Source organism: Nostoc sp. (assembly GCF_036917155.1).
Classification (GTDB): domain Bacteria; phylum Cyanobacteriota; class Cyanobacteriia; order Cyanobacteriales; family Nostocaceae; genus Nostoc.
Window position 1 is genome coordinate 57,672 of record NZ_JBALDZ010000020.1, and the last position, 57,671, is coordinate 115,342.

At 42.3% G+C, this 57,671-nt stretch carries 54 protein-coding genes and 1 pseudogene (2 of these 55 cut by a window edge); 22 read left to right on the forward strand and 33 right to left on the reverse strand.

The features are described from left to right. Both V7K67_RS02765 and mraY read left to right on the forward strand, forming a co-directional pair. Positions 1-173, forward strand: the 3' portion of a protein-coding gene (locus tag V7K67_RS02765; RefSeq protein WP_334732557.1) for a DUF3134 domain-containing protein. Its footprint begins 61 nt before the window's first position; 173 of the gene's 234 nt are visible here — the last part of the coding sequence; its start codon lies beyond the left edge, outside the window; it ends in the stop codon at positions 171-173. Between the two features lie 79 nt (positions 174-252). Continuing rightward, a complete protein-coding gene (gene mraY / locus V7K67_RS02770) occupies positions 253-1,356 on the forward strand; it encodes a phospho-N-acetylmuramoyl-pentapeptide-transferase (RefSeq protein WP_334732558.1) in 1,104 nt (367 codons plus the stop codon). A 182-nt stretch (positions 1,357-1,538) separates the two neighbouring features. Here mraY and V7K67_RS02775 read toward each other — a convergent pair whose 3' ends face one another. The 3 genes from V7K67_RS02775 to psb28 form a co-directional block, all read right to left on the reverse strand. Then, positions 1,539-3,290 carry a diguanylate cyclase gene (locus V7K67_RS02775; protein WP_334732559.1) on the reverse strand — a complete coding sequence of 584 codons (1,752 nt, stop codon included), beginning with the start codon at positions 3,288-3,290 and terminating at the stop codon, positions 1,539-1,541. A 136-nt stretch (positions 3,291-3,426) separates the two neighbouring features. Then, positions 3,427-3,939: a MogA/MoaB family molybdenum cofactor biosynthesis protein gene (locus tag V7K67_RS02780; protein WP_334732560.1), complete on the reverse strand. Its 513-nt coding sequence runs from the start codon at positions 3,937-3,939 to the stop codon at positions 3,427-3,429. Between the two features lie 422 nt (positions 3,940-4,361). Continuing rightward, the gene (psb28, locus tag V7K67_RS02785; RefSeq protein ID WP_334707193.1) at positions 4,362-4,703 is read right to left on the reverse strand and encodes a photosystem II reaction center protein Psb28; all 342 of its coding nucleotides are present in this window, start codon (positions 4,701-4,703) and stop codon (positions 4,362-4,364) included. A 768-nt stretch (positions 4,704-5,471) separates the two neighbouring features. Between psb28 and V7K67_RS02790 the strand changes: the two genes are divergently transcribed. Further along, positions 5,472-6,602: an acyltransferase gene (locus tag V7K67_RS02790; RefSeq protein WP_334732561.1), complete on the forward strand. Its 1,131-nt coding sequence runs from the start codon at positions 5,472-5,474 to the stop codon at positions 6,600-6,602. A 121-nt stretch (positions 6,603-6,723) separates the two neighbouring features. On the opposite strand, the gene V7K67_RS02795 is transcribed toward V7K67_RS02790, so the two are convergent. Next, complete coding sequence (locus V7K67_RS02795) at positions 6,724-7,821, reverse strand: CobW family GTP-binding protein (protein WP_334732562.1); 1,098 nt, start codon at positions 7,819-7,821, stop codon at positions 6,724-6,726. A 333-nt stretch (positions 7,822-8,154) separates the two neighbouring features. Here V7K67_RS02795 and cysS point away from each other — a divergent pair, with 333 nt between their 5' ends. The 5 genes from cysS (at position 8,155) to V7K67_RS02820 (ending at position 13,082) form a co-directional block, all read left to right on the forward strand. After that, on the forward strand, positions 8,155-9,651 hold the full coding sequence (gene cysS / locus V7K67_RS02800; RefSeq protein ID WP_334732563.1) for a cysteine--tRNA ligase: 1,497 nt from the start codon (positions 8,155-8,157) through the stop codon (positions 9,649-9,651). 10 nt (positions 9,652-9,661) lie between these two features. Further along, the gene (locus tag V7K67_RS02805; RefSeq protein ID WP_334707204.1) at positions 9,662-10,027 is read left to right on the forward strand and encodes a four helix bundle protein; all 366 of its coding nucleotides are present in this window, start codon (positions 9,662-9,664) and stop codon (positions 10,025-10,027) included. An 11-nt stretch (positions 10,028-10,038) separates the two neighbouring features. After that, a complete protein-coding gene (locus V7K67_RS02810; protein ID WP_334732564.1) occupies positions 10,039-10,179 on the forward strand; it encodes a hypothetical protein in 141 nt (46 codons plus the stop codon). Between the two features lie 8 nt (positions 10,180-10,187). Continuing rightward, positions 10,188-11,627 carry a TldD/PmbA family protein gene (locus tag V7K67_RS02815; protein WP_334732565.1) on the forward strand — a complete coding sequence of 480 codons (1,440 nt, stop codon included), beginning with the start codon at positions 10,188-10,190 and terminating at the stop codon, positions 11,625-11,627. Positions 11,628-11,735: 108 nt separating this feature from the next. Then, positions 11,736-13,082 (forward strand): TldD/PmbA family protein, encoded by a 1,347-nt coding sequence (locus tag V7K67_RS02820; RefSeq protein WP_334732566.1) that lies wholly within the window; start codon positions 11,736-11,738, stop codon positions 13,080-13,082. Between the two features lie 128 nt (positions 13,083-13,210). On the opposite strand, the gene V7K67_RS02825 is transcribed toward V7K67_RS02820, so the two are convergent. The 3 genes from V7K67_RS02825 to coaD all read right to left on the reverse strand — a co-directional run bounded on the left by V7K67_RS02825 (position 13,211) and on the right by coaD (position 15,678). Then, a complete protein-coding gene (locus V7K67_RS02825; protein ID WP_334732567.1) occupies positions 13,211-14,257 on the reverse strand; it encodes an AAA family ATPase in 1,047 nt (348 codons plus the stop codon). Positions 14,258-14,548: 291 nt separating this feature from the next. Further along, positions 14,549-15,217, reverse strand: coding sequence for a DivIVA domain-containing protein (locus V7K67_RS02830; protein WP_334732568.1), 669 nt, complete (start codon positions 15,215-15,217; stop codon positions 14,549-14,551). Further along, positions 15,127-15,678, reverse strand: coding sequence for a pantetheine-phosphate adenylyltransferase (gene coaD, locus V7K67_RS02835; RefSeq protein WP_179067646.1), 552 nt, complete (start codon positions 15,676-15,678; stop codon positions 15,127-15,129). Before coaD ends, V7K67_RS02830 begins: the two co-directional genes overlap by 91 nt. A 497-nt stretch (positions 15,679-16,175) precedes the next feature. On the opposite strand from coaD, the gene lgt reads away from it, so the two are divergent. The 5 genes from lgt (at position 16,176) to V7K67_RS02860 (ending at position 20,917) form a co-directional block, all read left to right on the forward strand. After that, the gene (gene lgt / locus V7K67_RS02840) at positions 16,176-17,051 is read left to right on the forward strand and encodes a prolipoprotein diacylglyceryl transferase (protein WP_334709740.1); all 876 of its coding nucleotides are present in this window, start codon (positions 16,176-16,178) and stop codon (positions 17,049-17,051) included. A 240-nt stretch (positions 17,052-17,291) separates the two neighbouring features. Next, on the forward strand, positions 17,292-18,116 hold the full coding sequence (gene cobM / locus V7K67_RS02845; protein WP_334732569.1) for a precorrin-4 C(11)-methyltransferase: 825 nt from the start codon (positions 17,292-17,294) through the stop codon (positions 18,114-18,116). 129 nt (positions 18,117-18,245) lie between these two features. Further along, complete coding sequence (locus V7K67_RS02850) at positions 18,246-18,599, forward strand: phenylpyruvate tautomerase MIF-related protein (RefSeq protein ID WP_273763732.1); 354 nt, start codon at positions 18,246-18,248, stop codon at positions 18,597-18,599. Positions 18,600-18,864: 265 nt separating this feature from the next. Then, positions 18,865-19,959: a 23S rRNA (adenine(2503)-C(2))-methyltransferase RlmN gene (rlmN, locus tag V7K67_RS02855; protein WP_334732570.1), complete on the forward strand. Its 1,095-nt coding sequence runs from the start codon at positions 18,865-18,867 to the stop codon at positions 19,957-19,959. Between the two features lie 487 nt (positions 19,960-20,446). After that, on the forward strand, positions 20,447-20,917 hold the full coding sequence (locus tag V7K67_RS02860; protein WP_334709344.1) for a hypothetical protein: 471 nt from the start codon (positions 20,447-20,449) through the stop codon (positions 20,915-20,917). Positions 20,918-21,271: 354 nt separating this feature from the next. On the opposite strand, the gene V7K67_RS02865 is transcribed toward V7K67_RS02860, so the two are convergent. Together V7K67_RS02865 and uvrC are read right to left on the reverse strand one after the other, a co-directional pair. Continuing rightward, entirely contained in the window at positions 21,272-21,451 is a 180-nt protein-coding gene (locus V7K67_RS02865) for a replication restart DNA helicase PriA (protein ID WP_292836020.1), read from the reverse strand. 859 nt (positions 21,452-22,310) lie between these two features. Continuing rightward, positions 22,311-24,188 carry an excinuclease ABC subunit UvrC gene (gene uvrC / locus V7K67_RS02870; RefSeq protein WP_334732571.1) on the reverse strand — a complete coding sequence of 626 codons (1,878 nt, stop codon included), beginning with the start codon at positions 24,186-24,188 and terminating at the stop codon, positions 22,311-22,313. Positions 24,189-24,792: 604 nt separating this feature from the next. On the opposite strand from uvrC, the gene V7K67_RS02875 reads away from it, so the two are divergent. Continuing rightward, positions 24,793-24,972 carry a hypothetical protein gene (locus tag V7K67_RS02875; RefSeq protein ID WP_334709346.1) on the forward strand — a complete coding sequence of 60 codons (180 nt, stop codon included), beginning with the start codon at positions 24,793-24,795 and terminating at the stop codon, positions 24,970-24,972. A gap of 21 nt (positions 24,973-24,993) precedes the next feature. On the opposite strand, the pseudogene V7K67_RS02880 reads toward V7K67_RS02875, so the two are convergent. The 5 genes and pseudogenes from V7K67_RS02880 to V7K67_RS02900 all read right to left on the reverse strand — a co-directional run bounded on the left by V7K67_RS02880 (position 24,994) and on the right by V7K67_RS02900 (position 29,628). Then, positions 24,994-25,417 (reverse strand): annotated as a pseudogene (locus tag V7K67_RS02880) (response regulator). 143 nt (positions 25,418-25,560) lie between these two features. Next, entirely contained in the window at positions 25,561-26,571 is a 1,011-nt protein-coding gene (locus V7K67_RS02885) for an NF038130 family PEP-CTERM protein (protein ID WP_335165179.1), read from the reverse strand. Positions 26,572-27,665: 1,094 nt separating this feature from the next. Next, a complete protein-coding gene (locus V7K67_RS02890) occupies positions 27,666-28,895 on the reverse strand; it encodes an LL-diaminopimelate aminotransferase (RefSeq protein WP_334733962.1) in 1,230 nt (409 codons plus the stop codon). A gap of 45 nt (positions 28,896-28,940) precedes the next feature. Continuing rightward, positions 28,941-29,276 carry a thioredoxin family protein gene (locus V7K67_RS02895; protein ID WP_179067658.1) on the reverse strand — a complete coding sequence of 112 codons (336 nt, stop codon included), beginning with the start codon at positions 29,274-29,276 and terminating at the stop codon, positions 28,941-28,943. A 214-nt stretch (positions 29,277-29,490) separates the two neighbouring features. Continuing rightward, on the reverse strand, positions 29,491-29,628 hold the full coding sequence (locus V7K67_RS02900) for a ribbon-helix-helix protein, CopG family (protein WP_334705885.1): 138 nt from the start codon (positions 29,626-29,628) through the stop codon (positions 29,491-29,493). Here V7K67_RS02900 and V7K67_RS02905 point away from each other — a divergent pair. Next, positions 29,615-29,869, forward strand: coding sequence for a helix-turn-helix domain-containing protein (locus tag V7K67_RS02905; protein ID WP_334733963.1), 255 nt, complete (start codon positions 29,615-29,617; stop codon positions 29,867-29,869). The two genes, V7K67_RS02900 and V7K67_RS02905, sit on opposite strands and share 14 nt — an antisense overlap. 18 nt (positions 29,870-29,887) lie before the next feature. On the opposite strand, the gene V7K67_RS02910 is transcribed toward V7K67_RS02905, so the two are convergent. The 3 genes from V7K67_RS02910 to V7K67_RS02920 form a co-directional block, all read right to left on the reverse strand. Further along, positions 29,888-30,670 carry a PspA/IM30 family protein gene (locus V7K67_RS02910; protein ID WP_179067659.1) on the reverse strand — a complete coding sequence of 261 codons (783 nt, stop codon included), beginning with the start codon at positions 30,668-30,670 and terminating at the stop codon, positions 29,888-29,890. Positions 30,671-31,091: 421 nt separating this feature from the next. Beyond that, complete coding sequence (locus tag V7K67_RS02915) at positions 31,092-31,844, reverse strand: PspA/IM30 family protein (RefSeq protein ID WP_335165182.1); 753 nt, start codon at positions 31,842-31,844, stop codon at positions 31,092-31,094. Between the two features lie 274 nt (positions 31,845-32,118). Beyond that, on the reverse strand, positions 32,119-33,483 hold the full coding sequence (locus V7K67_RS02920; protein WP_334733964.1) for a hypothetical protein: 1,365 nt from the start codon (positions 33,481-33,483) through the stop codon (positions 32,119-32,121). A 306-nt stretch (positions 33,484-33,789) separates the two neighbouring features. Between V7K67_RS02920 and V7K67_RS02925 the strand changes: the two genes are divergently transcribed. Both V7K67_RS02925 and V7K67_RS02930 read left to right on the forward strand, forming a co-directional pair. Next, positions 33,790-34,329: a DUF721 domain-containing protein gene (locus V7K67_RS02925; RefSeq protein ID WP_334733965.1), complete on the forward strand. Its 540-nt coding sequence runs from the start codon at positions 33,790-33,792 to the stop codon at positions 34,327-34,329. 442 nt (positions 34,330-34,771) lie between these two features. Further along, positions 34,772-35,086, forward strand: coding sequence for a hypothetical protein (locus tag V7K67_RS02930; protein WP_179067663.1), 315 nt, complete (start codon positions 34,772-34,774; stop codon positions 35,084-35,086). A gap of 127 nt (positions 35,087-35,213) precedes the next feature. Here V7K67_RS02930 and menB read toward each other — a convergent pair whose 3' ends face one another. Next, complete coding sequence (gene menB / locus V7K67_RS02935; protein WP_334733966.1) at positions 35,214-36,047, reverse strand: 1,4-dihydroxy-2-naphthoyl-CoA synthase; 834 nt, start codon at positions 36,045-36,047, stop codon at positions 35,214-35,216. 573 nt (positions 36,048-36,620) lie between these two features. Here menB and V7K67_RS02940 point away from each other — a divergent pair. Next, positions 36,621-37,088 (forward strand): hypothetical protein, encoded by a 468-nt coding sequence (locus V7K67_RS02940; RefSeq protein ID WP_334733967.1) that lies wholly within the window; start codon positions 36,621-36,623, stop codon positions 37,086-37,088. A 403-nt stretch (positions 37,089-37,491) separates the two neighbouring features. On the opposite strand, the gene V7K67_RS02945 is transcribed toward V7K67_RS02940, so the two are convergent. Both V7K67_RS02945 and V7K67_RS02950 read right to left on the reverse strand, forming a co-directional pair. After that, complete coding sequence (locus tag V7K67_RS02945) at positions 37,492-37,917, reverse strand: hypothetical protein (RefSeq protein WP_335165185.1); 426 nt, start codon at positions 37,915-37,917, stop codon at positions 37,492-37,494. A gap of 362 nt (positions 37,918-38,279) precedes the next feature. Further along, entirely contained in the window at positions 38,280-38,579 is a 300-nt protein-coding gene (locus tag V7K67_RS02950) for an RNA recognition motif domain-containing protein (protein ID WP_179064828.1), read from the reverse strand. Positions 38,580-39,039: 460 nt separating this feature from the next. Here V7K67_RS02950 and ilvA point away from each other — a divergent pair, with 460 nt between their 5' ends. Further along, complete coding sequence (gene ilvA / locus V7K67_RS02955) at positions 39,040-40,551, forward strand: threonine ammonia-lyase, biosynthetic (protein ID WP_334707592.1); 1,512 nt, start codon at positions 39,040-39,042, stop codon at positions 40,549-40,551. A 331-nt stretch (positions 40,552-40,882) separates the two neighbouring features. Here ilvA and V7K67_RS02960 read toward each other — a convergent pair whose 3' ends face one another. The 3 genes from V7K67_RS02960 to V7K67_RS02970 form a co-directional block, all read right to left on the reverse strand. Further along, positions 40,883-41,923, reverse strand: coding sequence for a hypothetical protein (locus V7K67_RS02960; RefSeq protein WP_334707591.1), 1,041 nt, complete (start codon positions 41,921-41,923; stop codon positions 40,883-40,885). Between the two features lie 10 nt (positions 41,924-41,933). Continuing rightward, positions 41,934-42,179, reverse strand: a complete 246-nt coding sequence (locus V7K67_RS02965) for a hypothetical protein (protein ID WP_099099597.1) — start codon at positions 42,177-42,179, stop codon at positions 41,934-41,936. Positions 42,180-42,510: 331 nt separating this feature from the next. Further along, positions 42,511-44,016 (reverse strand): energy transducer TonB, encoded by a 1,506-nt coding sequence (locus V7K67_RS02970; protein ID WP_335165188.1) that lies wholly within the window; start codon positions 44,014-44,016, stop codon positions 42,511-42,513. 496 nt (positions 44,017-44,512) lie between these two features. On the opposite strand from V7K67_RS02970, the gene V7K67_RS02975 reads away from it, so the two are divergent. After that, a complete protein-coding gene (locus tag V7K67_RS02975) occupies positions 44,513-45,181 on the forward strand; it encodes a MotA/TolQ/ExbB proton channel family protein (RefSeq protein WP_334707589.1) in 669 nt (222 codons plus the stop codon). After that, positions 45,168-45,572: an ExbD/TolR family protein gene (locus V7K67_RS02980; protein WP_334733971.1), complete on the forward strand. Its 405-nt coding sequence runs from the start codon at positions 45,168-45,170 to the stop codon at positions 45,570-45,572. Before V7K67_RS02975 ends, V7K67_RS02980 begins: the two co-directional genes overlap by 14 nt. Before the next feature lie 127 nt (positions 45,573-45,699). Here the strand turns inward: V7K67_RS02980 and recG are convergent, their stop codons facing one another. The 7 genes from recG to V7K67_RS03015 all read right to left on the reverse strand — a co-directional run bounded on the left by recG (position 45,700) and on the right by V7K67_RS03015 (position 53,631). Beyond that, on the reverse strand, positions 45,700-48,186 hold the full coding sequence (gene recG, locus V7K67_RS02985; protein WP_334733972.1) for an ATP-dependent DNA helicase RecG: 2,487 nt from the start codon (positions 48,184-48,186) through the stop codon (positions 45,700-45,702). Positions 48,187-48,278: 92 nt separating this feature from the next. Continuing rightward, complete coding sequence (locus tag V7K67_RS02990) at positions 48,279-49,112, reverse strand: hypothetical protein (RefSeq protein WP_335165191.1); 834 nt, start codon at positions 49,110-49,112, stop codon at positions 48,279-48,281. A gap of 216 nt (positions 49,113-49,328) precedes the next feature. Further along, positions 49,329-50,273 (reverse strand): translation elongation factor Ts, encoded by a 945-nt coding sequence (tsf, locus tag V7K67_RS02995; RefSeq protein WP_334710241.1) that lies wholly within the window; start codon positions 50,271-50,273, stop codon positions 49,329-49,331. A 239-nt stretch (positions 50,274-50,512) separates the two neighbouring features. After that, the gene (rpsB, locus tag V7K67_RS03000; protein WP_334710240.1) at positions 50,513-51,307 is read right to left on the reverse strand and encodes a 30S ribosomal protein S2; all 795 of its coding nucleotides are present in this window, start codon (positions 51,305-51,307) and stop codon (positions 50,513-50,515) included. A 224-nt stretch (positions 51,308-51,531) separates the two neighbouring features. Next, positions 51,532-51,699, reverse strand: coding sequence for a hypothetical protein (locus V7K67_RS03005; RefSeq protein WP_334733974.1), 168 nt, complete (start codon positions 51,697-51,699; stop codon positions 51,532-51,534). A 343-nt stretch (positions 51,700-52,042) separates the two neighbouring features. Next, the gene (locus V7K67_RS03010) at positions 52,043-52,783 is read right to left on the reverse strand and encodes a Uma2 family endonuclease (protein WP_335165193.1); all 741 of its coding nucleotides are present in this window, start codon (positions 52,781-52,783) and stop codon (positions 52,043-52,045) included. 50 nt (positions 52,784-52,833) lie between these two features. Beyond that, positions 52,834-53,631 carry an HAD family hydrolase gene (locus V7K67_RS03015; RefSeq protein ID WP_334728934.1) on the reverse strand — a complete coding sequence of 266 codons (798 nt, stop codon included), beginning with the start codon at positions 53,629-53,631 and terminating at the stop codon, positions 52,834-52,836. Between the two features lie 104 nt (positions 53,632-53,735). On the opposite strand from V7K67_RS03015, the gene V7K67_RS03020 reads away from it, so the two are divergent. After that, the gene (locus V7K67_RS03020) at positions 53,736-54,554 is read left to right on the forward strand and encodes a hypothetical protein (protein ID WP_334709928.1); all 819 of its coding nucleotides are present in this window, start codon (positions 53,736-53,738) and stop codon (positions 54,552-54,554) included. 227 nt (positions 54,555-54,781) lie between these two features. Here V7K67_RS03020 and V7K67_RS03025 read toward each other — a convergent pair whose 3' ends face one another. The 3 genes from V7K67_RS03025 to V7K67_RS03035 all read right to left on the reverse strand — a co-directional run. Next, the gene (locus tag V7K67_RS03025) at positions 54,782-55,489 is read right to left on the reverse strand and encodes a DevA family ABC transporter ATP-binding protein (RefSeq protein WP_334709929.1); all 708 of its coding nucleotides are present in this window, start codon (positions 55,487-55,489) and stop codon (positions 54,782-54,784) included. A gap of 74 nt (positions 55,490-55,563) precedes the next feature. Then, positions 55,564-56,718, reverse strand: a complete 1,155-nt coding sequence (gene devC / locus V7K67_RS03030) for an ABC transporter permease DevC (RefSeq protein WP_334728935.1) — start codon at positions 56,716-56,718, stop codon at positions 55,564-55,566. Between the two features lie 109 nt (positions 56,719-56,827). After that, a protein-coding gene (locus tag V7K67_RS03035; RefSeq protein WP_334728936.1) for an HlyD family efflux transporter periplasmic adaptor subunit crosses the window boundary here: on the reverse strand, positions 56,828-57,671 show its 3' portion. 581 nt of this gene lie beyond the right edge of the window; 844 of the gene's 1,425 nt are visible here — the last part of the coding sequence; its start codon lies beyond the right edge, outside the window; its stop codon occupies positions 56,828-56,830.

The following is a 57,671-nucleotide window of genomic DNA, read 5'->3' on the forward strand; positions in this document are numbered from 1 at the left end:
AGCCAGAGTCTTCTTTGTTGGACTGGTTACAAAATAATGGTCGCATCATCGCGCGTGATGTTCACGAACCGGATTTTCAAGCTGACGAAGAAGGAATAGACTCCCTAATGGGTGTAGACGATGGAATTGGCTACGACCTCGATGATGATGATATAGGAATCGCTGAGGATTAGCCTTTTGAGGCTAGGGACTTGGTAGTATCCCTAGTTACTAGTATTCAATTTTATAAGTGTGGAGTGAAGGGAAACTTTTGTGGACGCTAAATTATCTCCTGAGCAAGGATTAAATATTTCTGGAATCGCTCTCGCCTCTTTATTAGCCATCGGGCTAGGTACAACAGCATTTTTCTTAGATTCGATGGCCAATCGGCTACCCTGGCAAAGCATGTCGCTAACTCTGCCACTGCTGTTGTGTACGTTGGGTTCAGGTGTGGTGGGCTATTGGGTAATACCTTTACTTCAAGCACTTAAAACTGGGCAAATAATTCGCGAAGATGGGCCCCAAGCTCATCTCAAAAAGGCAGGCACTCCCACAATGGGTGGTATATTTTTTATACCTGTATCTGTGCTGCTTGCCTGTATATTGTCTAACTTTTCTCAAGAGGTACTTGCAGTTTCGGCTTTGACAACCAGCTATGGATTGATTGGCTGGCTTGACGATTGGCAAATTCTGCGCCGGAAATCAAATAAAGGTATATCTCCCCGCACAAAACTAGCTTTGCAGGTGAGTTTTGCGGCTGTGTTTTGTCTATGGCTGATGTTTAATCAACCTTCTAATATTACAAATATTGCTTTGCCTTGGGTGGGCTTCACACTACCATTAGGATTTCTATTTTGGCCTTTAGCTGGTTTTGTGCTAGTTGCAGAAAGTAATGCGACTAATTTAACAGATGGTATTGATGGCTTGGCAGCAGGAACAGTTGCGATCGCACTTTTGGCATTAGGTGCCCTGATCGCCCCAACAGCACCAGGATTGATGGTTTTCTGTGCTGCTTTAAGTGGTGGGTGCTTAGGTTTCTTAGCCCATAACCGTAATCCAGCCCGCGTTTTCATGGGTGATACTGGTTCCCTGGCACTGGGAGGAGCTTTAGCTGCTGTAGCATTATTAACAAACACTTTAGTAGGTCTGTTTATTCTCAGTGGTATCTTCTTCGTAGAAACCCTTTCGGTGATGGCACAGGTAAGTTATTACAAAGCCACGAAAGGCCCCGATGGCAAAGGCAAACGTCTCTTTAAAATGGCACCTTTACATCATCATTTAGAACTTACTGGCTGGTCTGAATTGCAAGTAGTTGGAGTATTTTATATAATCGCTGCTATTTTGGCTACCATCTGTTTAGCTATCGCTCCATTCTGAATGTTTTAAAAACTGCTTGAATATAAAAAAACAACTCCCAAATCTTCAGGGAGTTGTTTTTTTATAGGGTAAATTTATAAGTTTCTGATTTCTATGCCAACTGAAGCGCAAAGGATAGTCATAGAGTTAATCTAAAATCTAAAATTGTTTGACCGCTTGCGGTGTTCTGAATTCTTTATTCTTCAATTATAGGTATTTACATACTCTCTAACCCGATTCTTCCCTGTTCGCTTTGCCTCAAGCATCGCTTGATTTGCCCGATTCAGAAAATCTTTAACCGTAATCCCTGGTTCTGATACAGCTATTCCAAAAGAAGCGGTGATGCCTTCGAGGATCTGATCGCCGTCTCTCAATTGCATTTGTTCAACATCTAGCCTTAATTGTTCTACTCGCTTCCTGAGCGTTTCCAGTGTCATATTAGGCATCACAATCACAAATTCTTCACCACCCCATCTGCAAGCAATGTCAAAAGAGCGAATAGATTTTAACAGCAGCTTTGCTAATCCCTGGATAACAATGTTGGCAGTCAGGTGCCCATAGCGTGAGTTGTAAGATTTGAAATTATCGATATCAAGAAAAATAATACTAAGAGGTTGTCCCGAACGTTCAGCTTCTGCTAACCTCTGTTCCGTTATACTTTGCATATAGCTTTGATTGAATAGCTGGGTCATCCCATCCCGCAAGTTATCATGGGTTAGACGTTGTTTTATCGATAAATTATTCAGTGCAATGCCTAATGTTCTAGCAATAATCTCAGTAATTTGTTGATCTTCTGGACTGATTTCTTCAAGCGTATCGATGTGTAAGATCCCAACTACTTCGCCTTGTCCAAACAATGGAACACACAGATGTGTACCGCTAACCGGCTGTATTAAGTGGCTGCACATCAGTCCCGAATTACGAGGCGATAAAAGATTTAATTTTCCTCTCCGCAATGCCCAACAATCAGATAGTGAAAATATTTCTTTATTGCTTCTTTCACCTCCCCAAAAACTATTCATCTGAACATAATTCTTGGAATTAGCAATTATATAGATAGAACCACTCATATTCGGAAACAGCTTAGAACAAGTTAAAGCGAACACTTGATACACCTCATCTTCAGACTCGCAGGAATAAAGCATATCTGTCATATCTGAGAGATATATAAGTTCTCGTTTTTTTGCCTCTAATTCCAGTGTTTTTTCTTCTAGCTGCCGATTTAAATTGGTGAGCGATCGCTGGGCTTCTATGGATTCTGTAATATCTATACTGATCCCACCAATGCGGTAAGCGCCCGTTGCATAGTCACTAAACGGAAACTTAAACGATAACCAGTAACACGGCTGATCGTTACCAGCTATCTTTATCTCTTCAATCAGCTTCAAGGGGTGTAGAGTCTTCAAAACGACTTGATCGTTTTCCATTACCCGCCGCCCCTCTTCTGGATCTGGCAAGAATTCACTATCGGTTTTCCCTAACCATTCTTGTGAATCTACCGAAAATTTAGACTGTATTTCTTGGTTGTAATAAAGTATTCTAGATTGCTCATCTTTAATATAGGCTCCAAAGGGGCCCTGATCTAGGAATAGCCGTTGTATTTGCTGGCTGCGTTGAAGTTCGCGAATATCTTCTTGATATTTAGCGATCGCCTCTACAATTTGATAAGCGGTTGGCATCAGGTAAAATAAGGCACACAAGGAAATAAACGCCATTAAGTCAAGCATGACTAAGTGCAGCAGCGATACTGGCATATACGGCTCAAAGATCGCCAGTAAATGATGAAATCCGCAAAATAGCACGAATCCACCTGATAAGAAAAAGGCTAGCCAAAACTTAGAAGGGATAGTTGCCTTAGTTTTAGCAAAGAAAACCCCTATGACTGTGGGGATGCCAAAGTATGAAAATGCAGTGATGCCGTGAGCAATTATGCAATTCCAGTAAATAGGCTCCATGCTGATCTGATATTAAAATTTCATCCGTTTCACTATAATTCTGGGTAGCCTCAAGATGTAAGGATAGAAAGGATGATTTCAGTGCCTCATGCCTCAGTTTTACAAAAGTTATCATGGTAACTTTTTAAACGGCTGCTTATGTCATCCCCTTACCAACCTGACTTACCAAGTGAGTGAGTTCGGGTAAAATGAGTTTTTCCATCGCCAGGCGTACAGCATTACTGGAGCCAGGAAGGGAGAAAATTAATTTATCTTGATAAACACCAGCAACAGCGCGAGAAGCGATCGCCCGCGAACCAATTTCTTGATAACTTAAAAAACGGAATAATTCACCAAATCCTGGCAAAGTTTTCTCCAGTAACTTCTCAATGGCATCGTAGGTAGTATCTCTTGGTGCAATACCTGTACCACCATTGAAAATTACAGCATCCAAATTTGCACTTTTACCCAGATTTTCTATCTGCCCTTGAATTTGTGTTGGTTCATCTTTGATAATCGTGTAGCTTACCACAGTATGGTTAGCACCAAGGAGTAACTGCTGAATTAGCTGGCCACTTTTGTCTGTTTCAAAAGTGCGTGTATCGCTAACAGTAACCACAGCACAAGTTACCGTAATTCTCGGCGAGTCTGGGTGGGGTTGTGGCGTCATAAGTCAGTTCTGAACGTTTGATCGTGGATAATTGGGCATGGGGAATGGTGCATTGGGTATGACAATAATTAAGCTAATCAGCATTCAAGTTGCATAATCAGGGCGGGCAAGATGCCATTGGTGTCAACTTTAGCTGGAAATAGCTTAACTGTTGGCTTCCATGCCCGCCCGGAAATCAATTTTCGGGCTAATAGCTTAAGTCTACTGAAGTAGACTGGAGATTCTTGGCGATATTTAGTCATCTTCAGATGACTTTAGCTATGAGACGGGAATTTCAATTCCCGGCGGACAAGCGGTTTCGCGTTAAGTTGACACTAATGGCAAGATGCCCACCCCACAAGATATTGAGAAAATTTTAATATGCAAATTAGATGTGTTTTAGCTTACCAATGCCCAATGCCCTATGCCCAATGCCCTATGCCCTATGACTCATTTTTGCTCAGTCCCAAATCGTTTTCTTCAGCATACCGCTCCATGAAGCGTATAAAGCGATCCCATTCTTGAACAGATTTCATCACGTAAAGTGCTTCTAATTCTTCCGGTTTCCCGTTGACAAATTTAGCCTTGACTTCGCGGGTAATTATCTCTCCTTCTTCGTCAATCAAGTACATCCCGGTAATATCTTCGGTGCTACCTTGATCTAAAATCTTCGGATTCGTAAAAATAAATGTTGCTGTGCCACTATCGCCACTGCGCGATCGCGTCAAGCGCACATCTGGAGTTACTTCTTCGTCAAGACCTCTAGAAAACTGGATTTTCGCCATGATAAATGAATTTAAGCTTTGGTGATGGTTAATTTAATATTCTCTCATCAATTAGAACACCACGGTCTAGAGGCTATTGTTATTCGTCTTTAAGTGTATATATTTAGATTAATTATTTTTAAAGTAATAAATTTACGGACTGCTTCTCCCTCACCCTATATACGTTTATAGCTTTTCCTAAGCAATTGAGGTACACCCAAATATTTGTTGCCAAGGTTAGCTTTGAAAACGTACCTCAGTAGAGTGGGAACTTGCTATAGCTTATTATCCACCCTGTCATAGTAAGTATAATCCGATTGAACAAACATGGGCTGTGCGAGAAAACTACAGGACTTACGCAAAATACCTCTCAAACTCTTATTTCTCCGTGTTCTCTGTGTCTCTGTGGTTCGATTTTCCGTTACCTGTGCGTAAGTCCTAAACTATTGTGTTAGTGGATGAAATTACTTAAATAAGTATACAGAAAATATATAAAAAATACACGAAAAATATAAGAAGCAGATTAATACCTGTATTTTTTTTGTGTATTATAAAAATACCTAAGTAAAAATAGTTAAGTAACCAGAAATAAACCTAACAATTTCAAGCGCTCAAAACTCTTGCGATTGCTCATACTCTTCTCTTAGCAAAGAAGCTACGTGTAGCTTGCTTCTCAGTTCGCGCAGCGTCCCGTAGGAAAGGAGTACGGAAACACCAACAGCGAACACAATGACATAGTTATAGATTTTCTCACCTACCTACTTATTCATTTCCAAAAATACTAATTAAATGACAAATCTAAAAGAATTAGAGAATTTGAAGAATAGTACACTTAGAGATAGAGATATCAGATTTGATATTTTAAAAATACTAGGTATTTTTTCTATTATCCTTGCCCATATAATTCCTAGAAATATCTTTTTTCATATCAGAAACTTTGATGTCCCCTTGATGGTAATCGTTTCTGGCTCACTATTCTACTGTTCTAGTTATAAGAAAAATTATTCTTTAGCCACTTATTTATACAAGAGAATTCCAAGACTCATCGCTCCTGTATGGTTGTTCCTCAGTTTTTATTTCATTTCTATGTATATTGCTTATTCACTGTTCAATAAACACTATCCTTATCTCCTGACAAAAGATATAATTAATAGTTTTATATTGTTAGATGGCATTGGCTATGTATGGGTAATTCGCGTCTTTATTCTGATGGCTATTATTTCAACTCTGATTTTGAATTTATATAGATATTTGAAAGATAAAAAATTGTTTTTTATAGTCCTATCAATTATCTATATTGTCTATGAAATTCTATTTGCCATATCAACAAACATTAATCTAGATAGTATACCATTGTTGTCTATTCTGATAAATAAATATCTTTTTTACACTATTCCATACGGATGCTTATTTGGTTTAGGTGTTGCTCTGCCAACAATGAAACAAAAATCAATATTAATTATTGGTGGATTATTCTTAACAATTTTTTTAGGATTAACTGGCTATTTATATTGTGTTCAAGGTGTGATTCCGTTGGCACAAACTTTTAAATATTCGCCAAGACTTTATTATTTATCTTATGGGATTTTTATGTCAATGTTTGCATTCACCTTAGTTGATACACTGTGCAAGAAATATAATTTAAATAGTCAAAAAAATCTAGTTAACAAATCCATAATATTTATAAGTGCATCAACATTATGGATCTACCTGTGGCACATCTTATTTCTTTACATAGAAAAGTTGCTAGTGAAAAACAATTCGAGCCTTAATAGTAATTATGTAGGTATTTTTTTAATAATTACAATTTTGTCAATCGCGACAACTTTGGCTCAAAAAATAATTGTTTCTGGTGTAATCAGAAAAAACAAATTTGGACAGAGATATTCAGAAATACTCTCTATATTGTTCTTAAAATAGAAAAAAGATGTTGCTCTTGAAATCCTCCCCGCCGTAGCGCATTTTCATTATGGCAGAGCCATTGAGAATGCATTCCCAGGTTCCACCTGGGAACGAGTAGCAAGCTTTTAATTCCTAACTTTTATTTGCCAAAGCCTTTACCGCGAGAAGTTGAAGGTAGACAAATACAGTTTTCGAGTTGACTGATTAAAGCCTCACGATCTAAATTTTGACCAATCAGCACTAGCTGATTTTTCAATTTACCTTGCCATTCATCATCATCCAAGGTAAAGCGTTTACCGCAAAGGTGGAAAATATGACGCTTCGGACTTTCATCAAACCACATAATACCCTTGGCTCGGAAGATATTTGAGGGTAGCTGGTTATCTAAGAAATATTGAAATTTCTTAATAGAAAAAGGCTTGTCACTTTGGAAAGAGATGGAAGTAAAACCATCATTTTCTAAATGGTCAGAATGATGGTGATGATCGTGGTCATGATCGTGATGATCGTGACCACATGTTGAGTGATCGTGGTCGTGATGGTCATGATCGTGATGGTCGTGTTCATCCACCACTGTGTCAAAATATTTATCAGACTCAAACAGACCAACACTCAAAATTAAAGGAAGTGGAACTTGCGATCGCGTCGCGCGAATGATTCTCGCTCCTTCCTTAACTTCATTAATTTTTCTCTCTAACTCCTTCAAAGTGGCTTCATCAACTAAATCAGCCTTGTTCAGCACAATCACATCACCATAAGCAATCTGGCTGTATGCTGCCTCAGAGTTAAATAAATCTAGGCTGTAATTTGCCGCGTCTACCACAGTAATAATCGAATCCAAACGGGTTAAATCCCGTAATTCTGTGCCCAGAAATGTTAAAGCTACTGGCAGCGGATCTGCCAATCCAGTTGTTTCCACTACTAGATAATCTAGATTTTCTTGGCGTTCTAAAACTTTGTAAACTGCATCTACTAAATCATTATTAATAGTGCAGCAGATACAACCATTATTTAGCTCCACCATGTTCTCACCAGTGGAAACAATTAGCTCGTTGTCGATGCCAATTTCACCAAATTCATTCACTAGAACAGCGGTTTTTAAACCCTGTTGGTTATTGAGGATATGATTAAGTAAAGTCGTCTTGCCACTACCGAGGAAGCCCGTAATAATTGTTACTGGCATTCCTTGTTTGGGCGTATCCATTGCGGAAGATTCGGGTGTAACTGCTGATTGCATAGCGCTGTTATCAAATAGTCAAAAAATAGTAATGTGGCGGAAATAGTCCAGAAAACACTAGCGTCGCTACGCGGAATTAAAAATTCAAAAACCCTTGATTTCTGGGCTTTCGAGATTTTGTCCAATAGTATGTTGATTTCCGCCGTGACGTACTAGCATAGGGATGCTGGACTGTCATCCCAGCTGCTTTCCCCTATTATTGCGTATCTCCCTATTCAGCATTACACCTGTTAAGCTGTTCGACCTTTGACTTCCATACAGTCAGCAGCCAGAACGCTTGCCAACACGAGGTTTTCCATTTTGAATTTTGAATGAGTGAATTTTGAATTGATTATGACCCTAACCCTTTACAATACCCTCACCCGTCGTCAAGAACCGTTTGAAACAGTCGAACCAGGTAAGGTTAAGATGTATTACTGCGGCGTGACGGTGTATGACTACTGTCATTTGGGTCATGCTAGAGCTTGCATCGTTTGGGATGTAGTGCGCCGATACCTCCAGTTTATCGGTTATGAAGTCCGATATATCCAAAATTTTACTGATATTGATGACAAGATTCTTAATCGAGCCTGTGTTGAACATTCATCAATGGAAGCTGTAGCCGATCGCTTCATCAAAGCATATTTTGAGGATATGGCGCGGCTGGGAATCAAGGAAGCTGATGAATATCCCCGCGCTACCCACACAATGAATGGCATTCAGCGGTTAATTCATGAATTGGAAAATAAAGGTTTTGCTTACCCTGCTGATGGCGATGTGTATTATGCAGTACGAAAGTTTTCTGAGTATGGCAAGCTTTCAGGACGCAAGTTAGAAGATATGCAGGCGGGGAAAAGCGATGCCTACGGCGGGCTACGCCTACGCGTTAACGTCGAAGATCCAGAATATCAGAAAAAGAAAGACCCCTTCGATTTTGCTTTGTGGAAGGCAGCAAAACCGGGAGAACCAGCTTGGGAATCACCTTGGGGCGCAGGTCGTCCGGGGTGGCATATAGAATGCTCGGCAATGGTGCGTGATCGCCTGGGTGATAGCATAGATATTCATGCGGGTGGTGCTGACTTAATTTTTCCCCACCACGAAAACGAAATTGCCCAATCTGAGGCTGTAACAGGAAAACCCTTAGCGAGTTACTGGTTACATAACGGCATGGTGAAGGTAGATGGTGAAAAAATGTCCAAATCTTTGGGCAACTTTACCACTATTCGAGAATTGCTGGATCGAGGCGTTGACCCGATGGCAGTGCGGTTGTTCGTGTTAACCGCTCAATATCGTACACCCATAGATTTTACCGACGAAGCGATCGCCGCAGCAACCAATGGCTGGCACACCATTAGAGAAGGTTTACTCTTCGGCTACCAATACGGCAAAAAACTAGGTTGGGATTTAGGGACTAGGAATATCCCAATACCCAGTACCCAATACCCAGTACCCAATTCCTATGTTGAACGCTTCCAAGAAAGTGTAAATAACGACTTTAACTTTCCCGGTGGGTTAACAGTATTGTTTGAATTAGCCAAAGAACTGCGCCGTGAGGGAAATATTCTTGTGCATGAAGGGAAAACCGAAACATCACCAGAGGAGTTACAACGGCAATGGCAAACACTCGTCACATTAGCTGGAGTCTTAGGTTTAGAAGCCGAGATAGAAACCGAAACTCACACGAGTAATGGTTTAAGCGATGCGGAAATTGAGGCGAAAATTCAGCAAAGGCAACAAGCACGTCAAGCCAAAAAATTTGCTGAAAGCGATCGCATTCGTGACGAACTTCAAGCACAAGGTATTACGCTAATTGATAGTCGTGATAGCACGCGCTGGCATCGGAATAATTAAATTCAAAATGATGAACAACCACAAACAAATAACGGATAGAACATTTGAATTCTCTGTTCGCATAATTAACCTCTGTCAAGTACTCAATGAAAGTTCTGGAGTGGGGCGAACACTCTCGCAACAGTTACTTAAGTCTGGTACGTCCATTGGAGCAAACGTTGAAGAATCGCAATCGGCACAGAGTACAGCCGATTTTGTTCACAAGCTAGAAATTGCTCTAAAAGAAGGTAGGGAAACGAAATACTGGCTAAGACTTCTAATTGCATCTGAGTTGATTTCCGAAGACCGTCTACTGCCAATTCTGGGGGAAATTAACGAGTTAATCCAAATAATTGCCGCAATAGTTGTCAAAACCAAACAAAATCGCCAACAATAACTTCATTAATTTTGAATTTTGTTAGCGCAGCTAAGCCTTTGTCTTCTCCCTTGGCGTTAGCCTCTCCCAATGTGATTCGGGGAGACGCTAAGAGCGATAGCGCCGGCGGCAAGCGAGTTATCGAGCGTCACGAGCGTCATTTTGAATTTTGAATTGAATTATGTGGTCTGAACTGAAAAAAGCGATCGCTAGTTTCGATATACCCGCTGATTGGATTGGTATTAGAGCCGTAAAGGAAACTTCTACTACCCGTTTCGTCCGTGACGCCTTACCCCAACTAAACGGCAAATCCTTCACTGCTGGAGCCATGCTGGAAGTTTTGGTTAATGGCAGTCTGGGTTATGCAGCTACTAACTCTCTGGAACTGTCTTCCCTCCAAGCGGCTGCTCAAACAGCCTATAAACAGGCACTAGCAGCCAGTGAATGGTGGATACATCCCTTCCGTGAAAGTGAGCGTCCTAAAGTCGTTGGTGAATATAAATCGCCATTTATTGAACCATTAGATGCTCTGAGTCCGGGAGAAATCAACGATTTACTAATTCGGATTTGCCAAACGCTCAAAGTTGATGACAAAATTGTGCAAACCATAGCTAGTGCTAGCACAACTGAGAGAGAATCTTGGTTTGTCAGCAGCAACGGCTCAGAAGTCTATCAAAAAATACTATCCATAGGCACTAATTACGGAGCCACTGCCCAAGATGGAGCAATTGTACAGCAGCGCAGCAACAATGGCTCCCAAGCAAACTGCTACCAAGGTGGACTAGAACTATTAAAACAAGAAAACTTATGGCATCGGGTGCGGCAAATTGGCGAACAAGCAGTAGAACTTTTGACAGCAGAGGAATGCCCAACCACCCGTACAAATTTAGTTTTAGCACCAGATCAAATGATGCTGCAAATCCATGAAAGTGTCGGGCATCCCCTAGAAATTGACCGAATTTTGGGAGATGAGCGTAACTATGCTGGGGGCAGCTTCGTTAATAAAAGCGATTTTGGCAACCTAGTTTATGGTTCGCCACTGATGAACATTACCTTTGATCCCACCGTGGCTGGTGAATTTGCTAGCTATGGCTTTGATGATACGGGTGCTGTCGCAACGCGGGAGTATTTGGTTAAAGAAGGAGTACTGCAACGGGGTTTAGGTAGTCTGGAGAGTCAAGCCAGAGCAGGTGTAGCAGGAGTTGCCTGTGCCCGTGCTTCCTCATGGAATCGGCCAGCGATCGATCGCATGGGTAACTTGAATTTAGAGCCTCTCAATGGTACTTTTGAAGACATTATTGGCGAAATAGAACACGGCGTTTACATGGAATCTAACCGTTCTTGGTCAATTGACGATCGCCGCTACAAATTCCAATTTGGTTGCGAGTACGCTAAATTAATTGAAAACGGCAAACTTACCAAAACCCTCCGTAATCCTAACTATCGCGCCACAACACCAGAGTTTTGGCATAGTTTAATTAAAGTTGGAGATGCCACAAACTGGCAAATGTATGGTACTCCTTATTGTGGTAAAGGAGAACCAAACCAGGCCATTTGGGTAGGACACGGTTCACCTGTTTGTGTATTTGCTAACGTCGAAGTTTTTGGTGGAGGAACTTGAAAAAAGTTAGGAGTTGAAGGTTAGTAGTTAAAAATCTTCAACTCCTAACTCTTAATTCCTAACTCCTAACTTTTCTCTCTCCCAACTCCCTATTAATATTAAATATCCATGAAAATTGAGGAATTATCTGCATTAGAAATCAGCTTTAATCGACTGATTGAAAGTTTGCTGATCAAAAAAGCAGAAGATGAACAATTCACTGTGAGACTCAGCAGTGAAATAAGTCAATTTACTCGTTTTAATCATGCGAAAGTGCGACAAACTGGTTGTGTTGCTGATGGTTGGATCGAACTGACTTTGATGAAAGAGCAGCGCAATAGTGTTCGGCAGTTTCCCTTTACTGGAAATTGGGAGGTAGACTGGCAATTAGCATATACCGCTTTCCAGGAATTACGTGACGAACTTATTCTACTACCCATCGATCCATATCTAGTTTTGCCTTCAGGAAATAATACCAGTCGAGAAATAAATTCTGGGAATTTATTGGTGGCTGAGGCAGTAGTGCAAACTGTGCTAGAACTAGTTGCTGAATTGGACTTTACCGGGATATATGCAGGGGGAGTGGTCATTAAAGCTTATGGTGATTCTAGCGGTCAAAAACACTGGTTTGCTACTGATTCTTTTACCTTAGATTATTCTCTATTCTCCACATCTGGACAAGCCGTTAAAGGCACATTTGCCGGGAGTGATTGGGATAAATCTGCTTATGTAGCCAAAATTAGCGAAGCGAAAAAACAACTAGAATTGCTTGCTCGTCCAGTTAAAGAATTGCCACGAGGACAGTACAAAACTTACTTTGCACCTGCTGCTGTTTCAGATTTATTATTAATGCTTTCTTGGGGATCTGTGAGCGAAGCTGATATTCAGCAAGGCAACAGTTCTTTAGCTGCTCTATGGCGTAAAGAAAAACAGCTTTCCACTGCATTTAATTTGAAAGAAAACTTTCAACGGGGATTAGTACCACGCTTTAATGAATTGGGAGAAATAGCAGCGCCAGAGTTATCTGTAATAGAAAAAGGATATTTGGTAAATACTTTGGTGAATTCTCGGACTGCTAAGGAATATCAAAAAATTGCCAATGGCGCGAATGGTTCAGAGACTTTACGAGCGCCAGAAGTGAGTCCGGGAAATTTAGTATTTGAGCAGATTCTTCCGAGTTTAGATACAGGATTATATGTATCCAATTTGCATTACTTGAATTGGAGCGATCGCCACACTGGTAGAATCACAGGTATGACTCGTTATGCTTGTTTTTGGGTAGAAAATGGAGAAATTATTGCCCCTATTGAAAACTTGCGTTTTGATGAAAGTCTTTATCGCTTCTGGGGAGAAAACTTAGTCGATTTGACCACTTTTCAAGAATTCATTCCCGAAGTAGGAACTTATGAAAGTCGCCAACTGGGAGGTAGTTTAGTTCCCGGTATGTTGGTGGAAGATTTTACATATACCTTGTAATGAGTTTATGCAAATATTCTCTGGAAATGCAAAATTCGGTGGTTTAGGTAAGCGTCGCAAATCCGCCCAATTAGACTGGATAGCACACTCAACCTGATGCGCCCGTAATAACCAGGTAAGGATAGGCATTAATGCTTTATCTGAACTGCCGTCTGAGCCAAAAAGCGCAGGGTTCCATCTGATAGTGCCCTTGCTGGATGTGATGTGCTGTCTTTGCCAGTGACTATTAGCGTTAGAATTTCACGTCGTTCATCGCGGTCAATTCCTACTTCACCCACATCGTCAATCAGTTCTGCCAGCCGATTCGCAACTTGGCTGTAAACCTGTGCTTCCGCCTCATCATCTGACAGTCCAATTGTTGAATGGTTTTTGTTGAACCGTGCCAAATGATAGAGTGTTGCAGCTAAGTGAGAACCATCCATGTCTAATTTTGTGGGCGATGTAAATTCGTCTGGCTGCCTTAGTGCTGAAGGTTCTAACTGAAGTAGCCGCCAGGATTGCATTTCTCTTCGCGCCAGCAGTACCGTTGGACTTTCCGCCGCATTAGCCACAGACAGCACGGTTCGAGGAAGATTCATGGCTAGTCGAGACAAGGGTTTTCCATTTCTCCCGTCTTGATGTAGCTTAATTACTGTCTTTCCTTTGTCGTCCTCGGTTGAAATAAATGGTGAAGTTCGCCGCCCCTTAACTGCTGATTTACGCCACTCAACACTATGAGGAAACAATAAGTTTTTCTTGGCATCACCAAGATTAATATGAACTAACTCCTCTTTAATGATTTCTAGGGAACCTAAAGACCGTAAGCCATCATCTGATCTATAAGCGAGGATGATAGAGTAGCGAAGAAAAGTAATACTAGCTTCCGCCTTTTGCCCTAGATCGTCCACACCCTCTTCTGGTACAATCATCTCGGCATCAAAGGACATTTCATCTGCATATTTGTCACCAACACGGTGAAACAAACTACGTACATCAGCTGTTCGACCTCCTTCATCTCGCACAGATAAGGCAGCTTCAATTAGTTGAATATCCGCAGTCGCACTTAAAAATCTAATAGCATCAAATAAGTTGGATTTACCGACCCCATTAGCCCCAGCTACACAGGTGAATGGGCCGAATCGGACATCAACATCGACGAGGTTCTTAAAACCAGAAACTTTCAACCTAGTTAGCATAATATTCCTCTGTTGGCAGAAAACATTGCAAATTTGCCAAGCAGACGTGGCTCACAAACAGAGTAAACCTCCTTCTTCTGGTTTGACTGTACAACCTGAATAAATTTTAAGTCTCGTTGGATAAAACCTGGTTATATTGACACTCGCAACTAGCTCAATCATCTGTTGCGCCTCTAGCGAAGCATCTTTTGTAAAAACGGGATATATACATTGCGTCTCAATGAGAAAAATGTATCAAACCATCTTTCTACAAACCCGTCAACCCAAACTGGTAAATGCTAGGACTACAGTTTATCTTTTTTTGCCAGGAGGTGAATTGCGCTGGGTGAGGTTATCAATTTGCAGTTGTTGCCGTCCATTGGTGACAATTCGCAACATCTCTTTGAGATCCTGCTCAATATTTCCCAAAAGTCCATCGGCATATTGATCGGCACCATCTTCAATTTCTTGAGCCTGAGCGATCGCAGTTTGTCGCATCATCTCTAACTCTTGCTGACAAGCATACCGTTTACGCTCAATCTCAGCGAGGGTTTCTTGCATTATTCCCTCACACTCTTGTTGCACTTGTCGCCGCAGTTGTTCAGCTTCCTGTTCCGCCTGATGAATAATATCGCTTTCAGCTAAAATTTGCGCTCTTTTTGCTTGTGCGGCCTCAACAACCTGCTGTCCATATTCTTCCGCTTCCAGCAAAATTTCGTCTTTTTGCTCAAGAACTGCTGCTGCTTCTTGAAAAAGTGATGGTAAAGCCAGCCGGATGTAATCAAGCTGATCCAGCAACTTTTCTTCATCGATGAGCGTGCGTCCCGTCAGCGGAATCCTGAGACTAGAGAGAACTATTTCCTCTAGGCGGTTGAGTTCTTGTTGAATATCTATGCTTCCCTCTCCACCGAGATATTCTTGAGGGGGGGGATTGCTTCCGTTGAGATTGGGTTCAACATTGGAGATTTCTGATTGTAGCATTGGTATATATCCAGGGCAATGTGTGGGGGAACGAGATGATCGATAGAGCCACCAAACCTTGCAATCTCTTTTACCACACTACTACTTAAAAAACTATATTCATTTGAGGTTGCAAGAAAAACTGTTTCTATTTCGGTAGAAAGAGTTTTATTGGTGTGAGCCATTTGCAGTTCCACTTCAAAATCTGACACAGCCCGTAAACCCCGCAGCAAAACTTGTGCTTGTCGCATTTGAGCATAGTTGACGGTAAGACCATCAAAGCTGTCTACTTCTACATTCGATAAATGTTGTGTAGAATGACGTATCTGATCTAGCCGTTGCTCCACACTAAAAAGTGGCATCTTGTTGGGGTTCCGCAGTACAGCGACAATCACCCGCTCAAACAGCCGACTCCCGCGCTGGATGAGGTCAAGGTGTCCCAAGGTGATGGGGTCGAAACTACCAGGATAAATAGCGATCACAATTTTAAATATATCAAAGTTGTTTACGTGATTATATCGAAACCGTTTTGTGTAACTTACTCAAATCTACCATCTTGCGCTCTGAGTAAGGATGCTAAATTCAACGAAGAGGCAGGGGGCAGGGGGCAGGGAGCGGGGGGAAATGACCCCTGACTCCTGCCGTGTAGCGGAGCGGAACATGTTCTTACGTCCCCGACTTCTATTAAGTGGTTCTCGTACCCTGCGGGAAGCTAACGCAACAGGTGGGGTTGAATCCCCCTTTCTGTTCCTTCTCCCCTGCTCCCTGCTCCCTTGCCTCTTGTTCAATTGTTTTAGTGGCACAAGTTATGCTCAACTAGGCATTAGGAACTAGACTCCTAAATATGGATACGGGATTTTTACCTACATCCCCACAATGTTGTGGATAATTCAAGTGTAGTTCCAGTATTCGAGATGCAAGAAACTCCGTACTTAGCAAAGTGCGTGGGTAGTTAACGAACTTTTCTAGGTAATTTTTCATGGCACTGGATTTTTCCACCTTGCCCTTGGCATTTCAATTCACTTCACCGGGCCCGATTCTGGTGAAAATAGGGCCACTAAGTATTCGTTGGTATGGCTTGTTGATTGCTACAGCAGTGTTAATTGGCGTCATCCTTTCCCAGAATTTGGCAAAGCGCCGTAATGTTAATCCTGAGTTGCTAGGGGATTTGTTTTTTTGGTTGTTGATTGGGGCAATTCCTAGCGCACGACTATATTATGTTTTCTTTGAATGGTCAAAATATGCCCCAACTCCAGGAAAAATCTTTGCGATTTGGGAAGGAGGTATTGCCATTCATGGAGCGATTCTTGGTGGCGTTGTGGCTGCGTTAATCTTTGCCAAAATCAAGCAGGTTTCTTTTTGGCAACTGGCAGATTTAGTAGCGCCTTCGCTGATTTTAGGGCAAGCGATCGGACGTTGGGGCAATTTCTTTAATTCTGAAGCTTTTGGCGATCCGACTGATTTACCTTGGAAGCTCTATATTCCAGCAGATCGTCGTCCTCTAGACTATGTTAGTTCCGATTACTTTCATCCCACCTTCCTCTACGAATCTCTGTGGGATTTAATGGTGTTTACGCTACTCATAACGTTGTTTTTCCGGTCTTTATCCGGTAAGCCACGCCTGAAGGTGGGCACACTATTTTTAGTTTACTGGCCAGCCTATAGCTTAGGACGCTTGTGGATTGAGGGCTTTCGCACTGATAGCTTGATGCTGGGGCCGTTACGGATGGCACAAGTAGTCAGTAGTCTCGGAATTTTATTGGGATTAGTTGGATTAGCTTGGCTTTATTTACTCAAACGCCCTTTACCTGATGTAGTTCCTACTCTTAAGGGTAATGGGGAGAGTGGGAGATGAGGGGGATGAGGGGGATGAGGGGGATGAGGGGATGAGGAGAATAAATAACCAATGCCCAATGCCCAATGCCCCATACCGAATGCCCCATACCGAATGCCCAATGCCCAAAAATAAAAAATGCCCCAGAATATTCTCTAGGGCTTAACCAGGGTGCATCTACCATTACTATCTACTAGGGAAAGAAGATGAATCCGGAAAGATACTGAAGAATTTGCCACAAAAATTTTTTGAGGGATTGCCGTGTGTTCTTTTAAAAGTGAATATACAGAAGACTATAGTGATAAAAAAACACTATATGGTTTAGAGCCATCTGTGTATATTGTGGGAGCAGGGCCGGGAGATCCTGATTTATTAACGGTGAAGGCGCAGAAACTACTGGCTGCTGCCGATGTGATTTTATTTGCTGATTCTTTAATACCCGAACAAATTTTAGAACTTTGCCGAAAAGATGCGGAGATCATTAGAACTGCGAATCAGACTTTAGAAGAGATTTTGCCAATTATGATTGATAGGGTGCGATCGCAGCAAAAATCTCTAGTCCGTCTCCATTCTGGCGATCCTAGTCTCTACAGCGCTATCCACGAGCAAATGCACCTCCTCGCAGAGGCAAATATTCCCTTTGAAGTCATACCAGGTATCAGCGCCTTTCAAGCTGCTGCTGCCAAACTGAAAGTAGAATTGACTGTCCCTGGTTTAGTTCAAACGATCATTTTGACACGCATCAGTGGACGTACAGAAGTCCCCGCCACTGAAGAATTAGCGACTCTTGCAGCACATCAGGCTAGCCTCTGCCTATATTTGAGTGCGCGTCACGTCGAAAATGCCCAAGCTAAATTACTCGAACACTATCCAACCGAAACCCCCATTGCGATTTGCTTTCGCATCGGCTGGCCTGATGAAAAAATTAAGGTTGTCCCTCTGAATCAAATGGCAGACTGCACTCATCAAGAAAAACTAATCCGCACTACACTTTATATCATCAGTCCAGCACTCTCGACAGCAACAGGGCGATCGCGTTTATATCATCCCGAACATAGTCATCTATTTCGCTCATCTCATAACTAAATGTTGGGGATGGGGCATTGGGCATGGGGCATTGGTGATGGGGCATTTATTCTCCTCCTCTCCTCATTGCCTCTGCGTTTCGATAAACTTAACAATGTGAAGAAAAACCAAAATTCTAATTTCGGTATTATGCCATTAATTAAAGTGCAAACTTCTGCATCTGCTCCTCAAAAAGCTGAAATTGAGTCGATGCTTTTAAACTTATCAGCCAAGTTGGCGAAACATTTAGGAAAACCAGAATCCTATGTAATGACTGCTTTTGAACCAGGAATCCCCATGACTTTTGCAGGGAATACTGACCCGGTTTGCTACATTGAAATTAAAAGCATCGGTACGATGAAGCCAGATCAAACCGCAGCGATGAGTCAGGACTTTTGCCAGCAGATTAACCAAACTCTAGGTGTGCCGAAAAATCGCATTTATATAGAGTTTGCAGACGCTAAGGGGGCAATGTGGGGCTGGAATGGCACAACCTTTGGTTAATTAACATCTTCTTTGGTCAAGACTGAATGGCACTAAGAAAAGGGAAAATCGTTGAGGCAGCAGGGGTGCTCTTGTGCGGAGGAGCAGGGGAGAAAGAAGAAGTTTTAAGCATTGCGTTCGGATATTTAGAAATTCCCCTCTGCGCCCCTGCTCCTCTGCAATCCTTACGCTGCATACCCTTCAGCTTAACTTAGTGCCATTCGGTCAAGACTAAGTTAATCTGGCAGGTGTAGTATAGAGATTCAGCATCAACTAGTGATTTTTTATGTCTGCTACGCCTCTTGTATCTCAGGTTGACTCACACAACCCAGAAAAATCAGCATTAATCCCTCCCTTACTAGGTGCCAGCGTTGCCGAGTTAACTACTTGGGTGCAGCAGCAGGGACAACCTGCTTACAGAGGAAGGCAACTGCATGAATGGATCTATGATAAAGGGGTGCGATCGCTAGCTGATATTTCTGTCTTCCCCAAGCAATGGCGTGCAGAAGTCGCAGAAATCCCTATTGGGCGCTCAATCTTACATTATCGCTCCGAGGCCCCTGATGGCACGGTGAAATATCTTTTACGATTAACAGACGGGCAAATTATTGAAACTGTAGGTATCCCCACCTTCGCAGAAAGGGGAGAAGGCCCAAAAGCCCGGCTGACAGTTTGTGTTTCTACACAGGTAGGTTGCCCGATGGCGTGTGATTTCTGCGCTACTGGGAAGGGAGGCTACAAACGCAACCTAGCACAGCACGAAATTATCGATCAGGTGTTGACTGTACAAGAAGATTTTCAGCAACGGGTTAGCAATGTTGTGTTTATGGGACTGGGTGAACCGTTGTTAAATACTGAGAATGTTTTAGCAGCCCTGAAATCACTGAATCAAGATGTCGGTATAGGACAGCGATCGCTTACAGTTTCTACAGTTGGTATTCGCGATCGCATCCGTCAGTTCGCGGAAAATAATTTGCAAATCACTCTGGCTGTAAGTCTCCACGCACCCAATCAAGCACTACGAGAAAAACTCATCCCTAGCGCCCGCGCTTATCCTTTAGAAGATTTGCTGGCTGAATGTCGGGAATATGTAGAAATTACTGGCCGCCGGGTTACTTTTGAGTACGTTCTTCTCGCTGGTGTTAATGATTTACCAGAACATGCATTAGAACTTTCAAAATGCCTGCGAGGATTCCAAAGTCATGTAAATTTAATTCCCTACAACCCTATTCAAGAAGTAGACTACAAACGCCCTAACCGCGATCGCATTCAAGCATTTGTCAACGTCCTCAAGCAGCAAAATACTGCTGTTAGTGTCCGTTATTCTCGTGGTTTAGAAGCCGATGCTGCTTGTGGGCAATTAAGAGCAAGTAAGAATTGACATCCTCCCCACCCTATAGAGGGATGGGGATTCCAAAGAATTACTTCTTGGATTTCCTGGTTTTTCCCTTTCGAGATTTCGGCACTTGCCTAGCCATTTCTGACCCCGGTAGTACGCCTGCACAGGCAGTTTCCATTCCCCGATTGTCCACGGGTACTGTCTTGGAAAATCGCTCCTCTTGGGGGAACCCCAAGACCGCGTTTTCCGCTTGATTAAGTCCACGCAATAACACCATCTCAGCAGCCGCATGATCTCGATGAGTTTGATATCCACATTCAGGGCAATGATGTTCTCTTTCTCCCAAGGGTGTAGACGGATGGGGAATTCCGCGAAAAAGGTTAAATTAATCTGTTACAGCCAGTAAATTTAATTACTTTGGCCTTACGTGTATTTGGATGTTAGTCGCAATTGCTGCAAGGAGACAATAGTAGAAATTGTTATATTAAGGTTAAGCGATCGCTCGACCAAACCTATAACAGATAACCGTATGTTGAATCGCTCATTGACGCTTAAACTATGGCTACTAGTCATTGTTCTTGCAAAAGCTTTGCCAATAAATTCTCCTGCTTACGGACAAATAATTCAACCGATTCCTCAGCAACCTGAGTCTTTTCAAGAAAGAATGAGACAACAACAAGAGGAGCGAAATCAGCAAACACAAGAACAACTTCAAGAAACATGGCTACGCTTAAATCTTCAAGAGCCACAACTACAACAACAACAGAGAATACAACAACAAGAATTTACACGACAACGGCAAGAACTGATACGCCAGCAACAGCTGAGAATGCAACAACAAGAAACAAGACTACAACAGCAAGAATTTACACGACAGCAACAGCTGAGAATACAAGATCAACAACTCAGACAAGATCAACAAATTAGACAACAGCAAGAATTGAGATTACAAGAACAGATACGACAGCAACAACTCAGACAACAGAAAGACAATCTGTAAACTGTTCAAAATTTCTGTTGAAGAAGAATTCAGAACCGCCACTAATGTATGTAAACCGCTAAATCCTATCCGCCAGGACTCCAATTCATACTAAATTATGACTCAATACGGTTCAACGAAGGTCTACTGGTAACAATTTTGGGTTTTCGAGACGCGATAAATCGCCGTCTCTACAAGTGTTTTGTTGCTCATTCTGAACTGTATTGAATTATAAAGAAAATGCTGAAAACCCCTGAGAAACAGCAACGCAGTTGCGTTTTTCAGACTTCAGGCAGGGGATGAAAGCTGACCGCAGCATTTATGCTGCATTAAAAATTAGAGAAAACTGTCTCCAATTTTTAATTTTTTTATTAACTAGCGGTGTGCATAAATTCCTGGGGCATAAGCTTCAATAACTTTGCCAGTGCGAGTGCAACTAATCATCAAGTAGTCACAACTTGGGCATTGTGTCCGAGTTAATTGACTATCAGAAATATAATAACGTTCCGCATGGCTACCACAATTTGGGCAGTAAATCTTTTGTACTGTCTGCATTTTAAAACCCCTGGTTGTAATTATTTTTTATTTGGTAAAGCCACAAGTTAAACCAAGAAAAATTCTGGTTCGACCCAACTTAACAAATTGCTGTAATATTGGCTGATTATTTTAAACAAAATTTCAGGTTTGAAAAGTTTTTGATATCTCTATCTATTATCCTAAAAATTAAGTGATTTTACTCTCCTACTTTAGATACATAAATTGATTTTTAATTAAATTTTGCTTAGAGATTTACTGATCCCTATGATTAATGCCTTGAGGAAACCTTGTTTATAGTCATTTAGAACGAATACAAAAAAAGCCGTTCTTGTATTCAAAAATTAAAACCAACAAATTACTGTATATTTAGTAACAAAATTTCTATCTTAAGATTTAGTTAATATTTGCTGACAGGATTTATGAGATTAAATTCTGGTGAGATAATCTAATTAAAATTAGCAAACTCCTGAGTGGCGGCTTCCTTTGCTCAGAACTTCGGGAGTCACTCAAAGTTCTGTCTACATTTTGTTTTCACCGACTCTCACCGAAACAGTGCTGAGTAACGAGTGCTGAGTAAAAAAGTAGTGGACTGTCTAGGCTTTAATGTTGCAAAAAAATTGTAGGTTGGGGAGCCACTGCGTTGCGCGGGTTAAGAGCGTTGTAGCAAGTGGCGTTGGAGGCTTTGCCAAAGCCAACATCCTGATATATGTTGGGTTGCGCTCCGCTCCACCCAACCTACGTCTAATGTACTATTTTAGCCTAGAGAGTCCACTACGTGTATTTCAAAAATCAAATACTAGTCCTATATCTACATTTTGTTTTCACCGACTCTCACCGAAACAGTGCTGAGTAACGAGTGCCGAGTAAAGTTATTACTTCAAGCAGGATGAAAATAATCATAAATTTCTTGAGCCAAACGCAGCCCAATTCCTGCTACTTCAGCGAGTTGTGTGGTTGTCGCTTGCCGAATATAGTCAACTGAGCGAAAATGTCCTAGTAGCTGCTTTTGTCGATGATGTCCTAAGCCAGGAATTTCATCTAAACGCGATCGCTTCAATTTATCACTGCGCTGTTGACGATGGAAACTCACTGCAAACCGATGCGCTTCATCCCGCAGCCGTCGCAATAACTGTACCCCCGGTTGTTCTGCATCAGTTGTCAAAGGTTTAGATTCTCCCGGTAAAAAAATCTCTTCTCGCTGCTTTGCTAAACTCACAACTCGCAAGTCTTCTAATAAATTCATCTCTTGCAAGATAGCGACAACCGATGATAACTGACCTTTCCCACCATCGATCATGATTAAATCAGGCCAGTCAGGATTACCCAAACGTGCTAATTGCTGATCTTCCGCATATTTACGAAACCGACGTTGGATGACTTCAGCCAGACTAGCAAAATCATCTGAATGTCCCACCGTCACCGTCGGATTTTTGATTTTATAGTGGCGATAGTGCTGTTTAGCAGGTAATCCGTCGATAAACACAACTTGGGAAGCGACAGCATTTGACCCTTGAATATGGGAAATATCATAACCTTCAATGCGGTGGGGTACATCTGCTAAATCGAGAATGGTCGCTAAATCTTGCATTGATTGGTGATTGCGATCGCCAAACTTCTGCATTCTCTGCAATTCATACTGAGCATTTCGCTCTACCATCTCAATTAATTCTGCCTTAGTTTGCCGCAAAGGAGTCAAAATTGTGACTTTTTTGCCTTTACGTTGAGTTAAGACATCCGCCAATATCTCCGCATCTGGTAAATCATGCTGTACCAAAATTTCTAAGGGTATTTCCACCGAGTCAGCAGTTTGGTAATGTTCCTCTAAAGCTCGTTGTAAAATAGCTCCTGGTTCTGCGTGAGCATCCGCCACAAAGGCTAAACGTCCTACCAATTGACCTGCGCGAATCTGAAATAGTTGAATGCAGGCGTGCTGTTCGTCGGCTGCCAGTGCGATCGCATCCCGTGAAACGGTATCATCTGGTAAGGATACTTTTTGGTCGGCTGTCAGCGACTTTAACCCAGAAATTTGATCGCGAATCCGCGCGGCTGACTCAAAATTCAAGTTCTCGGCGGCTGCGTTCATCTGTTGGGTCAAAATCTCAATCAATTCCTGAGTTCGACCTTGAAACACCATCGCCACCTTTTGGACAATTTTGCGATATTCTTCTGGTGAAATCAGCTGTTGACACACACCTGGACAACGCCCTAAATCATAATTCAAGCAAGGACGGTCTTTAAAAAGTGGTTGAGGTCGTTGTCGCTGGGGAAAGATCCGCTTGCAGATGCGGACAATTTCTCGTAATAAACCAGCATCAGTATAAGGCCCGTAAAATTTATCCTTTTCTTTGCCGAATTGGCGTTTACGGGTAATAAAAATTCGCGGATAATCTTCTGACCAAGTGATGCAGAGATAGGGATATTTTTTATCATCTTTGAGCAACACGTTGAAGTATGGCTGGTGCTGCTTGATCAAATTGGCTTCTAGGGCTAAAGCTTCGGCTTCAGTATCAGTGACGATGAATTCAATTTCTGTCACTAATTTGACCATCGTCGCGATACGTTCACTCTTGTTGTAGCCATCCCGGAAATAGGAACGGACACGCGATCGCAACTTACGTGATTTACCTATATATATAATGCGATCGCTCCTGTCCCGCATGAAATAAACCCCCGGTTCCGGTGGAATTTCGGCTAGACGGTTTTCTAGTCGTTCTGACTCTTTAACCAGTGGTAATATTTGAGTAGATATTGTCACAACTAAAATTAGGTAATCTTTCTCTATTTTAAGAAAAATTGTTTTTTCGTGCCGATTTTACAGACTATTTATGAAGTAAAGATGAAATAGCCGTCACAAACTGCATACGCCAGAACAGATGAAAGAGGGACTGGGGACTGGGGACTGGGGACTGGGGACTGGGAGAATAATAACTCCTAACTCAGCACTCTCAGTTTCCAAGCTAGAAACTTGTCAGAAAACTTATTGCAAGCATAAAAACTTTGGAGTCAACGAGAATTTATCTAGCTGCGACCTTAGTTGTTGAATGCTAATGTCAGAATAAAAACTTTGCTTTTTGAATATATAATTAGTGTTTTTAAATTTATAATGTTTTATTATCTGAAGCTTGATATTTTAGATAGGAATATTTTTTATTTTGGTTTTTATTTTTTAGAAATAATAAAGAAAGAATGCGTTTAGATATAGCTTATATAAATGCCAGATAAGAATTTTATCAATTGACAAAAATTATGTTTATTTATTGAAGTTATAACATTAAGCGAATTAACGGATTGAGTCAGTTAAATTTACGATTATGATTGAGAATATAGTTATTATAATGATTTCAAACAAGAGTTAAATCATGAATTTACAAGATTTTGAAGTTCAGTATCGTGAAGCTATGGCTGAAACCCTCAATGAACTGCAAACAGCAATGCTATTGTTAGCGCAAGTACAACAGAAAATTTCAACTATTGGCAGTTCCGTACAAACTCTTAGTGAGCGTGTTGAAGAGTTTATTGCCGATCAGAAAGCAGAATAAATGCACGCCTAGCAAAAAAGCTTATCTGTGGTGACAAGTAAATTGTTCTTCAATTTTAAGGATGAGATCCTTGAGTTTTAAAGGTTTGACAAAATAGCTACGTGCGCCCAAATTCATAGCTAGTTCTTGATCTGCTTTAAAAGCAAAGGCTGAAACAACAATGATAGGTATTTTTGACAAATCAGGTTTTTGCTGGACTTGTTTTAAGAGTGAGTAACCGTCAATATCTGGTAACTTCAAGTCTAATAACATTAAATCTGGCTCGAATTTCTCTATGGTCGAGAAAAAAGTAGAACCTTCTGATAAGCTTTGGACTTCGTACCCACAGTAACTTAGATAGTCGCTAAGTAGCATCCGATTGAGATAATGGTCTTCAACTAGCAAAATTCGTCTAACTTTGTGTGACCGCAATGGCTTATCTCTCATTGAGTAATTGTGCTGTCATTGCTACCTATTATCTGATAATTTTAAATAAAAGCCAACAATTATGACCAGAAGTAACTGGAAGTAATTATTCATCAAAAAAAAGGGAGATGTTAGCTCCCTTTTTTCTTTGTAGTTTTGAACCCGCAATCTTAGATAGATACTTTAGATAGATGCTTTTTTAAACTTGCGTTTGGTAGTAAACACGCCAGCAACACCCAACAGACCAAGCATTAGTGATGGTTCTGGGACTTGCTTTGTAGGAGTTGTGTATCCAGGTGTATTCCAAGTATAGTACGCGCTGTAGGATAACTGGTCATCTGAGGCTGTAATTCCTGACACAGTAGGGTTAAAGCTGTAAGCGTAGTAGGTTTGACCACCAGTAACTACCTTGGCAATTTCACTAACTCCGATTCCACCTGTGTAGTTATTTAATGTCGCTTGGAAGTTGAGGAGGTCTTTGTATGATGTAAGTAGATTTATTTGAACTTGTACAGAAGCTAATGCGCTCAGGGGTTTAAGTAATGAAATCTTAGCGTCAATATCAGAAACGGTTATACTTGCTTGCGCTTTGCCTAATATTGCTCCGACTCCTCCACTCCATGCAGTGTTAAGATTACTAGAAATTGTATATGAGAGTTTGGTCTTTACATCTAAGTCACCAACCAATTGCAGTTGTACACCGCCATTTTGACCGAATTGGAAGCCACCAATGTTAGGATCTCCTATGCCTAATGAAGAAAAAGAACTTGTTATTAATGATTTGGTAGTGTCTGAAAACCCATTCCACACTGACTGGAATGGAGTGTAGGCATTCAACAAGTCACTCACCCATTGCGAACCAAAATTATTCCAGTCACTAGCAGTGACACTGCTAACAGTAGCACTGTAGTTTCCTTGTGTGGCGGTGAAGCCAACGTTAGAAGTTGGATTCTCAGTAGAATACCAAAGCTCGACGTTAGAAGTGGGGTCATTATCTGTCAAAGCTTTGATGGCAGCGTCAGTACCACCTTGTGCATTCCCTCTAATAAAGGTACCGTTTGAGCCACCAGTGTAAGTGTTAATTTCTGCTGTATTACTATCAAAGCTAAAAGATGTAGCGTGTGCTGGGGCAGCGGCAATAGCGCTCACACCAATAGCCATTGAAGCACCAATTACAAGTTTCTGAAAAGTCATCTTCATTGTTTTCAAGTTTCTGTTCGTTTGGAAGTTAAGTTTTAAACTACTGCTGTTTCTAGGCTTGGGCTATCTTGACTACAGGCTTTTGGTAATAGGGCGGCTTTTAAACGCGACCTGCATTGTTAGCCATCTTTGGTATCTCAGCGCACAAACCCAGTTTAATAATTAGAAGACCTGATTGGGTAAAGTTCCTTCTGATTATCAATAAAAAGATGACGAATATTTCGATATTTGGATAAGTTTAATTACTTATTTTTCTAAAAAATTCATGTGATATATACTACGATATGAATATTTTCAAGTTCAGTATAATACAGGGATTTGTAGGAACGCATATTTGTGATTGGTGTCAACTTACGCTCAAACCCCTTTAAAACCTCGTTTCCAGCATTAGGCTGCTGGTGTAAGTCAGGACGCGGCAGCCCTCCAATTAACGTGAGTCTCCAACGGAGGCGCATATCCAATTAGGCATCATCGGTGAGAGGTTAAGATAATCTTACTTTTGTCAATTAGAAATTATGCTTAAAATTTGGAAAGAGCCGAGGTATTAAGTTAACTGTTGTACTGAAATTATGGGTTAAGAATAAATGATGCGTATCAAGATGACGCGTAGGCAAAGCCCAACCTAGGCATCGCCCAATCAAAAATTCTGTTTCTAACCCCGATTTCAGCAATATTTTAAGTACTATTGCTTATTGACAAATTGTATCTGACCTTAACCTCTCACAAATGATTAGGCATTCCTCCTTGGAGACTGGGAAGGAGGCAAAATAAAATCTCTAAAAGCTTCTTATAGATTGGCTTTTAGCTGAAATTGACAAAAATGCACATTTATACTGTGGCTGACTGCGCGTTCTATTTGTAGACTTTGCTGCCAAAAACTCTTGACAACAAGTCCTTTTCACCCCCTCTGACTCCCCCGATGCCTTGGGGGAGAACCGGATATTTCCCCTCAAGGCATCGGGGGGATTAAGGGGGGTAAAACCTTGGTTAATCAACTATTCCAGACTTGTGTGTACACCGTAGCCGATATATTGGAGAGGGAAGCTAGAGACAGGATGAAGTTTTGCATCTTAATTTAATCCACGTTCCTAAAGGAACTCGGCAATTCTTTCCACAGCAGTTTCTAATAAATGTGGCTTATGCACCAAGGCAAAACGGACATACCCTTCTCCAGATTTGCCAAAGCCAGCACCTGGAGAAGCGGCTACACCAGTTTGTTTGACTAGTTGGGTACAAAATTCTATGGAGTTTTGACTCCAATGTGAAGGTAATTTTGCCCAAATGTACATTGTGGCTTGGGGAGTAGGGACATTCCAGCCAATGCGGTGTAAAGCACTGATGAATGCATCGCGCCGCTCCTGGAAGGTAGCGACGGCAGATTTGACGCCAGCTTGCGGCCCAGTTAGGGCAGCGATCGCACCATTCAAAATTCCCCGATACTGATTAAAATCAACGGCGGCTTTTACCTGGCGTAAGGCGTTAATTAACTGGGCATTACCGATAGCGTAGCCAATGCGGAAGCCGCCCATATTGTAAGACTTGGAAAGTGTAAAAAATTCAATGGAGACGCTTTTCTCTGGATCGGCTTGCAGAATTGAAGGGACTAGGGATTTTGGATTTTGGATTTTGGATTTTGGATTGGGAGAAGAATCTGCCCAGTCCTGACTCTCCCCAAATACCAAATCTACGTAGGGGAAATCGTGAACCAGCACGAGATTGTGTTGCTGACAGAAGGCAACAGCTTCTTGGAAGAAAGATAAAGGCGCGATCGCAGCAGTAGGATTATGAGGATAACTTAATACCATCATCCGCGACTGGGCTAAGACTGGGGCAGGAATATCAGCAAACACTGGTAAAAAACTGTTTTCTGCCAGTAGTGGCATTGGGTAGATTTGACCGCTGGCGAGGTAGACTCCCCCGGTATGAGAGGGATAACCTGGATCGAGCAACAGGGCAAAATCTCCGGGATTGAGTATTGCTAGAGGTAGATGGGCTGTGCCTTCTTGAGAACCAATTAGAGGTAGTACCTCAGTTTGAGGATCGACTTTGATGCCAAATTTTTGTTCGTACCAGCTGGCTGCGGCTTCCCGAAATCCTTGAGTACCGTTAAACAATAGATAGCCGTGGGTACTGCGATCGCTAAGAGACTGGGCGATCGCCTCAATTACATGGGCCTCGGCTGGTAAATCAGAAGACCCCAACGACAAATCAATTACCTGTCGTCCAGCGGCCAAAGCGACTGCTTTGGCTCTGTCCATATCAGCAAATACATTTGATTGCAGGGGTTGTAAACGTTTTGCAAATTGCATATTAGTCATTAGTCATTGGTCATTGGTCATTTGGTATGGACTATGAACTATTGACTAATTAGTATTTAAGTGGGTATCTAGGAGAGCTAGTAATTTGTCTTTGCCGATGACTCCCTCGGTGGATATCAAAACTTCTTGGCCTTGAAATAGTCTGAGGGCGGGTACACCTTCAACTTGGTACTGCTTAACAGTGAGTGGGTTGGGGTCAATTTCCATTTTAACGACTTTGAGGCGATCGCTATATTTGCTAGCAGCTGAGTTAATTAGGGGCGACATCAATTGACAAGGCCCACACCAGGAAGCCCAAAAGTAAACTAATACAGGCTGCTCGGCTTTTAACACTTCGGTTTCAAAATCAGCATCGGTTATTGTGATTACAGCCTTACTCATTGCAGTCTCCATCAGGTGGCGATCAAAGTTGGCACACACAATACTTTATCCTAAAGTCGTCAATAGTCTATCTAAATCTCCGCTGTCACCGCCAAACTTCGTTATGGCGGTGACAGCGGAGCGGTAGTGAGTCTGCGAGCGTCGGGGGATAGGAGGGCAATTACTGGGGTGACGCTCGTTCCTCGCTAACGATACCCCAGAAATTGCCAAATCATTAGCTTTTGTTTTTCTTTTTAAGACTACGGATGAATTCACGGATTACCTCTGTTTGTGTTCTATCCTGTTGCTGGCAGTAGGTTTTTAATATTTCTAGCTCTTGTTCTGGAAGTCTAATATCTATGCGAGTAGTCATACAAAAGTACGGAGCAATGCTGTACAATATCTATATGCTACTAACTTATCAGTTCAAACTCAACCCTACTCCCGAACAAGTTGTTATTCTTGAGGCTTGGGGCGAGTTGTTGCGTCGTCATTGGAACTACGCACTAGGGGAAAGATTGAACTGGTTAAGACGTACAAGGTCTATTATTGACCGATGCAGCTTAATTTGTGAATGTAAAATCCCACAGCCAACAGGTGTGGGACTAGCTTAAATAAGTTTTCTGCCAATTTTACAGCTGATCCAATTGTTTGCGTAGGGAATCTAACTCGGCATCAACCACCTCATTAGACTTAGGATTAGGAGCAGGGGTTTGTTGTTGCGGTGGCAGTTGGGCTTGATTTTGGGGAGTAGCGGGTGGTAACATTTGCGCTTTCAAGGCTGCCAATTCATCATCAACATCGCTACTACCTTCCAACCGGGCAAATTGGCTTTCTAAATCTGCTCCTGCTAACTCTCCTGCTGACTGGGCCCGAGCTTCTTGCATCAAGACCTTTTCTTCCATCCGCTCAAAGGCAGACATGGCACTGCTGGTATTCATCCCACTTACCATGTTTTGGAGTTGCTCTTGGGCTTTGGCGGTGGTGATTCTCGCTCTCAGCATTTCTTTCTTGGTCTTAGCCTCAGAAATTTTGCTTTCCAGCTGGATTAAGTTGCGCTTGAGGGTTTCAACTTGAGTGCTTTGGGTATCTAAACTAGCTTTGAGGGCAGCACTAGTGTCCGTATAAGTCTTTTTCCGCTCTAAAGCTTGTCTTGCTAGGTTTTCATCACCTTTTTGCAGCGCCAGTTGAGCGTTGCGTTGCCACTTATTGATTTCATTTTGAGCATCGCTGTACTGTTTCTCACTACGTTTTTGGGCGGCGATGGTCTGGGCTACTCCCTGACGCAGCTGCACCAAGTCTTCCTGCATTTCCAGGATGGCTTGCTCTAGCATTTTTTCGGGGTCTTCGGCTTTGTTAACCAGGTCGTTGAGGTTAGAACTAACTACTCGCTTAATGCGATCGAATAATCCCATAACTTTGTTTTTCCTTGTGTAATTTACGCTTTTTGTTGGACAGTTAGCTTTTTTACTTTTTTATAGCTACCTATTTCAATGTAATCTTTCCAGTTTGAATCAGTATCTCCTAACAACTCCTAATTGTTAAGATATCGCCAAATTGGGGTAATTAGTTGAACTTCAAGAAGAGGCTCTTTACTGGGGAAAAGGAGCAGGGGGAAATGACCCAAGCTTTGAGCCTACAAGCGTTGCGGAACATGGATCTGATTCCCCCACTTCTACTAAGTGGTTCCCGAACAGGGAGAGGTCAAATCCCCTTTCTGTTCTATCCCCCTGCTCCCAAAAAGACTCTTCGTCAATTTGTGAAGGAAGAGAAGATGGTCAAATCCCCTTTCTGTTCTATCCCCCTGCTCCCTGCTCCCTACCTCCTGACTCTTTTTCAAGAGTCCTGAGTTTTGGGTAACTGCTGTTGGGGAGGTTGCGCTGTCTTCTGGTTCTCCTCAATGAGTAGACTTTCGTGCTGTGTGTTTTCTGCCTGGTTGAGAAGCTGTACCTTCATCGCTGCCAATTCGGTATCTACATCATTAGATTCCAAAGAAGTAAATTGTGTTTCCAAGTCGTCGCTACTAAGTTGAGCGATTGCTTCTGATTGAGCTTCTATCTGTAAAACTTTTTCTTCCATGCGCTCAAAGGCACTCAGACTGCTAGTGGTAGAAGTTGTGCCGAGCATTTCCTGGAGGCGATAAGACGCTTCAGCAGAACGGGCGCGGGCAATATACATATCTTTTTTTGTTTTCGCCTCGGCAATTTTTAACTCTAGCGATCGCATATCCTTTTTTAGCCTAACTACTATCTCGTTTTGCTGCTCTATCTGGGAAAATAGGGCTGTAGTAGTTTCTTTATAGGCTTGGCGCTTAGTCAATGCTTCGCGTGCTAGAGGTTCGCTGCCTTGTTGTAGGGCCAATTGGGCACGACGATACCATTCTTCTGTTTGAGACTGGGCAGCCCCTGCCTGGCGTTCAGTGCGTTTCTGGGTAGCGATCGCTTGTGCAACACCCTGCCGCAACTGCACCAGATTTTCCTGCATCTCCAGAACAGCTTGCTCCAAAATCTTTTCTGGATCTTCTGCACCACTAATCAAACTATTGAAATTAGCGCGAATCACCCGCAGAATACGGTTGATTAATTCCATGTCGGCTCTCCATTCACGAAATCCAAATCCAAATCCAGTGCTGAGTGCTGAGTGATGAGTAATGAATTTAGTTATAGAGTGCTGAGTGCTGAGTAATGAATTTAGTTATAGAGTGCTGAATGCCCAAGTAAAGTCTTGAGTATAAGAATTATTGTTGTAGGGTCGTCAACAAACAAGATTTTGTCTCTACTACTCAGCACTTAGCCCTCACAACTCAGCACTCATTGACTCAGGACTGTTATCTCATGGTATCGTAAATTTTTACAACTTATGGCTACTGAACCCGTGCCTTGATTCCCCTTGCCTGTAAAAGTTGCATCTGTTGTTTTACTTGCTCTTTAGTTTTAAAAGCACCCAGATAAATCAATTCTTTGTTGGGCGATAAATAAGCATCAGGAATTACTTGCCGTGCTGACGCAAAAGCCGCACCTTTATTATCTATCACTATATGATAGAACCCATCTGTTCCTGGTTTGATTTCTGCATTCGGTTTTGGTGAAGTTGCGATTGCCTTAGGCGAGGTTTTTATCGGTGGAGTGGGAGGCAAGTTCAGAGGAGGCAAGGATTGTAGCGTCGGTACTGGTGCTAAGGCGATCGGATTTGTCGGTTTTAAGGCTGTGTTGGCCTCAGGTAAAGCCGCTTGAGGATTTGTGGGGTTTTGAGGAACTACTGGATGAGAGACTACTGCGGGGGTTGGTTGGACTTTGGGTTTTAAGCCAACTACATCATTAGGATCTCTCACCTCAGGAAACTCTTCATTAGCGAGATTGGGATATTTGGGCATAGATGTACTTGGTGGCTGGATTTGAGGTTGAACATCACTGCCAACTTCTTCAGTATTTTCTGGTGTGGGAGACGAGTTCCCATTAAACAAATTGCCTAAATTCCATTGTGGTAAGCTTTTGGGATTGAACACTACATAACCCAAGGTAAGACTCGCCACCAGTAGTAGCAACATCGAGCCGATTCCCAAAGGTGATAATAGAGTGTCACTAGAATTACTTGGATTCTTGGTTTCTGGTTGTTCTTCTGCCAGACTTCGCAGCAGTGCTTCACTAGATTCTAAATAATCATCTGGGTGCTTAGGAGTGTTATCTGGTTGCAAGAGATTTTCGCTTTTAGTCCCTTTAACGAGTGCTGACACAATGCTGCTACTAAAGTTGGGTGGGGGTGGTGGAAGTTGAGTTTGTGTTTTAGCAGAATCGGAGGTAGAGGGCACATTAAGATTATTAAGATTATTCAGTTCCTCGGTTTTTGCCGTAGCTAGTGCTGGTTTGATCTCAGGATTCACTGCTACAGATGTGGGTGGTACGTCAATTTTTGCCTTAGTTGGCGCTGGGGTTCCCTGATGATTAACGGGTACAGATGTCGGTGGTACATTGGTTTTAATTTCCGTTACCGATGACTGAGTTGTGCCCGATGTTGTAGGAATGGCAATTAATGGCTGGGATTGATTACTCATGTAACTTGCAACACGGGACTGGTTTGATACTAAACCAGTTCGTGTACGTCGATATCGAGCTAACTCTTGATCTAGCGGTACCTCTAAACTCGCTAATGCTGCTGCTAGTGCTGGTTTCAACCCAGGTGTTTTAGACAATTGATGATTATCGGAATCGTTCAAGGGATTTTGAGTCATTGTTTCTGTGCCTCAAGCGTAGATTGTTGGAACTAACTTTTAGATATATTTGTGACAATAGTAGCGGAAATTATTTAAACAGATAGATTAGGTATTGGGCATGGAGCATGGGGCATTGGGCATTGAAAAGAGGCAGAGGGGCAGGGTGCGGGGGGCGGAGGGGAAAATTCTTCTCCCTGTTCCCTGTTCCCTGTTCCCTGTTCCCTGCTCCCTGCTCCCTGCTCCCCTGCTCCCCTGCTCCCCTGCTCGCTCATCTTCCCCAGTCCCCAATCCCCACTCCCCACTCCCCACTCCCCACTTTTAACGATGTCGTTGAAATCAATTAATGATATTTTAGGGATTCTGGAAAAGCAGGCTAAATGGCAGGAGCAACCATTTCAACTTCTACTCAAGTGTTGGGCAGAAGTTGTTGGTTCTGTGGTTGCTGCAAATACTCGGCCATTGTCGATTCAGCGTGATGTTTTGTCGGTAGCAACTTCTAGTGCTGCTTGGGCGCAAAACTTGACTTTTGGTCGCACATCTCTACTTTTAAAGTTAAATAAAAAGCTGCCAACGCCTTTGCTTGATATTCGCTTCTCTACTGCTGGCTGGCAAAATCGATCTGTGGAGAGAAAACAGCAACAAACGGTTTCGCCCGATGAGCATCCCAGTTATCTTGGGGATGAGATTAGCCACCCTGATGCTACAGCCACGAAGGATGTGAATGCGGCTTTTGGACATTGGACGAAGATCATGCGATCGCGATCGCATGGCTTACCCCTTTGTCCCCAATGTCAATCTCCCACCCCACCTGGTGAACTCCAACGCTGGGAAGTCTGTTCTGTCTGCGCTGCTAAACGGTTTTGAAGGCAAAATAGTTGAGTATTATTCGTTAAGCAGAATTTATCCTGAACTAACTTGCTGCCATTACATCAAATAGTTCTAAATCTTGAGAAAAGATATTATTTTACTACTAAAATCTGCCGAATGTGGTATGCAAAGCAGACTATTTATCTAAAATTCTCTGCCTTTAGGCATCCTTAAGGAGGAAGTTAAAAGGCTGGAGAAATCAAAAGCTTTAGTTTTAATCTTGATCCCTAATAAGTTTTAGGCGATATCTATATGTAACTGCTCTAATGATTATTTAAATATATAACAAGATTATAAAAATATCCTGAAGTTTATTTTTTACTTGGGATCGCTGAAACCTATAGAAAATAATGACTTTTTGGCTTTTCTCCGTCTTTATATATAGAAGCAAAATATAAAGATGAAATTCAGCCAGAAACGACACTAAAGATGAATCCTAATGAAACCCATTAAAGTTTTAGCATCTGCCTGTAAATATTGCCGTCATTACCAGCCAGAGGGTCGCCGTGGTGGAACGTGCCAGCAGTTGGGCGCACCAGTTCAAGCAACTTGGAAGGCTTGCTCTTTGGCGCTCCCACCTTTTGCACCTTCTTGGGAAACCTTGGAGGATGCTTGGGGTTTGCCAGATGCAGCCCCAGTTTTAACATCTTGTCAATCTCTAGCTTCAGATTTAGACAATACTGCTCTTGCCCCGATAGAGGAAATAACTGCCTCTATATCTGAACAGGTAAAGACTAAAGCAGTGGTTATTTAGTCATCCATTATTACTGGACTGAGTTTGTAGTCTACTTAAAATAAGATTTGTTTTTAAGATTTTTAGTGCTGTAAAAGTTGATATCTAAAGAAATCGCACCCTTTAGTCAGGTGCGATTTTTGCAATTCTAAGGCAACCAAGGGAAAGAGCGAAAATCTGGTGGACGCTTTTCGAGAAAGGCTTGTTTGCCTTCAGACCCTTCTTCTGTCATGTAATAAAGTAGGGTGGCATTGCCAGCGAGTTCTTGTAAACCAGCTTGTCCGTCACAATCAGCGTTGAAGGCGGCTTTAAGACACCGAATTGCGATCGGGCTTTTTTCTAAAATCTCCTGCGCCCATTGAATACCTTCCGCTTCTAGTTGTTCCACTGGAACAACACAATTAATTAAGCCCATTTCTAGCGCTTGTTGTGCATCATATTGGCGGCAGAGAAACCAAATTTCTCTAGCTTTTTTTTGTCCCACAATGCGGGCGAGATAGCTGGCTCCAAAACCACCGTCGAAACTGCCGACTTTCGGCCCAGTTTGTCCAAAAATAGCGTTATCGGCGGCGATGGTCAGGTCACAAATCAAGTGTAGAACGTGTCCACCACCGATCGCATATCCAGCAACTAAAGCAATCACCACTTTCGGCATGGAACGAATCAGGCGTTGTAAGTCCAGCACATTCAAGCGGGGGATGCCAGCTTCGTCCACATAACCTGCATGTCCCCGTACACTTTGATCGCCACCAGAACAGAAGGCATATTTGCCATCAGTATGTGGACCATAGCCAGTAAATAGGACAACACCAATAGTGGTATCTTCACGAGCATTACAGAAAGCGTCGTACAATTCAAAGACGGTTTCAGGACGGAAAGCATTGCGTTTGTGGGGACGGTTGATGGTGATTTTCGCAATGCCATCAGTTTTTTGATACAGAATATCTTCGTAGGTTTTGGCAGTTTGCCAGTTAATTTGCATTGGTATGGAGTGCGCTGTTGTGCTTGAGAATTTTATCGCGGACGTAGGGACAAGCGATACCTGCGGTGGGCTACGCCCTATGATTAGGTGAAATTATGATTCGGGTAACTTTAGAAAGAAACGAGTTGTTTGCTGGTCAGCCTAATAAGCCGTCGTATGTAATATTAGCTGACAAATCACTGCCTAGGGTTAAAACACGTTCCAAAATAGCCAAGTTCACGAGAGTGAACTACTGAGAGCATTTTGAGATTTAAGTCTTAATTGTTTGACTTAATTGTGATGAATTCAATTAGATAAATTCATTAACTAACAGTTCTTTTTTTTAAGATTTTATTTACATCTATGTCAGTGTTGTGTCATTAATATGTCAAATGTGTATATAGAAGTTCAAATAAAAATCTTTCTAAAGACAGATGAATAATTAAAGTAAAGGGTATGTAAATACCTGGTAAAGAATAGTATTTTACTTTGATTAAAGAATATAGCTGTGGTAGTCTACTTATGTAGAATTACTTAGTTATCAATCAAGTGCATAGTATAGAACACTCTAGTACTCTAATACTAGAAAACTTATTGTTTAAAGGTTTAGCTGCTATAGCCTTAGCTGCTATTACATTCTCAGTATCTAATACACCTGCATCAGCCGTATCACTAATTGGTGATAATCCAGGTTCTAATTCACCATTATTAGACAGTGAAGGTATATCTGACGATGCACAATCAGCTGTTTCCTTCACACTACTTACAAGCAACAATTATAAAAATACTGATGCGCTACTGAGTCGAAACAACTACTTTGCAGAAATAAATCCTATCGTTGAGACTGTTAACAGCACACCTGCTAGTATTGTAAGTTTTAGAGAAAGTATAACTGTTTCAAATGGGTTTGCTTTTACTAACCCCACCCCATATTTTGACATTGATGTAACACAAATATCAGAACCAACACTACTAAATGAACCTAATACATTACCAGGATTATTTGTATTAACTGGATTTACATTATTACTATGTAGAAAGAACAAGAAAGATGATGATTAATTAGTGTAATAAGCTGTTAAGTACTTAATTTACATGTTGAGACCGTAGGGGAGCAGAGGAGAGGGTTTGAAGTTCTTACCCACAATTTCAATTGTGCAACTTGTATGCACAACAGTTTACCAAGTTGTGATAGTTGCTTAGAAAACGCTATATAGCAATACGCTTGGGTTAAGGCTAAAACTCTGTTATCAAAGTCAAATTTTTAACAAACCGCCTTCGCGTAGCGTCTCGTAGAGAAGACGCAGAGGACGCAGAGAAAAGAAAGAAATGCTTAACTGAACCGTATTGCGCTATATAGTCTCAAAAGCCTACTTTTCTCGTGGCTTTCATGACGCGATCGCAGTTTCTATCTAATCCGTCAAAACCTTTCCTTATAAGCAGTTAGGATTCGCGGACAAGTCTATTAGGATATTGTCGAATTTGCAAGCAGCCAAGCCTTCTGAGTCCATGCGTTATTAAATAACCCGACCTCTGCTTTTAATTCAAATGAATGGGGTGGTGATTGTAGCAACAATGGCGAACCTTTATCATGGGCTTCAACTAAGTTAACTATCCAGGGAAGAAAGTCTAAGATTTCTTTTGGTAGTACAGTTAACTCGAAATCCCACACCAAATTTAGACCCCGGCATACTTGTCCTTTTCTGAACACCGTCACTCTACCAGCACTCTTGTTAATCGCCAGTCGAAGAATGAATGGACGAAACGGGACAAATTCATCGGGTGCTGTATAAGCGTATACATTTATATAGTTCAGTCTTTGCCTATGATCCATCCAAGATGCTATCGGTGAATTACTACTATAAGATGTACCAGTTATAATCACTGGCATATTCATAGCAGCAGCAAAGTTAGAGTAGAACTTATGCCTTAGTTCGCTAACAATATGTTTAGCTTCTGGGTTCATGGTTGCTACACCTATTACAAAAACGATACCTGCGATCGGCGACGCTAACGCATGGCTTCATAAGAATTATTTTCTTAAACCTCCTGCCGACGCTCTCTACGAGACGCTAAAAGCGAACGCGGACTCGCTCTAAGCGAAGCCATGCCGTTCGCGTTAGCGTCTCTGAAAGAGAAGGCTTTACGCTGCGCTATCCATCTCTCTGTCTTTCTTCGGTCAACCAAAGCAAAAAAAAGGCAGACGCCTTATCTGCCCTCAAGACCTGAGAGTTAAACTCTTGGTTTTAGACCTTAATAGGGTCGAGAGTATCCTCCTCCACCTCGTCTACCACCAGAAGAACCTCCATCAGTCTTGGGCTTGGCTTTATTAACTTTTAAGCTTCGACCCATCCATTCAGCATTATCAAGGGCATCAATCGCTGCTTGTTCTTGTGCGTCTGATTCCAATTCCACAAAGCCGAAACCTCTCACCCGACCTGTTTCTCGGTCGATAGGCAATTGAACATTTTTGACAGTTCCGTATTCTGCAAAGACTTGCCGGAGGTCATCTTCTTTAACCTCATAAGATAGATTACCGACGTAAATTGACATAAAATGTCTCCAGAATCAGAGGATGTAGAGATTTAGATCCGGAGAGGTCTGTAATACAAGTATATATAAAAACAAACTACATAGCCGAATTTCATCTTCCACGCACATTCTAACATAAATTAAAAAGTTATGTTCATCAGCAACACTATACTTATTGCAATTCGATTTGATTTTTGAACTTATTTTCCTAAGTAAGAAGTAGGAAATAAGGAATCAGCTTTTTCAAGTTGTACGGATTTTTTCCAAAATCAAATCGGAAAAATCCATCTACGAGCGATCCCATAAAATTTGAAGTTACCAAAAATTTTAATCCCTGAACTTATTTCTCTTCAAAGAGTATGAGTAATTTTGAAATTTTATTCACTCAAAAGTTCGAGAGGGTGCAATTAAATAAAACCAGTGCGATCGCTTGTAACGTAAAATTAATCTCCATCCAGCATTTGCTAACACCTTGACGCCCATGTTTTGCGACTACCTGATCCAAATCTTGACTGCCCGTGTGTATGATGTTGCCCAGGAAACACCACTTGAGTATGCCCCAAATTTATCGGCGCGGCTGAATAATCAACTCCTGTTGAAACGTGAAGATATGCAGTCAGTATTTTCTTTTAAATTACGGGGTGCTTATAACAAAATGGTGCAACTGCCACCAGATGTATTAGCAAAGGGTGTAATCGCGGCGTCTGCGGGGAACCACGCTCAGGGAGTTGCCCTTGCAGCCAATCGCTTGGGAACCAAAGCGATTATCGTGATGCCAATAACTACACCTCAAGTCAAGGTGGACGCTGTGAGAATGAGGGGCGGGGCAGTTGTGTTACATGGAAACACCTACGACGATGCTTATAGCTATGCCCGTGAATTAGAAGTAGAAAAAGGATTGACCTTTATTCATCCCTTTGACGATCCTCATGTCATCGCTGGACAAGGAACAATCGGGATGGAAATTTTACGGCAATATCAGCAACCGATCCATGCGATTTTTGTTGCAATTGGAGGAGGCGGATTAATTTCTGGGATTGGGGCTTATGTGAAACGGTTGCGTCCCGAAATCAAGATTATTGGTGTTGAACCAATAGATGCTGATGCGATGTCTCAATCGCTCAAAGCGGGACATCGGGTGCGCTTGTCCCAAGTGGGATTATTTGCTGATGGGGTGGCGGTGCGGGAAGTCGGTGAAGAAACCTTTCGTTTATGTCAGCAGTATGTTGATGAAATCATTTTGGTGGATACAGATGATACTTGTGCTGCAATTAAAGACGTGTTTGAGGATACGCGATCAATTTTAGAACCAGCTGGTGCATTAGCGATCGCAGCTGCTAAAGCCTACGCCGAACGAGAACAAATCCAGGGAGAAACCTTAATTGCTGTTGCTTGCGGCGCAAACATGAATTTTGATCGCCTCCGCTTTGTCGCAGAGCGAGCAGAGTTTGGTGAACGCCGCGAAGCGATCTTTGCAGTTACAATTCCAGAAGAACGGGGAAGTATTCGCCAGTTTTGTGAATGTATTGGCAACCGTAATCTTACTGAGTTTAATTATCGCATTGCCGATGAAAAAACAGCCCATATTTTTGTAGGTGTGCAAATTCAAAACCGTGCTGATGCTGCAAAGATGGTAGAAACCTTTGAAGCTCATGGATTTGAAACCCTTGATTTAACAGACGATGAACTAACCAAGTTACATCTGCGGCACATGGTAGGTGGGCACTCTTTCCTGGCTCACAATGAATTGCTCTACCGTTTTGAGTTTCCCGAACGTCCCGGCGCATTGATGAAGTTTGTTACTTCCATGAGTCCCAACTGGAATATTAGTCTTTTTCACTACCGTAACAACGGCGCCGACTACGGACGAATCGTTGTTGGTATCCAGGTTCCCCCCCACGAGATGGAAGAATGGCAAGCTTTTCTCGATCATTTGGGCTATCGCTATTGGGATGAAAACAAGAATCCAGCATATAAGTTGTTTTTGGGATAGGTGGGGAGTGGGGATTGGGGAGTGGGGACTGGGGACTGGGGACTGGGGAAGATGGGGGAGAGTAGGGAGTAGGTAATAGAGCAATACAGTTCAGAATGAGCAACAAAACACTTGTAGAGACGGTGATTTACGCATCTCGAAGACCCAAAATTGTTGCCAGTAGCCCTTAACCCAAGCGTATTGGGTAATAGAGAGCAAACAATAGAGGTGCAGAGAGAGGGAAAGGAGCAGAAAAACAATACCCAATCCCCAATACCTAATCCCCAATCCCCAATACCCAATCCCCAATACCCAATTCCCAATGCCCCATGCCCCATGCCCCATTCCCAATTTAACGAGAACTACTCTTCAATATCAGATTGGAGTCCCAAGTATAGAAGCCGATTTGGTTAGGAACTCTAGAGAATCTGCCTGTACGATAGCCTCTAGATAATTCATTCAGCACCTTATTTTTGATCTCTCTGAGTTGCTGAGAATCTAGTTCTCCATAAATTCCGGCGATGACTTCAGCAACACTGAAAACTTTACCTGGATTTTCTTCCAACAGAGAGGTGAGGGCATCAATTAAGAATTGACCCTCAAAGGCTTTGAGCATCGGTACTGTTTTTGTCGGGGGTATGAAAGGCTTCTTATTTTTGTTTTTGATACTCCTAGAAGCACCATTGCGATTATTTGGGGCTACCAAACTTAAATCCAGAGTATAACAACCTGGTTCATCGGGAATAGTTACCCAGTAATTCCTTTCTCTGCCTTGGGTGAGGGAAGATTGCACCCTACCTTTAACTACTCTGAATAGATTAGAATCTAACTCTCCATAAAGCGATCGCACGATAAAATCGATATGACAAACAGTACCTATCTGCTCTTGCAATAGCTGTTTTATGGCTTCCATTCGCGAGATAGTGTGCTGATATTGAGGTAGTAAGGGGATTTCTACCACCTTCGTGGAACTATCGTTGTTCTCTGGGGCGATCTTTGGATCTGTTGATGTAGTTAGAGGTTGACTCTCTTTTGTATCAACAGCAGCAGAAAAAGAATTATTGATCTCAACCTGATTTGAGTCTTTTTGTTCTGACTGTACAGACTCCACTAAGTTGATTTCGTCGATGTCATCAAGGGGTGATAAAAACCGCAAAGAACCTTCTGGGGAAAGATTTGAGGTTTCATCAGCCGCAGTTAGTCTTGATATCTGTTTGTTGGCATCAGAAAAAGACCAGTTAGACAACAACGCTTCTACATGATCGAGCTGCGATCGCGCCTGTACAAAGAGGCGTTCGTACTCTTCTGTGAGGCGAGCATAATAGTCTCGTAATTCCAACAGTGGCGAGAGAAAAGTGCCCGGAGGCGGTTCTAATTGTCCATTTTGAGTCATAAGGCTTTAATCAATTTAAATCGATGTCACTTTTATAAGACATTGCTCTGGGTTTTGCTTTGTGAGATGCTGGCTGGGATTTCTTAGGCGGTTGGGGAGGGCGACATCTCTCACAATATAAGGGTCGAGGGCCGAAAGTCTCGCGCTTTGTCAGATCGTTACACTCTTTACAGACAAACTGGAAAACACGAGTATGAATCTGTCTTTTGTGCGCCCTGACAGTATATTCCCTAACATCAATGAATTTACTTGCCATAATTCAGGAATTGTGAATTGCCGTCGTATCAATGTCTTATCAATATAGCTATTCAAGCAAATCAAACCGCATCAGTGTGTGTTTATGTAGAAGTTTTATTCAAATCAGTGAATTTAACGCCTAGCATAAAGTGCAGATGAGCAACTTGAGAGTTAGCCATTGACTATTCTCTCAGCATATAAGAGGAGCAAACACTAGCACCATTTCTTAGGCGCAGGCGATTTACATTGCCCTCATCTTCCTGTCTAAAAAAACAACCACCCCCTAAAAATAGAAGGTGGTGCACGATCGCTAATCCAAGTATGATTGCAATCAGTTTTATCCAGTAAGACTACTGCTGACTGGGAACAGCAGGTTGTGATTGAGGTTGTTGGCGTAAACGGCGCAAAGACTCCCGCAACTTGTCCTGGCTAGTGTTATCTCTTCGCCGCCGCCTATTTGTGGTTGCTTGTGGCTTTTGTGATGAATCGGTAGCCGTTGGCTCACGTCGGAGGCGGCGTAAGGACTCTCTTGCATTTCCTTGAGTGCGAGTTGTCCTTGCTTCAGATGACGAGCTTGTAGAAGGACTTTCCGCTCTTTGAGGTTCCAGTCGCCGACTCAATCCAGATATTGCTGGTTTTGTGGTTGTAGCTTCATTAGATGAGGGTGGTAACTCTCTGCGCCTGCGTCTTGGAGCTTCTTCTGTGGAGTTGTTAGCAGCCGTTGTCTGCCGGGTTCTCTCTTCGGCTTGTCTTTGTGTTTTCCGTTCTTGAGCTTGGCGGTATCGTCGTGAACCTTGTATAGCAAATTCAGTGGCGATGGACACTCCTTGTCTACCACCATCTGCGGGTTTTAATTTCCACTCACGCGCTTGTCTGGCAGTTTCTTCATCTAATTCGCGGCTTCCACTGGAGCGAGCAATTCGCACATTCGTAACATTACCTTGTGCATCAGTATCTACAGCTACTTCTACTCTGCCTTCGACTCCTCGCCGTCTTGCTGCCTCTGGATATTTAGCATTACATTCACGGCAGGCTGCACGACCATTACCATTACCATTACCTGAACTGTTAATTTTTGGAGGTGTTGGTGCTATTGGCGCTGTTGCTACTGTCGGACGGTTTCCTACTTCATTGCCAATTCCACTGCCAGTGCCGCTACCAATCCCACTGCCAGTGCCGCTACCAATCCCACTGCCAATTCCACTGCCAGTGCCAGTGCCAGTGCCGCTACCAATCCCACTGCCAATTCCACTGCCAGTGCCAGTGCCAGTACCTCCACCAGTGCCAGTACCACTACTTGTACCTATAGCAATACCACTACCTGAGCCTAAAGCAACACCAGAACCGCCACCACCGCCACCGCCACCCGCCGAACTTGCTTTGGAATCTTCAGATCGGGCTGATTGTGGAATGGATGCAGATTTAATAGGAACTTCTGGCGCTGATTGTGGAACAGGTGCAGATTTCACAGGAACTTCTGGCTTGGTAACAATTGCTTTTGGCGGTGTATTTGTCAGCTGTGGTTTCTGAGCGACTGCTGTAATCTGTTCTTGCTGCTGAATTTTTTCTACTGGTGGAGTTTCTGTAGGCTGTTTTTGGACAATCTCTGGTTCTTTTTTGATTTCTTCTGGAATCTCTGCAATTGGTTTTTCTGGTTCCGCAGTCGGAGAATCCACGATCGCAAACTCTATTGGTTCTTCTTCACCTGTAGGCACTCTCGTCAAATAATTACCTATACCTGAGGACAGTACGCCGATATGCAGCGCCAGTGAACCTATCAGACTGTAAGTCAGAAAAGACTTGAGAGCCTCAACTTCTTTGGAACGTTGCTCGACAGTAGTGCCGGAAAAGCTCATAGCTATTGCTACCTATTCTCACTAATTTAGTTATATTAGAATGCATGGTTGCAAATATCAAGTAAAAAATTAAAATTATTTCGGGCACTGTTACGAACAGCATACTTAATAATGAAAAACTCCACGCCACTTGCGGGATGGAGTTTTTGGGCATGGGGAATAGGGTATGGGGAAGAAGCTATCAATGCCCAATGCCTTGTTTGGCCCAAGCGACGGGGCGACTATCCCTCCACAGACACCTGGGGATGGAGTTTCCCGTCACTTTCAATAAAAATATCTTTACTGTTGATTATGAGGATTTCTAGATACAATTAATTTTTGTGTGATGTCTTAATTAAATTAATTTATGTAAAACAAAAAAGATTAAATAAAATTAATGATGATTAGATTTGAAAAAATCATCGTTCCATCTTAGACTCTATTGAGAAAAAGTTTCATTTTTAGCTTGATTCTGATAGTCTGATTTTGTATTGTTGATGATGTTTAGAGGCACTACATGGGAATTCAGAGTTTGTTTGAAGCAGGCGGTGTGGTCATGTTACCCCTGCTGGCCTTTTCAGTCTTGGCAGGGGCACTAATGATTGAGCGGGCAAAGTTTTGGATACAGATTGGTAAGCGTCAAAATCGGGTAGTGCGAGAGGTTTTAAATCTTTATCGACTTGATAATGTCGTGAGTGCTGTAGATAAGCTGCAAAAAAACGTAGATTTACCTATAGCACGCATTTTTCTGGCTGGACTACAGCTAGAAAGACCGACTCCAGAAAAATTTCGTTTGGCTTTGAAAAGCGAAGCGCAAGCAGAAATCCCTATGCTCAAGCGGTTTCAAGCTGTATTTGACACTATTATCGGGTTAGCACCTCTGATGGGACTTCTCGGCACAATTTTAGGATTAATTCGCTCATTTGCGGGACTGAATATTGGTGATGTCGGAGGTACTAAAACTGGTGCAGTCACTGCTGGTATTAGTGAAGCTTTAGTTGCTACCGCCTCAGGATTGATTGTGGCTATCTTTGTGCTTTTAGGAGCCAGCATCTTCCGGGGACTATACCAGAGACAGATAGCAATGATTCAAGAGTACGGCGGACAGTTAGAAATACTGTTCCTCGATCGCTATGACCAACTCGATCGCCATGAACAACAGGAGAAGTCCTATGGATCTAGATGATAATGAACCAGATTTACCACCATTTATAAATGTAGTACCTCTGATTGATGTAATGTTTGCCCTTTTGACATTTTTTATTATGTCAACGCTGTTTTTAACACGATCGGAAGGGCTACCAGTAAATCTACCGAAGGCAGCCACGGCGAAGGAACAGCAAATTCCTACTAAAATTACCATCACCGTAGATGAAAAAGGTCAGGTAAGCCTAAACCGCGATCCAATAGTAGTTAATGATTTAGCCGCGCAAGTGCGGACTTTAGTTGGTTCTAACACAGATGCATTGGTGATTATTAATGCCGATCAAAAAGTATTGCACGGTGAGATAGTGAGCATAATGGATCAAGTACGTCAGGTGAAGGGAGCAAGGTTAGCGATCGCTACCCAAAGATAAAATGTAGATACATTATACCTAAAAAGTTCAGAGAGTCAGAAAAATTCTCTATTCTGACTCCTAACCGCTTCTTGTATGATGTCTACTACGAGCTACGCTGACAATGAATTTGAAAGACCACTAGTCCTTATGTTAAAATCGCTCCACCCATCAATCGCTCATACCGATACTTCAACTCTTCTTTCATCAAATACCAACGCTCTAAAGTTGCATCCATCTCTATAATTTTTTCTGCTGCTTGTCGGGCTAAAAGTAAAACTTCTTCATCTTCAACCAAACTCGCTAAGGTAAAATCTGGCACTCCTGATTGACGAGTTCCCAGTACTTGCCCTGGGCCACGAAAACGCATATCCATCTCGGAAATGAAAAAACCATCCTGAGATTGTTCCAATACCTTCAAACGTTGTTGAGCATCAGGACTTCTGGAACTGCTGATCAACAGACAGTAAGACTGAGCCGCGCCACGACCGACACGCCCCCGCAGTTGGTGCAGTTGTGATAAGCCAAATCGTTCCGCATTTTCAACGAGCATCACCGTAGCATTAGGTACGTCTACACCAACCTCAACAACGGTAGTAGAAACTAAAACCTGTGTTTGGTTATCGCGGAATTTGGTTATCGCTTCATCCTTCTCGGCTGAACTCATGCGACCATGCAGCAGCCCCACTTGAAAGTCGGGAAAAACACTTTCCTGTAACTTTTGATGCTCATCAACAGCCGATCGTAAATCCAGTTTCTCTGATTCTTCTACCAGGGGTAAAACCACATAAACTTGTCTACCTTGGGCAATTTCTCGGCGGATGAGGTCATAAGCATGGTTGCGTTGCTGACCTGACAATACTGTTGTCTGAATCTTTTGCCGTCCTGGCGGTAACTCATCAATCTGGCTGACATCTAAATCCCCGTGTATTGTCAGTGCTAGGGTTCTGGGAATTGGGGTAGCTGTCATCGTTAACACGTGGGGCTGTTCGCCTTTTTGCTGCAAACGCGCCCGTTGTTCTACCCCAAAGCGATGCTGTTCATCTATCACTACTAACCCTAGTTGCTGGAAGTTTACAGGGTCTTGAATCAAGGCATGGGTTCCCACCAATAGGGGTAATTCACCAGTTCCTAACTGAGAATGTATTTGTCTTCGTTTAGCAGCTTTGGTGGAGCCTGTCAGTAATTCCACTGGTAAATGCAAGAGATTAAACCAACTAACTAACTTGCGATAATGTTGTTCTGCCAAAACTTCTGTGGGTGCCATCAGCGCCGCTTGGTAGCCAGATTGAATTGCCGCGAGGATAGCCAGCACGGCAACAACTGTTTTCCCAGAACCGACATCGCCTTGCACCAAACGATTCATTGGGACGGGTTTTTGTAAATCGTTAAGAATGTCGTTGAGGACTCGTTGTTGTGCGCCAGTGAGTTGAAAAGGTAATATTTCGTAAAATTTCTCTACAAGTTGACCGCGTGGAACAAGGATGGCGCTAGTTTGAATCGCTCTTGCTTGCTGTTGACGTTGTAGTAAACCAAGTTGCAGATAGAAAAATTCATCAAAGACTAAGCGACGACGGGCAACTTGTAGGGCGGCGCTATCGCTAGGAAAATGGATATTAGCGATCGCATCTTTCAATTCCATCAAACCATACTTCTGTCGCAAACCACTTGGCAAAGGGTCTTTCAAGTTAGCCGCAGCAGGCAAAGCAGTAATTACCGCCTGTCGCACTGTATTCGCCACCACGCCCTCAGTCAGTCCATAAATTGGCACTACCCGCCCAATATTTAGCGACTCAATCGTATCTCCTGGATTTGCCAAAACCTCTAGTTCGGGATTATCTAGTGTCAAGCCGTATTTACTTTCTTTCACCAACCCACACGCCGCCAGAATACTACCGACTGGATAACGGCGTTTTAAACTTTCTTGCCAAGCGCGACTGCTAAAGCGCGTACCTGCGTAAAAACGACCAATTTTGATTTGACCGCTATTATCTTTTACTACGAGTTCTAAAATTGATAATTTCTGATTTTTCGGGCTAGTAAAGCAGTTGCAACGCTTCACAGTTGCCACTATTGTTACCGTCTCACCCGCCTGTAACTCGCGGATATTCACCTGACGCGCATAATCAATGTGGTCACGAGGATAGTAGAAAAGCAAGTCGCGGACGGTGTGTAAACCAAGCCCTGCCAAATTATCAGCTTTTTTGAAGCCGATTTCTGGCAAATCACTGAGTTTTTGGTCTATGTTGGGTGCAAGCCTCCGACTCACCTCAGCAACAATTGAAGATTTCGGATTTTGGATTTTTAATTGATTAATTCTCCCCTGCTCCTCTGCTCCTCTGCTCCCCTGCTCACCCCGCTCCTCTTGCTGTAGTTGTGATAGATACCTGCGAGTTTCTGCTACTAAGTGTTGTCTTTCTTCCAATTCTAGATGTGGATAACTGGCAAATTGCACCGCTAGTCCTTGCCAACGGCGGCGTTCAGTTTGGGGTAAGCCTGTTGGGAATTTGCCCAAAGTTAGGCTCAGAAATTCACTGAAACGATATTGTCTGCCCACCAAGTCTGTAAAGCCATGTTCGGCTTCTATTGCTAAGGCTTTGTGCAATCTTATCCAATCTGGTTTTTCATTAGTCATTGGTCAGCAGAGTTAGAAGTTAGGGAGTTAGGAGTGAGGAGTTAAGAGTTAGGAATAAATAACTCATAACTCATAATTCATAACTCATAACTTTATTCAAACCAACTAGAACGCCATGCGGCTTCAGCTTCCGCGATCGCTCTTTCCCGATGTTTCTTTTGATACTCTCGTCCTAGCTTGTTTAGCTGAACTAAAATATTGCGGATTTGCCTGCGTTCAGAGGAGAGTGTCACATCAGCAAATTCAATTTCCCCTAGTCGCAGGTTAATAGCCATAATTTGTGTGAGTCCAGAATCTTCTAACTGCTGCTCATTTTCAATTTCAATTACTAAGTTTAATAAGTTTGGTGGCCCTGGCATTACCTCGGCAGATGCTTCTGATGCCGCTGCCGCTGCTGCTAAAATCGGTTCTGGTAATTTTTTGGGTAATACACCAGCTTTCTGTAACAAAAGATTAGCATCGTGCGAAAGTTTTTTCAGTATCTCTTGCGTGACCTCTTCTAATTTCTGTTGCCATTTTGCCAGTTCTATAGGATTAGAGGTATCGGGTATAAGAGGCTCAGGGATAGACTTGTCCAGAGTCACAGAAGATGAGGAAAATTTTACTCCCTCATCCCCCTCATCCCCCTCATCCCCCCCAGCTTCCTCACTTTTAACGTAAATGAGCAATTGTTCAGCCGCTAGTTGACCCAACTTGCGGATGGCTTGTTGCAATTGTTGCCGCTGATTCAATGACAAATGCAGAAAGTTTTCGGGATACCCTTGGGTACAGAGGTGGTAACTTGCGAGAATCAACTGTTTTCGTACAGCTAGCCCTAAGGTGGCTAGATAACTAGCATAAGCGGTCTGTAGTTCTACTGCGATCGCTCGGATCGCTTCTTTCAGTGCTGCAATATCCTGCTCAATTCGCTCGATTGCTCTTGCCATATATTTTCGTTCTTGCCCATCTGAACCATTAAATAGTACAAATGTACAATTTTATTTTAGGATAACTTTCCAGAGAATTTTAGATTTTAAATTTTTAGATTTTAAATTAAATGCGATATTTCGCGTCTGTAATAAATAAAATACAGGTCAAGCAAATAGCCTGACCTGTTTTGTCATTAGTCATTTGTCCAGAGTCTAATGACTAATGACTAATAATTAGACACTGCCAATTTGTGCAGCGACTTCATCAGCAAAGCTAATTTCTTGCTTTTCAATGCCTTCGCCAAGTATATAACGGACAAAGCGAGTTACTTGAATCTCTTCGCCTAATTGCGCCTTCGCTTGCTTCAAGAGGTCTTCCACGGAAATACTCTGGTCGCGAATGTAAGGCTGATCGAGCAAAGCCAATTCTTTTAGGCGTTTATCAATCCGTCCCTGAACAATTTTCTCTTTGATGTTATCTGGCTTGTTCGCCAAATCATCCTTGCCCAATTCAATGTCTTTTTCCTTCTGGGCAACTTCGGCAGGGATTTGGTCTACGCTGACATACTCGACATTTGGGCAAGCCGCAACTTGCATTGCAGCGTTCCGTGCCAAGGTTTGGAACTCTGAATTAGCAGCCACTGACTCAGTTTGGGAACCCAGTTCTACTAAGACACCAACTCGACCGCCAGTGTGGATGTAGCTGTCTACTACACCTTGTGTGCCCTCTGCTATTGCAAAATTAACAAAGCGACGCACTTGGATATTTTCACCAAGAGTGGCAATACTTTGCTTGATGAATTCTTCTACAGTCCCACTTTCATTCTCAATATAGGGTTGAGCTAGCAAAGACTCAACACTATCAGCTGTCGCTGCTTGCTTTGCTAGGTTCTTAACTAAAGCTTTAAAAGCCTCGTTACGAGCAACAAAGTCTGTTTGACAGTTGACTTCTATGAGTACTCCCACTTGACCACTAGGCTGAATGTAAGTGTCTACCAGACCTTCTGCCGCAATGCGATCGCTTTTTTTGCCAGCTGAAACTAAGTTCTTTTTTCTTAGCCAGTCTATGGCTTCTTCTATGTTGCCATCATTCTCTATCAGCGCCTTTTTGCAGTCCATCATGCCGGCACCAGTTTTTTGGCGTAGCTCTTGGACGAGTTTTGCAGATATTTCCGCCATGTTGCCTCAATTCCTAACTTGACCTCGAGTTGTAATCGCTCACCTAATTTAGTACTGAGTGCTGAGTTTTGAGTGTTCAGTTATCAATTTTATTCTTCATTGACAAATCACAACTTACAACTTCAAAAATCAAGACTCAGCACTATTCAATTTGCTGAGTCTTTCTATCTTACTCAGCACGGGCTAAACGCCCCGCTATCCATGTACAGCACTCAGAACTCTTCACTCTTCACTCAGCACTATTCTTCTGTTTCCTCGTCGGGGATTACGGCATCAGTATATTCGGTTTCTTCGTAGTCATCGTCATACTCACTACCGTCGTAATCTTCGTAATCCTCTTCAGCTTCCAGCTGACCATGACGACCTTCATAAATGGCATCCGCCAATTTTCCGACTATCAGCTTAATTGATCTGATCGCATCGTCGTTTGCGGGGATGGGGATATCTACTACATCTGGGTCACAGTTTGTATCCAGCATGGACACAATGGGAATATTCAGCTTTTGGCATTCTTGAACTGCGTTATATTCCCGCCGTTGATCTACAATTACCACAATATCGGGCACTTTCCGCATTGTTTTAATGCCGCCCAAGTATTTCTGAAGCTTCGTCATTTCCCGACGTAGCATCGATGCTTCCTTTTTCGGCAATAAATCTAGTGCGCCAGTTTCTTCACGGCGTTCTAAATCTTTCAGGCGGTCTACCCGTGTTTTGATGGTTGCCCAGTTGGTCAACATTCCACCTAACCAGCGTTGGTTAATGTAGTGGGAACCACAACGGCTGGCTTCTTGGGCAATAATTCCAGCTGCTTGGCGCTTGGTGCCGACAAAAAGAAATTTCTTCCCTTGTTCTGCGTTTGATCGCATGTAGTTGTAAGCATTATCCATCAACTGGGCAGTTTGCACCAAGTCGATAATATGCACACCATTGCGGGAAGTATAAATGTAAGGAGACATTTTTGGGTTCCAACGCCGGGTCTGATGCCCAAAGTGAACCCCTGACTCCATCATTTGAGCCAATGAAACTACTGGCATATATTTTTCAACTCCGATTCGGGTTAAACCTCCATCCAAGTGTATTTCCCAACTGGGAAACACCCGAATTCTTAGATGTGCGAGATTAGTTAACCATACTAGGTTAGCATATTCCGAAGTGTTGTAGCTGGTTGACAGAGTGAGTGCGAGAAAATAGTGCTGTCCAATTGTTGAGTGGGCAGCACTATGATTGTAGTAATGAAAATCTTGCTGCTTTATGAGGTCTACTGGCGGTCTTCTTGATCCTTGGGTTTAGGTTTTTGTCGCCGTTGTTCTACCTGATCGTCGATAGTTTCTCTCATTTTGCGATCGGCAGCGTCCATCGCAGAATACTTAAAGCGGTTGATTATACCACTGAACAAGTTGCTAAAGAATCTTTCGATTTCCTGCATAATTTTATACCTCAATACTTAAAGGTAAATTCTTGACTCGACATTAGCCTTGGACTTCTAATGGAAGTGGGAAATGAAACGCTAATCTGTACTTGAAGTATCTGTTAGCCTATTAGCGTATTTAAGTACTTAAAGGACTGGCGGTTTATTTATCCTTTAAACAGTTTTGCTTGGGAATGACTGTATAAAACAATATTCTCAATCAAATCAGTATTGTTGAGACTTAAAAGATTGAAACGCTTTGGACGTTTATATTATTGTATTCTGTCTAAGGTAATAAATGTGGCAAGGACACAGGTAACAAATTGTTTCCTTGGCAAATTTGTGGGCAGGGGCCTGTATGTTACTCAATAGTATCAGGGTCTACATTGAGCGATCGCAACCTCGCCTTTAATTGTTCTATCTGCAATTCTGCCTGTTCTGCTCGTTGGCGTTCCTGTTCTGCTCGTTGGCGTTCCTGTTCTACCAGTTCTTCTGCCTGCTGTCTTGCTAAAACTTCCTTTCGTAAAGCCTGTGCCAGTTCATCAGGGATCAGTAATTTTTCGCCTGTATCCTCAGGGTAAAACCCAATTAGTCTTCCCTCAATCACCAAGCGTAGTTGTAACGGTTCACTACGTCCATCCTGTATAGGTTCGTAGATTTCTCCTCGCAGGCGATAGCCACGTAGCTGTTGTTCCACCCACTCGCCTTTAGGATCAAATAGCCAGTATTCCTTGACACCTAGCTGCTCATAGAGGGTCTTTTTGAATATTTCGTCTTGTCCCTTAGTCCCAAAGGATGTCATTTCAAAAATAACTGTGGGTACTTGACCCTCTTCCCAGATTTTATAATTGTCCCGACCGCCAGATGCAACATCAAAAATCACCATCACATCTGGGGCTACCCGCAACTTGGGAAAACCCTGTGCATAGTAAAGAAATTGATTTCCTAATACTGTTGCCTGACGATTTGCCAAATACTGTTTCAGGACTTCTAAGGTAGTTAGTAAGGCATAAAGGTGGTCGTAGGTTTCTGCCACTGGTTGACCATCAGCACTGGGGTAAAATATTTCTGATTCGACACTAACAGGTAAAGTAGCAGTCATGGTTGTAAAATCAGTGCTACGAGATTATTGTAGAACAACTCTAGTTCTTCCTAACTTGAGATGTGCAAGCTTTTCAAAATATAACTAGATAATTCACAAAATCCTTCCCCTTCGGCAGCAGTGGTAATGTAAGCAGGCTGATATTTCAACTGATTCAAATATTCCAGCACATTAGCTACGCCTACAGAAACAGGAAAATAACGCCGATCGAATAAACTTTCATCATTGGGGCTATCGCCAACAGTGACAATTTGTTCTAGTGAGTACTGGGGCAAATATTCACGCAATACCTGCAACAATCCCACAGCTTTATTTTGCCCTTGGGGTTTAATGTGACACTGCACGTTGCTATAGGTAAATCCCCAGCCCAGATGTTGACAGAGATGATCTAGGGTTTGTAGTTCATTTTGACGCAAACCAGCTACGTCAAAAGTCCAGTCGGTGAGGCGAAAGCGATTATCAGCAGATTCTTGGATTTGGGGAAATTTAGTTTGTAAATTCTCAAAAGTGGTAGCCAAGTGCTGACGATGTTGAACTAAATCGGGAATGGGTGTTAAGACTACTGGTTTCTGGTTCTCAGGTGGAAAGTACAAACCGCCATTTTCTGCGATCGCACCTGCCACTGGCATCAAGCTACTCAATCCACTCACCCAGCCAGCAGAACGTCCGGTGACAATCAGCACTTTAATGTCAGCTGCGGCTAAATCCTCTAAAGCTTGCAGTAGTGCGGGAGTAAATTTTCCTCGTCTAGTCAAGGTGCCATCCATATCTGTGGCTATCAGACGAATCTTGCTCAAGCAAGTAGATGAAATCTCAGACAGGTTAGGGAGGCTCAAATGTCTGGACATATACGATTTGTAAAAAGCTGTAAAAAATATCAATGATACAGCAAGATGGCATTGGTTTTTTGGGCATCCTAAACATCAGGAGTCAAGTTTTTCAGTTTCCAACCATGCCCACTTCGATGTTTCTTGCCCAATCCTCTGGGACAAAGACTAAAAAGGCATCCCACGAAGTGCCAGCAAGTAATCCTCAAATACCAACATTATTGTTGGTAACTTCTGGAGGACTGGCTTTAGTGGTGATTGCTTTGATTGTGTATAGTAAGCTCCAGATGAATCAGCTGGAGAAAAAACTCAAGTTTGAACAATTCCGGGCGCGAGAACTAGAGAAAAAGTTTAAGCTGGCGCTGGAAACAATTCGCAAAATGGAAACGAATCCCGATTTGGTGAACTCACGAGACTTTAACCTAGATTATCTGCGAATGCGGATGTCAGAGGAGGTGTTTCATTTTGCAATTCTTAATCAAGTGAAGATTCAGATCAAAGAAAAGATTTCTCAAGCCCTGCGTCCAAATCAAGCCCAACAAGGATCAGTTGGAATTGCTAATAGCGCTGGACGGCAAGTAGATGAAATTTTTGATGTAGAGTATGAAACTGGTAGTCCAGGGAACTCTGCGAAACGAGTGCTGTTTCGCATTCAAGTCCGCTTAATGAAGTTACCGACGCAAGCAACTTCTGCAACTATTAGTCAAATTATTGACTGTATAGAAACTTACTTAAGCCCCATAGAAGACGAAGATAGTTGGCAACCAATAATTCAAGGTCGGATTGCTACTATGCATTGGGATCAAAAGGCTAAACCTACGCCTTTACTGGTGCTGGAACAATCGAATGAAGGCGTAAATGTAACGTTCCGTACTAGTCGCCAACCAAATACCCCAACTCCGCCAAAGTCACCTGGAATTAAAAAATCGGGTTCTGCTAGATAATAAATTATGGCTGTCATTGGTCATTGGTCATTGGTTATTGGTCATTCCCGGATTTCTCACCAGATTTATCAAACCGAAGTGCAGAGGTCGTAGGGGCGGGTTAAGCGAGACATTCATGAATGATGGATCATATCTGTTAACCCGCCCCTACTGAAGAGTGAGAAATGCGGGTTATTGGTCATTGGTCATTCACAATTGGACTTTGGACAAAGGACAAATGACTAAAATCATGACTGAATAGCTGCATTTGGGGAATTACGGGTTAAAAGACCATCTTCCATTTCTACGATGCGATCGGCTATGTCTAAAATGCGGTTGTCGTGTGTCACTAATAAGATAGTCGTTCCCTGATTTTTGGCTAGACTCTGCATTATTTCCACGACATCGCGTCCTGATTGTTTGTCTAATGCGGCTGTTGGTTCGTCTGCTAGCACTAGGGGGGGACGATTCACTAGGGCGCGAGCGATCGCAATTCTTTGTTTTTGTCCACCAGAAAGATTGTCTGGGTAGTAATCAACTCGTTCTTCTAGACCCACAGACCCTAGCATGGCTTTTGATTTAGCCACTGCTTCTGTTTGAGAAATATTATCGTTCAATTCTACCGCCATTTGCACATTTTGCTTTGCTGTCAAGAACCCTAGCAAATTGTGAGCTTGGAAAATATAACCAATGTTGCGTCGCATCTGCACCAGTTTGTTTTGACTGACGCCAACGAGTTCTTCACCTAAAAATTTTAAGCTCCCCTCTTGTACAGACCGCAAACCACCAATTAAGCTCAGTAATGTTGTTTTGCCCGAACCTGATGGCCCGGTCATAATTACAATTTCACCCGGATAAATTTCTAGGTTGATGTCAAATAATATCTGTTTTCTCAGTGCGCCTTTGCCATAGTAGTGATTGAGGTTTTTAATGGCAATTACAGGTTCTTGTTTCATCATAATTTTGTTAGCTATAGGTTAGCATTTTTGAGATGTAATTTTAGTGTCTGTCAAAAAATGATTTTTATTAATTAAAATATATCTGCTGGATCGGCAGAACTTAATTTTCTAACTGCGATTGCACCAGAAATAATGCACATTAGCATAGTCAAGATCAATACCATTACCGCTCGGTCAAAACTCATAAAAACTGGTAAAAGTGTTGCAGATCTGGCGCTGTTATACATAAATAAAGCAAAAACTATTCCAGGAAAATATCCTAAAACTGCTAATAGCAAAGCTTCTTGAAGGATAACTGTCAATAAATAGTTTTGTGTATAACCTATTGCTTTGAGAGTGGCGTACTCAGCTAAGTGGTCTGCAACTTCTGTGTAAAGAATTTGATAAACAATCACAGTCCCGACAATAAAACCCATGACAGTACCTAATGTGAAAATAAACCCAATAGCTGTACTATTCGCCCAGTAATTACGCTCAAAAGCAATAAATTCTTGTTTAGTTAAAACATTTACTTCATTAGGTAAATACTTTCGTAATTCTTGAGCAACAACGTTAGCATCTGCTCCCGGTTTTAATCTAATTAGCCCAATATCAATTAATCCTTTTTGACGATTGTTAAATATCCGCAGAAAGTTAATATCACTCGTAATTAAATTCCCATCTGCGCCAAATGATGCGCCTAATGTAAATAGTCCTTCTACTTTAACTCGCCGCCTCCGCACTTCTGCTGTTACAGTCTTTCCTTGATCGTAATTGGCAGCAATTGGCCCATACTCTACCCTAGAAGAACGGTCAAATAAAACTACATCAGGTAGTTTAAGTTTATCTAAATTTTCCTGAACTCCAGGTAAGTTAACTAGATTAGTTTCTGGGTTCATTCCAAATATTAGGATGCTACGAGGACGACCTGTTACAGGATTTTTCCAAATTGTAAAGTCTAAATATATCGGATGTACTGATTGAACTGCGGGTAACTCTAAAGCTTTATATAACCGTCGTTGAGAGAAGCTTCTCATCGCCAATATAGCGTTAGATTGACTGTTAATTAAAACAATATCACCTTGCAAGCTGTTATGGAATCGAACGTTACTATAATACAGAGCATCCCGGAAGCCGAGTTGCATAAACATTAAAATATCAGCAAAAGCAATTCCTGCTAAAGCCACAGCTAGACGAGTTTTTTCTCTTGTCAGTTGTAGCCACGACAGAGGGATTTTTTGATTCATTTTATAGGCATCCAAGCACAGTTAAGATAATTCGTAATTCGTAATTAAGAACATTTTCAATCCAAAATATCAAATCGTAAATTGGTATTGCTGCTCGCCTATAACTTAATTAGTTATTAATTTCAACAACAACTTTGGCGTAAGTTAAACCAGAAACTTTCTGGCTATCTTCTGGAGACAAAGCAATTTTAACTTCTACAACTCTGGCATCCACATCTGCTGCTGGATCTGTATTCAGCACATCTTTTTTACCAATTTTTCTGCCGATTTCTGTGACAGTTCCTTTTAATTCACCGCTAAATGCCCCATTGTCGCTGGTGATAGCGGCGTTTTGACCAAGACGTACTTTACCAATGCTGTCTTCGGCAACTTCAGCAATTACAAACATTTGGTTGGTTTGTCCAATTTCAGCAATACCATTTGCGCCAATCGCTTCACCCGATTTGGTGTAAACCTTTAAAATCTCTCCAGCGATTGGTGATTGAACGTAGCTCAATTTCAGTTCTGCTTCGGCTTTTCTGACATTTGCGATCGCATTGCTAACTTGAGCTTGCACTACTTGCACATCGGTAGGACTAACATCTAAAATTCTGCTCAGTTTGGCTTTTTCTTCATCGATTTGTCTTTGCAAAGTTGCTAAAGTTTTGTCACGGTTAACTTTGGCTTCGATGAGTTGCTGTTGCAAAGTTGCTAAATTTTGGATTTGATTCGCTCTAGCCTCAGCAAGTTGCTGTCGTATAGTTGCCAATGTTTGCTTGAGGGTAGCTTGGCTTTCTGCTACCTGTTGATTAGAAGTTATTGCACTCAAGCGTCTACTATCCCGCTCTTGCTGAGAAATTGCACCTTCTTTATATAAAAAATCATAGCGTCCAGCATCGACTTGGGCATTGCGCTGTTGGGCTTTAATACGTATAAGTGTTGCTCTGAGAGCTTCTCTTTGCCCACTGAGTTCA

Bases quoted from the DNA above. Each gene is read 5' to 3' on its own strand.
- rlmN (WP_334732570.1), top strand. From the start codon at position 18,865: ATGTCTGCTACGCCTCTTGTATCTCAGGTTGACTCACACAACCCAGAA.
- V7K67_RS02930 (WP_179067663.1), top strand. From the start codon at position 34,772: ATGAAACCCATTAAAGTTTTAGCATCTGCCTGTAAATATTGCCGTCAT.
- V7K67_RS02825 (WP_334732567.1), bottom strand. From the start codon at position 14,257: ATGCTAACTAGGTTGAAAGTTTCTGGTTTTAAGAACCTCGTCGATGTT.
- V7K67_RS02925 (WP_334733965.1), top strand. From the start codon at position 33,790: ATGTCGTTGAAATCAATTAATGATATTTTAGGGATTCTGGAAAAGCAG.
- V7K67_RS02795 (WP_334732562.1), bottom strand. From the start codon at position 7,821: ATGCAATCAGCAGTTACACCCGAATCTTCCGCAATGGATACGCCCAAA.
- V7K67_RS02905 (WP_334733963.1), top strand. From the start codon at position 29,615: ATGCGAGTAGTCATACAAAAGTACGGAGCAATGCTGTACAATATCTAT.
- V7K67_RS02780 (WP_334732560.1), bottom strand. From the start codon at position 3,939: ATGACGCCACAACCCCACCCAGACTCGCCGAGAATTACGGTAACTTGT.
- V7K67_RS02980 (WP_334733971.1), top strand. From the start codon at position 45,168: ATGGATCTAGATGATAATGAACCAGATTTACCACCATTTATAAATGTA.
- cysS (WP_334732563.1), top strand. From the start codon at position 8,155: ATGACCCTAACCCTTTACAATACCCTCACCCGTCGTCAAGAACCGTTT.
- V7K67_RS02860 (WP_334709344.1), top strand. From the start codon at position 20,447: ATGTTGAATCGCTCATTGACGCTTAAACTATGGCTACTAGTCATTGTT.
- V7K67_RS03005 (WP_334733974.1), bottom strand. From the start codon at position 51,699: ATGCAGGAAATCGAAAGATTCTTTAGCAACTTGTTCAGTGGTATAATC.
- V7K67_RS02920 (WP_334733964.1), bottom strand. From the start codon at position 33,483: ATGACTCAAAATCCCTTGAACGATTCCGATAATCATCAATTGTCTAAA.
- V7K67_RS02875 (WP_334709346.1), top strand. From the start codon at position 24,793: ATGAATTTACAAGATTTTGAAGTTCAGTATCGTGAAGCTATGGCTGAA.
- V7K67_RS02850 (WP_273763732.1), top strand. From the start codon at position 18,246: ATGCCATTAATTAAAGTGCAAACTTCTGCATCTGCTCCTCAAAAAGCT.
- V7K67_RS02965 (WP_099099597.1), bottom strand. From the start codon at position 42,179: ATGGCAAGTAAATTCATTGATGTTAGGGAATATACTGTCAGGGCGCAC.
- V7K67_RS02915 (WP_335165182.1), bottom strand. From the start codon at position 31,844: ATGGAATTAATCAACCGTATTCTGCGGGTGATTCGCGCTAATTTCAAT.
- V7K67_RS02950 (WP_179064828.1), bottom strand. From the start codon at position 38,579: ATGTCAATTTACGTCGGTAATCTATCTTATGAGGTTAAAGAAGATGAC.
- V7K67_RS02895 (WP_179067658.1), bottom strand. From the start codon at position 29,276: ATGAGTAAGGCTGTAATCACAATAACCGATGCTGATTTTGAAACCGAA.
- V7K67_RS03010 (WP_335165193.1), bottom strand. From the start codon at position 52,783: ATGACTGCTACTTTACCTGTTAGTGTCGAATCAGAAATATTTTACCCC.
- rpsB (WP_334710240.1), bottom strand. From the start codon at position 51,307: ATGCCAGTAGTTTCATTGGCTCAAATGATGGAGTCAGGGGTTCACTTT.
- lgt (WP_334709740.1), top strand. From the start codon at position 16,176: ATGGCACTGGATTTTTCCACCTTGCCCTTGGCATTTCAATTCACTTCA.
- V7K67_RS02945 (WP_335165185.1), bottom strand. From the start codon at position 37,917: ATGCCAGTGATTATAACTGGTACATCTTATAGTAGTAATTCACCGATA.
- devC (WP_334728935.1), bottom strand. From the start codon at position 56,718: ATGAATCAAAAAATCCCTCTGTCGTGGCTACAACTGACAAGAGAAAAA.
- menB (WP_334733966.1), bottom strand. From the start codon at position 36,047: ATGCAAATTAACTGGCAAACTGCCAAAACCTACGAAGATATTCTGTAT.
- V7K67_RS02885 (WP_335165179.1), bottom strand. From the start codon at position 26,571: ATGACTTTTCAGAAACTTGTAATTGGTGCTTCAATGGCTATTGGTGTG.
- V7K67_RS03020 (WP_334709928.1), top strand. From the start codon at position 53,736: ATGCCCACTTCGATGTTTCTTGCCCAATCCTCTGGGACAAAGACTAAA.
- V7K67_RS02890 (WP_334733962.1), bottom strand. From the start codon at position 28,895: ATGACTAATATGCAATTTGCAAAACGTTTACAACCCCTGCAATCAAAT.
- V7K67_RS02970 (WP_335165188.1), bottom strand. From the start codon at position 44,016: ATGAGCTTTTCCGGCACTACTGTCGAGCAACGTTCCAAAGAAGTTGAG.
- recG (WP_334733972.1), bottom strand. From the start codon at position 48,186: ATGACTAATGAAAAACCAGATTGGATAAGATTGCACAAAGCCTTAGCA.
- V7K67_RS02830 (WP_334732568.1), bottom strand. From the start codon at position 15,217: ATGCTACAATCAGAAATCTCCAATGTTGAACCCAATCTCAACGGAAGC.
- V7K67_RS02815 (WP_334732565.1), top strand. From the start codon at position 10,188: ATGTGGTCTGAACTGAAAAAAGCGATCGCTAGTTTCGATATACCCGCT.
- V7K67_RS03025 (WP_334709929.1), bottom strand. From the start codon at position 55,489: ATGAAACAAGAACCTGTAATTGCCATTAAAAACCTCAATCACTACTAT.
- V7K67_RS02975 (WP_334707589.1), top strand. From the start codon at position 44,513: ATGGGAATTCAGAGTTTGTTTGAAGCAGGCGGTGTGGTCATGTTACCC.
- V7K67_RS02790 (WP_334732561.1), top strand. From the start codon at position 5,472: ATGACAAATCTAAAAGAATTAGAGAATTTGAAGAATAGTACACTTAGA.
- psb28 (WP_334707193.1), bottom strand. From the start codon at position 4,703: ATGGCGAAAATCCAGTTTTCTAGAGGTCTTGACGAAGAAGTAACTCCA.
- V7K67_RS02900 (WP_334705885.1), bottom strand. From the start codon at position 29,628: ATGACTACTCGCATAGATATTAGACTTCCAGAACAAGAGCTAGAAATA.
- V7K67_RS02990 (WP_335165191.1), bottom strand. From the start codon at position 49,112: ATGGCAAGAGCAATCGAGCGAATTGAGCAGGATATTGCAGCACTGAAA.
- V7K67_RS02865 (WP_292836020.1), bottom strand. From the start codon at position 21,451: ATGCAGACAGTACAAAAGATTTACTGCCCAAATTGTGGTAGCCATGCG.
- V7K67_RS02775 (WP_334732559.1), bottom strand. From the start codon at position 3,290: ATGGAGCCTATTTACTGGAATTGCATAATTGCTCACGGCATCACTGCA.
- V7K67_RS03015 (WP_334728934.1), bottom strand. From the start codon at position 53,631: ATGTCCAGACATTTGAGCCTCCCTAACCTGTCTGAGATTTCATCTACT.
- V7K67_RS02960 (WP_334707591.1), bottom strand. From the start codon at position 41,923: ATGACTCAAAATGGACAATTAGAACCGCCTCCGGGCACTTTTCTCTCG.
- tsf (WP_334710241.1), bottom strand. From the start codon at position 50,273: ATGGCGGAAATATCTGCAAAACTCGTCCAAGAGCTACGCCAAAAAACT.
- V7K67_RS02820 (WP_334732566.1), top strand. From the start codon at position 11,736: ATGAAAATTGAGGAATTATCTGCATTAGAAATCAGCTTTAATCGACTG.
- V7K67_RS02805 (WP_334707204.1), top strand. From the start codon at position 9,662: ATGAACAACCACAAACAAATAACGGATAGAACATTTGAATTCTCTGTT.
- V7K67_RS02910 (WP_179067659.1), bottom strand. From the start codon at position 30,670: ATGGGATTATTCGATCGCATTAAGCGAGTAGTTAGTTCTAACCTCAAC.
- ilvA (WP_334707592.1), top strand. From the start codon at position 39,040: ATGTTTTGCGACTACCTGATCCAAATCTTGACTGCCCGTGTGTATGAT.